The following is a 54,761-nucleotide window of genomic DNA, read 5'->3' on the forward strand; positions in this document are numbered from 1 at the left end:
CGGCTCGGTGGTGGTAACCGGCGGAACCGTCGTGGTGGTGGTCGGGGGAACCGTCGTGGTGGGCGGTTCGGTGGTGGTGGTCGGCGGGACCGTGGTCGTGGTGGTCGGCGGCTCGGTGGTGGTAACCGGCGGAACCGTCGTGGTGGTGGTCGGGGGAACCGTCGTGGTGGGCGGTTCGGTGGTGGTGGTCGGCGGGACCGTGGTGGTGGTCGTCGGCGGCACGGTGGTCGTCGTGGTCGGCGGCACGGTGGTGGGGCTGCTGACGTTCACGACCAGTGTCTTGGTCGAACCGCCCTGTTTGAGGCTGATGGTGTGCTTGCCCGGGGTGGTCGGGGTCCAGTCGGTGCTGGAGTGATACGCCGGCCACGGCACCTTGGAGGGCGGATTCGTGATCGGGTTGCCGTTGTCTTCCCAGTAGCAGAGCAGGCCGAACTCCCAGCCGCTCAGATTGGCGGAGAGGGTGTAGGTCTGGCCGACGGTCCAGTTCGAGCCCGAGATGGTGATCGAGTCGACGGTCGCGTGGGCTTCGGGGGCCTCGTGCGTGACCAGGACCGAGACGGCGCCGGTCGCGATGGCCAGAGCGGCCAGTCCGGCGCCGATGTGACGGCCGCCCAAGGGGATTGTGCTCACTATGCGTACTCCTGTGCTGCGACCCCCGAGGTAGGTAGGGGTCGAGGCACAGTAAGCGAGCAGCTATGTGAAATGCGGTGTTTTCAGAAAGTTACTGGCAAGTATTCCGCTACTTCTTCGCGGCGCGTGCCTTCTTCGGCGGGTTCGCGCTGGTCACCGGCTTGGCCGCAGCGGCCGCCGCCTTCTCCTCCGCGATGGCCGTCGCCGGGTGCACCGCGACGATGCCCAGGCCCTGCCGCCGACGGCAGTGCGCGGCCAGCTCGTCGTACGCGGGCTTGCCGATCAACTCGATCAGCTCCGGCGCGTAAGCCTCCCATACCGGCCGGGTGCCGACGTGCGCATCCGGGGAACCGGTGCAGTACCAGTTCAGGTCCAGGCCGCCCGGACCCCAGCCGCGCCGGTCGTACTCGCCGATCGCGGTGCGCAGGATCTCCACGCCGTCGGGCCGCTCCACCCACTCCTGGGTCCGGCGGATCGGCAGCTGCCAGCACACTTCCGGCTTCACGGTGAGCGGTTCCAGGCCCTTGCGCAGCGCCATGGTGTGCAGCGCGCAGCCGATGCCCTCACTGAAACCGGGCCGATTGAGGAAGATGCACGCGCCGTCGACACGCCGGGTGCGGAGCGCGGGTTCGTCGTCGAGGTCGTCCGCTTCGAGGTACAGCTTCTTGCGGACCCGGCCCTGGTCGTCGGTCGCCTCGCCCATGAGCTGCCAATCCTCGGGTGTGAGCATTTTCACAGCCTTGTGCAGCTTCTTGCCGTCCTCCTCGTCGGAGAGGAACGCGCCGTGCGAGCAGCAGCCGTCGTTCTCGCGGCCGTCGATGATGCCCTGACATGCCGGTGTGCCGAAAACGCAGGTCCAGCGCGAGAGCAGCCAGGTCAGATCCGCCGCGATCAAATGCTCGTCATTTGCTGGATCGACGAATTCGATCCACTCGCGCGGGAAGTCGAGTTCTACTTCGGGCGTCGGGTCGATCTTCGCCGCTGGTCGCAGCCCGGTCGGTCCGCTCGCCGATGCCCCTGTCGTCACAATGCGGAACGCTAACAGCTCAGTCGCCTGGCCAGAAGTCCTGACGCACCCAGTACCGTGTTCATGTGCGGCTCGGTGTACTCGATGTGGGAAGCAATACCGTCCACCTGCTCGTGGTGGACGCGCATCGTGGTGGACACCCGATGCCGATGAGTTCGACGAAGTCGGCCCTGCGACTGTCGGAGAGCATGGACGACCAGGGGCGGATCACCCCCGCGGGGGCCGCCAAGCTGACCGCCACCGTAACCGAATTCGCAAGTATCGCAAAGACTTCCGGCTGTGTGGAGCTGATGGCCTTCGCCACCTCCGCGGTCCGCGAGGCCACCAACTCCGATGAGGTGCTGGCCCGGGTCCGCGCCGAGACCGGCGTCAATCTGCAGGTGCTCTCCGGTGTCGATGAGGCTCGACACACCTTCCTCGCGGTGCGCCGCTGGTACGGCTGGAGCCCCGGGCGGATCCTCAACCTGGATATCGGCGGCGGCTCGCTCGAGATGAGCAACGGCGCGGACGAGGACCCGGACATGGCCCTGTCGCTGCAACTGGGCGCGGGTCGCCTCACCCGGGACTGGCTGCGCCACGACCCACCCGGCAAGCGCCGGGTCGCGGTACTGCGGGACTGGCTCGACGCCGAGCTGGTGCTGCCCAGCAAGCAACTGCTCGAGGTGGGCCGCCCGGATCTGGCGGTCGGCACCTCCAAGACCTTCCGCTCGCTGGCCCGGTTGACCGGCGCGGCCCCCTCTGTTGCGGGACCGCGAGTGCGGCGTACCCTGACCAGTTCGGGCCTGCGGCAGCTGATTGCGTTCATATCGAGAATGACAGCCGCCGACCGGGCAGAATTGGAAGGCGTAAGTTCTGATCGGTCACAACAACTCGTGGCCGGTGCGCTGGTCGCGGAGGCGAGTATGCGGGCACTGTCCCTGGACACGCTCGACATCTGTCCCTGGGCGCTGCGAGAGGGATTGATCTTGCGCAAATTGGATACCGACCTTGATAGCGAACCGATAGCCGGCGGCCCCGACAGCGGCCTGACGGGCCCGATCGAAACGGTGTCTCGATGACCGAGGATTCAAGTCAGCTGTCTGTCGCCGAGCTACTGGCGCGAAACGGGCAGCAAAGCGGCGGCTCGGCGAACGGTGGGGGTCGCAGACGCCGAAGCGGTCGGGGTATTTCCGTCGCCGAACTGACCGGTGACATTCCGATCGTGCCCGGATCCTCCTCCCACGCCGCGCCGGACGAGGAAGCCGCCGCCGAGCCCGAGCCCGCCGCCACGGAATCGGACTATTCCAACTATTCGAACTTCTCGAATTACTCTGATTCCTCGAACTATTCGGATTACTCCGACTTCTCCACTCCCGCGGCCCCGCCCCAACCGGACTATTCGTCCTATTCGGTCGCAGAGTCCGAACCCGCCTATTCGCCGCTCTCCGGGCCCATCTCGTATTACGACCCGCTGGCCCCCGCCCCGCAGCCGCCGTCCCTACCCGAGCCGTCCGGCCAGAGCTGGTCCGCCGGTCTGGACTGGCCCCCCACGGAGACCCCGGCCCCGGCCCCCGTCGAGCCCCGCTCCGGCGGTCGCCGCCGCAAGCCCGATCCGCTGGACTCCGACTTCGCGCTCGACGGCCTGGGCGGCGAACCGCCCGCCGCGCCCGCACCGCCCGCACCCCGCGAGGGCGGTCGCCGCCGCCGCTACGACCCCGAGGACGACACCACCGACGAGGTGCGTCCCTTCCGCGGCGACAACGGCTCCCGGATCGACAGCGGTGTCATGGGCGACAACGCCGCGACCCGCGACGCCGCCTCGGACGCCATGCGCGACATCGCCGCCCGCGCCGAGCGCGACTCGCGCACCCAGTTCAACCCCGCGGTGGCCCGCCCACCCTTCGAGGACCACACCCAGTTCGACCAGGCCGCCCCCGCGTGGTCGCCGACGCCGGAGCCCGAGCCGCTGCCGCGCGCTCCGCACCAGGACCGCCCCGCCTTCGAACCGCCGCAGGCCGCCGCCCCGCCGATGTCGCGCTCGGCCCGCAGGCACGCCGAGGCCCAGTCGCAGCGGCAGCAGACCCCCGAACCGCAGCCCGCCCCGCCGTTCGGGGACCGTCGCGGCGGTGTCGATCACGGAGCGGCCACCGGGCTGCCGGAGTGGTCGGCGCGAAGACGGCCGGGACCCGACGCCGAGCCGGACCGTGGCGACCAGGCGGCGGTGCCGACGGCCGCGTGGTCCTCGCTCGCCGACGACGATCAGCAGCTGCTGTCGGGCCAGTCGGTCGCCGGGGATCTGCTGCGCGACGCTCAGCAGCGCGAGGACGAGCGCGCCGAGCGGAATGCGCGGAACGCGGGCAAACGCCGCGGCTTCGGTTCCCGGGGCCGCGGGGCGGTCGCGCCGGAGCCCGAACCCGACGACCACCTCACCGACTTCTACGAGCCGCTCGACGAGGACGATTACGACGACTACGACGACGAGCCCGCGTCGTCGATGGGCGCGCGGTTCTCCGCGCTCACCCAGAAGGCGGGCGCCTTCACCCGCAAGGCCGGTCGCGGCGGGGCCGCCGGCCCCGCGCGGTCGCGGGCCGCGGGCGCGCGGTCGGCGGGCCGGTCCGACGAGGACGAGCACCGCCGGCAGTGGCTGGTGATCGCGGGTCAGAGCGTGGGCGCCGCGGTCGCGGGCATGTTGCTGTTCAAGGGCTTCGAACGCATGTGGGAAGTGCTGCCGTGGGTCGCCCTGGCCCTGGCCATGGTCGTGATCCTCGGCCTGGTCGCGTTGGTGCGCGTGCTGCGCCGCACCGATGACATTTTCAGCACTGTGATTGCCGTCGTCGTAGGCGTCTTCGTGACGCTCGGACCGCTAGCCTTTCTACTCAGTACGAACTGAGCAGGGAGCGGCAGTGGGGAATATCGTGCAAGCGCAGGGGGCGAGCACCGAGAGCCGGGCGGGGCGCGGGGAAGTCCGGGTCGGGCTGTCGACGGCGTCGGTGTATCCGGAGAACACCGAGGCGGCGTTCCGGTACGCGGCCGAACTCGGTTACGACGGGGTCGAACTCATGGTCTGGGCGGAACCGGCCAGCCAGTCCATTTCCACCGTGCAGCATTTCGCGCACAAATACGACGTGCCGGTGCTGGCCGTGCACGCCCCGTGTCTGCTGATCTCGCAACGGGTCTGGGGGTCGGACCCGATCGCGAAACTGACCCGCAGCGTGCACACCGCCGAGGCGCTGGGAGCGGCCACCGTGGTGGTGCACCCGCCCTTCCGCTGGCAGCGCCGCTACGCCGAGGGCTTCGCGAAACAGGTTGCGGAACTGGAGAATTCGTCGCCGGTGGCGGTCGCGGTGGAGAACATGTTCCCGATGCGCGCCGACACCCTGCTGCGCGGCAGTTCGATCGACCGGCTGCGCCGCCGTGGCGGGCCCGGGCCGTCGATCACCACGTTCAGCCCCTCCTACGACCCGACCGAGACCGGCTACCGTCACTACACCCTGGACACCTCGCACACCGCGACCGCGGGCGTGGATCCGCTGGCGCTGGCGCAGCGCATGGGCTCGGGCCTGACCCATCTGCATCTCGCCGACGGCCGCGGCGCCGCCACCGACGAGCATCTGATCCCGGGGGAGGGCACCCAGCCGGTGGCCGAGCTCTGTGACATGTTGACGCGCAACGGTTTCGATGGTCAGGCGGTCATCGAGGTGAACACCCAGATGGCTCGCACCACGATGGATCGCGCGGGCATGCTGGATCGGGCGCTGTCCTTCGCGCGCGAGCATCTGAACGGATTCTCGCCCGCCCCGACGCCGGAGCCGACGGCCGCGCATCGCGGCTGAATCGTCATTCGGCGCGGTTGCCGGGGTGATTCATCCCACGACCCGTCCGGAATTTTCACCGGGTCCATTTACGCTGTACAAAACCCAGTGGAAGGACAGCGGATGACAACGGAGCTGACCGTCGACCCGGCGTCGACGAGCGAATTGGCCGACGCGCCGTTCAGTCGCGTCTGCACGCTGACCGAGCTCGACGCGACCACTCCCGACACCGGCCGCTACGCGGGATCCATCGAGTCCACCTGGACCATCGGCGACAAACTGCACGGCGGCACCATGGTCGCGGGCAGCGCCGCCGCGGCCACCGAATGGCTGCGCCGCACGGCCCCCGAACAGGCCGCCATGTTCCCCATCTCGGCCAGCACCGACTTCCTCGGCGCGCCCGTCCCCGGCGCGGTCGAGTACGAGGTCCGGACCCGCAAGCTGGGCCGCCAGATCGCCCTCGTCGACGCGAGCCTGATCCAGGACGGTCGCACCCTGGTGCACACCGCCCTCACGTTCAGCCACCTTGACGACGGGGATCCGCAGTACGCCGCCGACCACGTCGGCGACATGCCCGCGGAACCGCCCGCCGACGCGCTCGTCTACGACGACCGCAACCCCATGGGCAAGATCGTGCACGTGGCCCGCGGCTCCTCGGTCGCCCTCGATCCGACCTGGGCCCGCTTCCTCGCGGGCGAGAAGTCCGAACCCCGCCTGCGCCTGTGGATCCGCCCCTTCGCGGGCGACGAGCAGGATCCGGACGTGTCCGCCTTCTTCGCCCTCATGTCCGCCGACATGAGTCCGCCGGTCCCGATGAACCTCGGCCACTTCGGCTGGGCCCCCACGGTCCAGCTCACCACCTACCTGCGCCGCCGCCCGGCCCCGGGCTGGCTGCGTGTCATCGCGCACTCCCGCGAGGTCGGCAACCGCATGTTCGACGAGGACCAACTCGTCATCGACTCCACGGGCGCGATCGTGGCCCAGAGCCGCCAGCTGGCGTTGATTCCCCAAGCGCGCTGACGCCAACGGCTCTCAGCCCCGCGCTGAAGGCTCGGGGAGGCGGGATAGCCTTGAAGGCTATGACGAGGATTGCGGTAATCGGTGGGGGTCGGATCGGGGAGGCGCTGATCGCGGGCCTGCTCGAGTCCGGGCGGGCGAACAAGGATCTGGTGGTGGTCGAGCCGGTGCGGGCGCGCGCCGAGGCGCTGGCGGACCGGTTCGGGATCCGTGCCACCGACGACATCGCCGATGCCGGCAAGACGGCCGATCTCATCGTGATCGCGGTGAAGCCCAACGATGTGGACGCGGTCCTGACCGAGCTGGGCAAGGCCGAGCTCGGCGCGGCGGACCACGATCAGGTGCTGGTGTCGCTGGCGGCCGGGGTGACGACCGCGCGCATGGAATCCAAGCTGCCCGCCGGCTTCCCGGTCGTGCGGGTCATGTCGAACACCCCGATGCTGGTCGGCCAGGGCATGAGCGCCATCGCCCCCGGCCGCTACGCCCGCAAGGAACAGCTGGGCCTGGTCACCGAGATGCTGGAGTCGGTCGGCAAGGCGGTGACCGTCTCCGAGGCGCAGATGGACGCCGTCACCGCGGTGTCCGGTTCGGGTCCGGCGTACTTCTTCCTGATCGTCGAGGCGATGATCGACGGCGCGGTGGGCCTGGGCCTGACCCGCGACGTGGCCACCCAGTTGGTCACGCAGACGATGCTCGGTTCGGCCGCGCTGCTGGAGGAGTCGGGTCAGTCTGCCGTGGAATTGCGCGCGGCCGTCACCTCGCCCGCGGGGACCACCGCGGCGGGCTTGCGGGAGTTGGAGCGGGGTGCGGTGCGATCGGCATTCCACGATGCGTTGCACGCCGCAAAACGCCGTTCCGCCGAACTCGGTGCGATCGCGGACTAACGTTGAGAGTGGGTGAGTGTGCTCCCCACTTTCCAATACTGCTCGGTTGCTAGTTTGCTGCCGTAGGCCGACTCGCCACAGCAAAGGCTGATTTCTCACACCCGTCGCAGCAATCCCACTGGTCCCGCTAAGCTTCAAGGAGCACGTGCGTGTCTGTTCCGCCGGTGGGGAAGCCGGCGGCGCGGACGTGCCGGAGGTCAGTGGCGCAATGATGTCTGGAAACAGCCAAGCGAGGTCCGGAAACAGCCCAATCACCGCGGGATCCGTCATCGGAGGGGGAACGCAGTTCCTCACCGTTGCCGAGGTCGCGAATCTGATGCGGGTTTCCAAAATGACGGTGTACCGGTTGGTGCATTCGGGAGAGCTGCCCGCGGTGCGGGTGGGGCGTTCCTTCCGGGTGCACGCCAAGGCCGTGCACGACTATCTGGAGACGTCCTACTTCGACGCGGGGTAGTACGGCCCGATAACCGATCGGCCCCACCCGTTTCGTTCGCCCGAGAGTGGCCCGGTAGCATGAACCGGCATCCTGTACGTGCCGGTGGTGCCGCCGGGTCCATCTCGGCCCGTATCGGGTAGGGACTGTGCAGGGTCAGACAGTGTGCACCCCGCGGAAGCGGGGATGACCCGAGAGAACGCGAGGAACAACCCTATGGGTTCTGTGATCAAGAAGCGCCGCAAGCGCATGTCGAAGAAGAAGCACCGCAAGCTGCTTCGCCGCACGCGCGTGCAGCGCAGAAAACTCGGCAAGTAAGCCGCTGCGTCGTAGCTGGAAGCCCGTCACCGTCGGTGGCGGGCTTTCGTTCGTCACGGGTGATCGAACTCATCGTTAGATCCTGGTTAATACCCTTCGAATGCCCCCTACTCGCCGGTTACCCTGGGAGCGGGAAAAACGCCCGATGACAATTCAACGCATGGGGGCCAGGTGGGATCCGGAGTGGCAGGGACTCGGGACGGGCAACCGCCCAAGGTGGTGATGGTGACCGGTGCGAGCCGGTTCTTCGGCGGCAATGTGGTGGCCCGGTTGGCGGCCGACCCGGCCGTCGAACGCATCATCGCCGTGGACGCCAAACAGCCCAGCCGTGAACTGCTGCGCCGTATGGGCCGCGCCGAATTCGTGCGCGCCGATATTCGTAATCCATTGATCCGCAAGGTTATCGACGGCAATCAGGTCGATACGGTGGTGCATCCCGCCGCGCTGTCGCGCCCGCCCTCGGGTGGCGGACGGGCCGCCATGAAGGACATGAACGTCCTGGGCGCCATGCAGCTGTTCGCGGTGTGCCGCAAGGCGTCCAGCGTGCGGCGGGTGGTGGTGCGTTCCTCCTCCGCAGTCTACGGGTGCAGCGCCAAGGACCCGGTGAAGTTCACCGAGGAGATGAGCGCCCGCACACCACCGCGCGGCTGGTTCGCGCGGGACATGATCGAGGTGGAGGGTTTCGTGCGCGGGCTGGCCCGGCGCCGGCCCGACATCTCGGCGGCCATCCTGCGGTTCCCGCCGATCGTGGGCCCGCAGCTGGCCAAGCGGGGCGTGCAGTACTTCCGCTCGCCGATCACGCCGACCATCCTGGGCCGAGATCCGCGCATGCAGCTGCTGCACGAGGAGGACGCCATCGCCGCCCTGGTGCACGGGGCCATGACGGCCCCCGGCGGCACCTACAATGTGGCTGGGGACGGCGCGATGGCGCTGTCGCAGGCGATCCGGCGGGCCGGTCGGGTCGAACTGCCTGTCCCGTACTCGGTGTTCCGCAGCGTCGGGCGCACCGTGATGGGCCCGGTGATGCGGGAGTTCACCGCCGAGCAGATCGACTATTTCCATTTCGGTTGTGGCCTCGACACCACCCGGATGCGGACCGAACTCGGCTTCGGTCCACGCTGGACCACGGTGCAGGCCTTCGACGACTTCATAGGGGGCGCAGCGTTGCGGCCCGTGATCGATCCCGCGTGGATCGACGCCGCAGAAAACAAGCTTCTCGGCCTGCTCGGGGCCGGGACGGGAGCACACCAATGAGTGATGTAGCGAAGGTGATTCGACTTCACGACGTGGATTTCGAGGCGCGGCACAATCGCCCGTCGCGGGTGTGGCCGGCGGGGGAACCGGCGCTCACCCCGGTGACCTCGCTGACCGATCGGCTGGCTGAAGTCGAAGCGCGTCAGCCCAAGTCGCTGGGGGAGATGATCCGGGGAACCGTGGCCGACGGGGTCCGCTACACGGCCGACTTCGCCCGCCGCCGCCTCACCGGCGACTACCAGGTCGACGAGTACGGCCTGGACGAGCACCTGCTGGAATCGGTGATCCTGCCGATGCTGCGGCCGCTGTCCGACCTGTGGTTCCGGGTCGAGGTGTCGGGTATCGAGAACATTCCCGAGGTGGGCGGCGCGCTGATCGTGGCCAACCACGCGGGCACGGTGCCGCTGGACGGGCTGATGCTGCAGCTGGCCGTGCACGACCGGCATCCCAAGCAGCGCGCGCTGCGCCTGCTGGCCGCCGACCTGATCTTCGAGACGCCGCTGCTGGGCGGGCTGGCCCGCAAGGCCGGGCACACCCTGGCCTGCCCCGCGGACGCCGAAAGGCTTTTGCGCGCGGGCGAAGTCGCGGGTGTTTTCCCCGAGGGCTACAAGGGCATCGGCAAGCCGTATTCGGACCGGTACAAGTTGCAGCGTTTCGGCCGTGGCGGTTTCGTGTCGGCGGCAGTGCGCACCGGGGTGCCGATCATTCCGTGCTCGATCGTGGGTTCGGAGGAGATCTATCCGAAGCTGGCCGATATCAAGCCTCTGGCGCGGCTGCTCGGTATTCCGTATTTCCCTGTGACGCCGCTGTTTCCGCATCTGGGTCCGCTCGGCGCGATTCCGTTCCCGTCGAAGTGGTACATCCAATTCGGCGAGCCGATTTCCACCGCCGGATACGAGCCCGCCGACGCCGATGATCCGATGACGATGTTCGAAATCACCGATCAGGTCCGCGAAACCATTCAGGGCTCGCTGTACAAGAATCTGATCAAGCGCCGGAATCCGTTCACCGGCTAGATAATTGGTACGGACCAGCGACCGGCCCGCCCCGAATGGGAGCGGGCCGGTCGCTTTTCGTGCTAGCTGGCCTTGGCTTCGCGTTTCCGGGACAGTACGGCCGCGGCCGCGCCGCCCGCCGCGCCGAGCGCGAGGGCCGTGGGCACACCGACCTTCGCGGCTTTGCGCCCGGTGCGGAAGTCGCGCACTTCCCAGCCGCGATTCTTGGCGACCTCGCGCAGATCCGCGTCCGGGTTGATGGCCACCGCGGTGCCGACCAGCGAGAGCATCGGCACATCGTTGTGGCTGTCGGAGTACGCCGTGCAGCGCTTCAGGTTCAGGCCCTCACGAATGGCGAGGGTGCGCACCGCGTGCGCCTTGCCGAGCCCGTGCAGGATGTCGCCGACCAGGCGGCCGGTGAAGACGCCGTCCTCGCTCTCGGCGACCGTGCCCAGCGCCCCGGTCAGGCCGAGCCGCTTGGCGATCACCTGCGCGAGTTCCACCGGCGTGGCGGTGACCAGCCAGACCTGCTGGCCCGCGTCCAGGTGCATCTGGGCCAGCGCCCGGGTGCCGGGCCAGATCTTGTCGGCGATGATCTCGTCGTAGATCTCCTCGCCGAGCGCGGCGAGTTCGGCGGTCGGGCGGCCGGCGATGAAGGACAGCGCCTTCTCCTTGCCGGACGCCATGTCCGAGTGACTCTCCTTGCCGGTGACCCGGAACTTGACCTGCTTCCAGGCCATGTCGACCAGGTCGGAGGTCTTGAAGTACTTGCGCGAGGCCAGCCCGCGCGCGAAGTGCACGATCGACGCGCCCTGCACCATGGTGTTGTCGACGTCGAAGAAGGCCGCGGCGGTGAGGTCGCGGGCGATCGTGGGCGTCGGCGTGTCGCCGAGGTCGCGCAGCGCCAGCTCGGCGTCGTGGAGGGCGATCGCGGCGTCGGCGCTGGCCTCACCGGCCAGGTTGGCGCGGACCTCTTCCTCGGTGGGACCGAAGGGGCTGCGGGTGATGCGGGTGAACTGATCCTGCAGGTCAGCCAGTCCCTGACCCCAGCGCGCCGGGAATTCACCGAATCGTCCCGCGATGAAGCCCGTTCCCTGCTCTTTCGAACGTTCCGGCACCAGTACCTCCGCCTGTTAGCGCGAACAACTCAACAGTAACGCCCGGGAGTGGCCGCAACGTAGACGGTGAACGACATATCGGGAAGTTGTTAGATGGTGGCCATGAGCGATTCGCCACATGCTGTGACGCTGTTGACCCGGGACGGTTGCGGGCTGTGCCACACCGCACTCGAACAATTGCGCCCGATCTGCGCCGAGTTCGGCGTCGAGGTGACCACGGTCGACGTGGACGTGGCCGCCGCCACCGATCCGGGCCTGCGCGCCGAATACGGGGACCGGCTGCCGGTGGTGCTGCTGGACGGCCGGGAGCACAGCTATTTCGACGTGGACGAGCCGCGGCTGCGCGCCGACCTCGCGAAATAACGGACCTACCTCGCGAAACCTGGCGTGAGAGGGGATTTTCCGGGCTTTCTGCCCGGGTCCCCCTCCCTCCGTGCCCTCCGGTGTGTTGCGTAGCGGGTTCGCGCTGATGAGGGTTGAATGAACCCGGGGCCGGAGCCCGCCGCAAAGTGACTGAATTCACCGACTTTGTGCAGGGCTTCACAAGCGGTTACGGTGGTGGCACGCGACCCGCCTTCTCGGGCAGCGGAAGCGACCCCCTGAACCTGACTCGACCTCGCCTGTAAGGACCGCGACGGTCTCCCGGCGTCGGGTCGACAAAAGAACCCGGACACTCACCCCCGGCCGGACGAGGAGCGCAAGCGACGTGACAGAGCAGCAAGAGACGCCGCCGACTGGCGTCTCCAAGGCTCTGCAGAAGGACATCCCGCAGGCCACGGTGGCCCGGCTGGCCACTTATCTCCGGGTGCTCGCCGTACTCGCCGACGACGCTGTAGCCATCGTATCGAGTGAGGAACTGGCTGTCGCGGCGGGTGTCGGTTCGGCCAAGTTGCGCAAGGATCTCTCCTTCCTCGGACCCAACGGCGTGCGCGGTGTCGGCTACGACGTGATCAAGCTGCGCGACCGCATCGAGGATGTGCTCGGTCTGTCCGAGGGACACCGGGTGGTGCTGGTCGGAGCCGGTCACCTGGGCCGCGCGCTGGTCGGCTACGGCGGTTTCCGCCGCCGCGGTTTCGCCATGGTCGGGCTGTTCGACAACGATCCCGAGGTCATCGGGACCACCGTCGGCGGACTCGTCGTCCGCGACGTGGCCGAGCTGACCGACGCCGTGGCCACGCTGGAACCCACCATCGCCGTGCTCACCGTGCCCGACGCCGCCGCGCAGGGCGTGTGCGATCTGCTGGTCGAGGCCGGTCTGCAGTGCGTGCTGAGCTTCTCGGCCCTGGCTCTCGAGGCCCCGGCCACCGTCGAGGTGCGACGGGTGGATCTCGCGGTGGAGATGCAGCTGTTGTCGTTCGAGCGGGCCCGCAACGCGGAATCGGCCGCCGAGGACGCGATGAGCGCGGCCGCGGCCGTGGTCGGCTCCGCCGACGCGAACGTGGTGTCCACCCCGATCCGCCGGGTGACGACGATCCAGACCGCGGACACAACCAGCAAGGGAGCGGTGGTCCAGCCATGAGCGTGCTTCTCGTCGGCATCTCGCATCGCAGCGCACCGGTGGCGGTGCTGGAGAAGATCGCCATCACCGAGACCGACCGGCCCAAGCTGACCGACAAGATGCTGTCCTCCACGCACGTGTCCGAGGCGATGATCGTCTCCACCTGCAACCGCATCGAGGTCTACGCGGTTGTCGACGCCTTCCACCCCGCGCTCGGCGAGATCGGCGAACTGCTCACCAAGCATTCCGGGCTGCCGCTGCCCGAACTCACCAAGCACGCCTACGTGCGCTACGCGGAGGCCGCGGCCGAGCACCTGTTCGCGGTGTCCTCGGGCCTGGATTCCATGGTGGTCGGCGAGCAGCAGATCCTCAGCCAGATCCGGGCCGCCTACGCCGCGGCCGACGCCCAGCAGGCCGCCGGGCGCACCCTGCACGAGCTGGCCCAGCACGCGCTGCGGGTCGGCAAGCGGGTGCACTCCGAGACCGGGATCGACCGCGCGGGCGCGTCGGTGGTGTCGGTGGCGCTGGATCGCGCGGCCGCCGTGCAGGGCCCGCTGGCCGGGCGCACCGCGCTGGTGCTGGGCGCCGGCGCGATGGGCGGGCTCGCGGTGGCGCAACTGGCGCGCGGCGGGGCCGCGAAGGTCATCGTGGTGAACCGGACCCTGGAGAAGGCACAGCGGCTGGCCAACACGGCCACCACCATGCACGGCGTCGAGGCCGAGGCCATCGAGATGGACCGGCTGGCCGAGGCCATGGCCGCCGCCGACGTGGTGATCACCTGTACCGGCGCGGTGGGCACCGTGGTCACCCTCGCGGATGTGCACCGGGCGCTGTCGGCCAAGCCGGGCGCCGAGGAACTGGTCATCTGCGACCTGGGCCTGCCCCGGGACGTGGACCACGCGGTCGCCGGGCTGCCCGGGGTCACCGTCATCGACATCGAGACGCTGCAGCGCGACCCGTCGGCCGGCGCGGCCGCCGACGACACCGCCGCCGCGCGCACCATCGTCGCCGACGAACTCTCCAAATACCTTGCCGGACAGCGCATGGCCGAGGTCACCCCGACCGTGGCCGCGCTGCGCCAGATGGCCGCCGACGTGGTCGAGGCCGAGCTACTGCGTCTGGACTCCCGACTACCGGGACTCGAATCCACCGAACGCGACGAGGTCGCCCGTACCGTGCGACGGGTGGTCGACAAACTGCTGCACGCGCCGACGGTGCGGGTCAAGCAGCTGGCCTCCACACCCGGCGGGGACAGCTACGCCGAGGCGTTGCGCGAGCTGTTCGAACTCAAACCCGGTGCGGCGCAAGCGGTTGCCGCGCCGATGGAGATCTCCGCCCTGCAGGGCGAACTGGCCGATGATTTCACCGCCGCCCACCCGGGGGACGAACAGGGGCACACCGCATGACCGGAGCAATGGTGCACGAGAACGACATAACCGCTCGCGGAACGGTCGACGCCCCGTGGCGCATCGGCACCCGCGGCAGTCTGCTGGCCCTCACCCAGGCCGGGCACGTGCGTGACGCCCTGATCGCCAACGGCCAGCAGGCCGAGCTGGTGATCGTGAAGACCGCCGGCGACCAGAACGCCACCGATCCCGTGCAGAAGATCGGCGTGGGCGTGTTCACCGCCGCGCTGCGCGAGGAATTGGCCGCGGGCACGGTCGATATCGCCGTCCACTCGTACAAGGATCTGCCGACCGCGCAGGATCCGCGCTTCGACATCGCCGCCATCCCGCCCCGGCAGGATCCGCGCGACGCGCTGGTGGCGCGCGACGGCCTGGTGCTGGGCGAGCTGCCCGCGGGCGCCAAGGTCGGCACCTCCGCGCCGCGGCGCGCCGCGCAGCTGAAGGCGCTGGGCCTGGGCATCGAGATCGTGCCGCTGCGCGGCAATCTCGACACCCGGATCGGCAAGGTCTCCTCCGGTGAACTGGATGCCGTGGTGGTGGCGCGGGCCGGGCTGGCCCGCATCGACCGCCTGGACGTCGTCACCGAATCGCTCGAACCGGTGCAGATGCTGCCCGCCCCGTCGCAGGGTGCGCTGGCCGTCGAATGCCGCACCGAGGACACCGAACTCGTGACCATCCTGTCCGCCCTCGACGATCCCGGCACCCGTGCCGCGATCACCGCGGAACGGGCGTTGCTGGCCGACTTGGAGGCCGGTTGTACCGCGCCGATCGGTGCGCTGGCGGAGGTCGTCGAATCGCTCGACGACGACGGCCGGGTGGTGGAGGAGTTGTCGCTGCGCGCCTGCGCGGCGGCGATCGACGGCTCGGATGTGATCCGGGCTTCAGTGGTCGGACCGGTCGCGGATGCCGCGGACCTGGGGCGGGCACTGGCGCGCGAGCTCTTGGAGCTGGGGGCGCGCGAACTGCTCAGCGTCACAGAGGAATCCGCTGAGCTCACCGACGACAGCAATCCCAGCCCAATGGAGAACAGCCGATGAGCCGAGTGACGAAGAAGAATCCCGGTCGGATCCTTTTCGTGGGGTCAGGGCCCGGTGACCCGGCGCTGTTGACCGTGCGGGCCCGCGAGGTGCTCGGCCGGGCGACGCTGGCCTTCACCGATCCCGACGTCGACAAGGGCGTGCTCGCCCTGATCGGCATCGCGGTCGAGGAGAGCGCCGACGGGACCCGCCCGGTGGACGTGCGCCCCGCCCTGGGCGACGCCGCCGAAGTGGCCAAGACCCTGATCGCGGAGGCCCGTGGCGGCTCCGACGTGGTGCGCCTGGTCTCCGGCGACCCGATGACCACCGACTCGGTCATCCAGGAGATCAACGCCGTCACCCGCTCGCATCTGAGCTTCGAGGTGCTGCCGGGCCTCTCGGCCGGCACCACCGTGCCCGCCTACGCGGGTATCGAACTCGGCTCCAGCCACACCGTGGTGGATGTCCGCGGCGAGGTGGACTGGGCGGCCGTCGCGGCCGCGCCCGGCCCGCTGGTGCTGCACGCCACCTCCGGCCACCTGGCCGAGACCGCCTCGGCGCTGGTGGAGCACGGCCTGGCGCCGCAGACCCCCGTGGCGGTGACGGTACGCGGCACCACCCGCCAGCAGCGCACCATCGACGCCACCCTGGCGACCCTGAACAACGCCGCCTCCGAACTGGTCGGCCCGCTGGTGGTCACGGTCGGCAAGGAAGTGGACAAGCGCGCCAAGACCTCCTGGTGGGAGTCCCGCGCTCTGTACGGCTGGACCGTGCTGGTGCCGCGCACCAAGGAGCAGGCCGGCGAGATGAGCGAGAAGCTCGTCAACCACGGCGCCATCCCCATGGAGGTCCCGACCATCGCGGTCGAGCCGCCGCGCAGCCCCGCCCAGATGGAGCGCGCGGTCAAGGGCCTGGTCGACGGCCGCTACCAGTGGGTCGTCTTCACCTCCACCAACGCGGTGCGCGCGGTGTGGGAGAAGTTCGGCGAATTCGGTCTGGACGCCCGCGCGTTCAGCGGCGTGAAGATCGCCTGCGTCGGCGAGGCCACCGCGGAGAAGGTGCGCTCCTTCGGCATCAACCCCGAGCTGGTGCCGTCCGGTGAGCAGTCCTCCGAGGGCCTGCTGGCAGACTTCCCGCCCTACGACGACGTTTTCGACCCGGTCAACCGGGTGCTGCTGCCGCGCGCGGACATCGCCACCGAGACCCTCGCCGAGGGCCTGCGCGACCGCGGCTGGGAGATCGACGACGTCACCGCCTACCGCACCGTGCGCGCGTCCCCGCCGCCCGCGGAGACCCGCGAGATGATCAAGACCGGCGGTTTCGACGCCGTGCTGTTCACCTCGTCCTCCACGGTCCGCAACCTGGTCGGCATCGCCGGCAAGCCGCACGCCCGCACCATCGTGGCCTGCATCGGACCCAAGACCGCCGAGACGGCCATCGAGTTCGGTCTGCGCGTGGACGTGCAGCCCGAGGTGGCCCAGGTCGGCCCGCTCGTCGAGGCGCTCGCCGAGCACGCCGCCCACCTGCGCGCCGAGGGCCTGCTGCCCCCGCCGCGCAAGAAGAGCCGCCGCAGCCGCTAGCTTCGGCACGAAATACGGCCACCCCGGCCCCGCGTCACGATGACGCGGGGCCGGTGTCGTTCTCACGCCCGGCACGGTCGGGACCTGTGACGGCGCGGAGTGGTTCGGCTCGGCCCGGAGACCGATTCCGGCGCGGCGCGGCGATTGCGTGTCATCGATCGGCCCGGTTGCGGACAACGGGTCCGGACCGCGGCAGGACCTCCGGCCAGGGCGAGCATGTCGGCCTCGCCGATTCGCTGGGTGGATGCCCAAGGAAATGTCGTCGTTTCATCCGGAAGCGAAATGCATACGCTGCATTCGGTATTCGATCTTCGAGAGGTGAACATTCATGAAGCGTGTTGCAGTCGGCCTGATCGCGATGTGTGGACTCGCGCTGGGCGCGGGCCTGTCCCCGGCGGCGGCTCTCGCCGAGGCCCCGAGCGCGGCGGCGGCGCCGGTCGCCGATGCGCCGGGGGTCAGCTCGTCCGGCATCCCCGCCGTGACCGTCCTGCAGACTCTGTTGAAGTGCCTGACCAGCGGTTCGAGCAATCCCGGCACGCCGGGATCGACCCAGACCGGCTGCCTGAACTCCTAGCGGCCGCACGTGCGTAGGAGGCGCGCCGACGTCCGGTCGTGGGGACGTCGGCGCGCCTCCGTCGCGTTCAGCGGAGCCGCGCGGCGGTCAGCGCTGGGCCGCCATCAGGCGGCGGACCATGCGGCAGGTCGCGTCCGAGGGCTGGTGCACGCCGATGACTTCGGCTGTCTCCCTGATCTTTTCGTTGGTGGCCTGGTCGGGCCCGAAGGACCCGGAATCCAGGAGCGCGATGGCCAGCCGCATGGCCTTCAATCGCCGGTTGTGTGAGACGTACCACGTGCGCGGCCGCCCCGCCGGCAGCGGCTGCTTGGCCAGCGGCCGCCACGCGTGATCGATGACCTCCCCCTTCTTCGGAACCCCGGCGTCCCGGTTCACCTTGCCGGACATGCTGGTAACGGCTGCGAGCACGGCCAATCCTCCCGTCGCGATCCGGGATCGCGCCTTCGAACGCGGCGCGATCCCTTCGAACACATCTTCGATTCTACTCGGACCCACCGACAAAAGTGGCTGCTCACAACGACTTTGGAAGTCGGCCGGGCCCGGCGTCGGAGGCGCGCGCACCCCGGTCACGAGCCGGGCATATCATGCGAGCATGACCGGAATGGACCGCCCTCGGCGGTTGCGCCGCACTCCCGCGATGCGTCGGCTCGTCGCCGAGACCAGCCTGGAGCCGCGGCACCTGATTCTGCCCATGTTCGTCGCCGACGGTATCGGCGAACCGCGTGAGATCTCCTCCATGCCAGGCGTTTTCCAGCATTCGATGGACTCGCTGCGCAAGGCGGCCGCCGAAGCCGTGGCCGCGGGCGTGGGCGGCCTCATGCTCTTCGGCGTGCCGAAGCCCGAGGACAAGGACGCCCAGGGGAGCGGTGCCAGCGACCCGGACGGGATCCTGAACCGCGGCCTGTCCGCGCTGGTGTCGGAGGTCGGAGACTCGACGGTCGTCATGGCCGACACCTGCCTCGACGAATTCACCGACCACGGCCACTGCGGCGTGCTCGACGAGCGCGGCGCGGTCGACAACGACGCCACCCTCACCCGCTACGTCGAGATGGCGCTGGCGCAGGCCGCGACCGGCGCCGACCTGCTCGGCACCAGCGGCATGATGGACGGCCAGGTGGCCGCGATCCGCGCGGGGCTGGACGCCGCCGGGTACACCGACACCGGCATCCTCGCCTACGCGGCCAAGTACGCCTCCGCGTTCTACGGCCCGTTCCGGGAGGCCGTCGGCTCCTCGCTGCAGGGTGATCGGCGCACCTACCAGCAGGATCCGGCCAACCGCCGGGAGGCGATCCGCGAGCTGGAACTGGATCTGCTCGAGGGCGCGGACATCGTCATGGTGAAGCCCGCCATGTCGTATCTGGACATCCTGCGCGAGGTCTCGGACCGGTCCACGGTGCCGGTGGCGGCCTATCAGATCTCCGGCGAGTACGCGATGATCACCGCGGCCGCCGAGCGCGGCTGGATCGACCGCAAGGGCGCGATCCTGGAATCGCTGCTCGGGATCCGGCGGGCGGGCGCGGACATGGTGCTCACCTACTGGGCCACCGAGGCCGCGCACTGGCTGGCCTGAACCGGAACGAGTAGCTCTGATCGTGAATCCCATGGTCCCGCCGAACAATCCGGCGCGTCCGGCGCCCGAGGACGTCGGCACCGCCTGTCAGCTCTGGTACGCCGCGCTCGGGGTCGGGCTGGTGCAGTTGATCGCCTCGCTGATCGCGCAGTTCGGGCAGCGGAACGAATTGGCGCAGCAGATGTTCGACCAGGTGAAGGAGCAGCAACCGGCGGTCACCCTGGCGCAGGTGGAGGTCTGGGCCGCCGTCGTGTTCGTGCTGGTCGCGGTGTTCTGGCTGGTGCTGTCCGGAGCCGGGGTGGCGGTGGTGTGGCAGCTGGGGCGCGGAAAGAACTGGGCCCGAGCGGTTCTCACCGGTTTCGGCATCTTCCTGGTGCTCGGCGCGGCGGGCACGCTGTTCGGCGTCGGCGTCAAGGAGAGCGGCGTGGCCGCGCTGGTCGCCGGCGGCGCGGGCATCGTTCAGGCGGTGCTCGCGGGCGGGGCCGTATTCCTCTGCTACCGAAGCGAATCCGAGGCCTACTTCCGGCCCGGACCGCGCTAGGTTACCGCCGAGTTTGTTACGGGGATGACAACGCGTTATGGTGAGGGCTGTCACAACCATTTCGGGAACCGGAAGTCGGCCGTCGCGCGTTGATTCATGCGCCTCGAGCCCCCCGGGAAGGCGGAGCAACGATGCGAGTGGTGATCCAGCAGCCGCACAGCCTGCGGCGCGATATCGCGGTGCTGAGCCTGTTGTTCCTCTTCGGCCTGCTGACCCTCGCCGTACTCCTGATTCCGGGCCTGGCCCACTGATTCGTTCCGCGATCTTTACGCTCGACCTATGAGTGAGGCCATCAACGCCCCCGGGGCCGTGCTGTTCTCCGAACCCGGCGCGCGCTGGCGGACCATCGCCTACGGACCCGCGCTGTGCGCGATCATCCTGGTCATCGAGCTGTTCCGCGGCGGCGACATCCACTGGTTCGGGCTCGTCTTCTGCGGCGTGCTGCTGGCCGGGTTCGTCTGGTTGCAGGTGATCGCGGGCAAGCGGCACATCAGTGTCGAGCTGACCCCGGAGCAGCTGCGCGAGGGCACCGAGGTGGTGCCGTTGCGCGACATCGCCGAGGTGCTGCCCGAAGACGACGAGGAGTCCTGGGATTATGAGGACTGGCAGTCCGCGCGGGCGCTGGGCGAGCTGACCGGAGTACCGCGGCGGCGCAAGGGAATCGGCCTGAAGCTGACCGACGGTCGCCTGGTGCAGGCGTGGGCGCGTGACCATGTCACGCTGCGCGCGGCGCTGACCGAGGCCCTGGGCCACCCGCGCGGGACCGACGACGAGCCTCGGGAGGCGCTGTGATGCGATGGCTGACGATAGCGGCCGAGATCGTGCTGGTTCCGGTGCTGGCCGTCGCGGCGGTGTGGTGCTGGCGGCATGGGGTGCAGACCACGGTGTTCAAGGCGCAGGGTGAGGCGCCGTCGTTCGGTGCGACCCGCTATGTCGGGCCGTGGCTGGCGGGGTCCGCGGCGCTGGTGATCATGGCCGGGCTGTCGCTGATCGACGGGGCCACGCGGGTGGTTCGGCTCACCCGCTGACGTTTGTCCGATTCGACGGTCCGCGCTCGGCGAGCCTGGTCCGACACACCGTATTGACGGGTGCGAAGTCGGGGTTCAGCCTTGGTCGCCCTCGGACCCGCGCGGAGAATCATCCGCATGAAGCGCACAGAACTCGTGAAACGCATCGCCCCCGCGGTGCTGGCCGCGGGGCTCGTCGGCGCTGTGGTCGCGGCTCCGGTCGCCGCGGCCCCGGTCGATACCGTCCCGGATTACCGGTCACCGATGGTGGCGATGTCCTGGCAAGACCTACTACCGCCCCCGCTGAACTGCCTGCTGTCCACCGGATGGGCGGCGTTCTGCCTGGGGATTCCGCTCCCGTAGCGGGGGGTGCGGCGGCGCGACCGCAGACCGCGCCGCCGTCTCCGCATCAGTTCCAGCTCTGGTAAACATCCAGCACGCGACCGCCCTTGGTGCCGGGCAGGTTCAGGAACAGGGTCACCGTGCCGTCCGGATGATCGGCGGCCTCCATCATCACCTGGCGCAGGGAGGCGTGCACGCCGCCCTTGTCGTCCTTGTAGATGGTGGTGTCGGGCTCCAGGCCCGCGCCCATCCGGCTCATTGGCACGAACAGGCTGACCACCGCGGGTAAGGGCCCATCGGCAATGGCGGCCGTCTCCTGATGTGACAGCGCCACCCCCACCCGCCCCTGGTCGATCTGCACCAGCGGCACCCCTGCCTGCGCCACCCCGGGCGCGGCGGCCAGCCCGGCCGCCACCGCGATGATTCCTACCCCGAACCGAACGACCCGCATACGTCCCGCCCTCTCTCCGAAGCCGTTTCCTATGTCGAGACCTTACGCATCGGCTATCTAGTAGCGAATTACGTTGTCCGAATCTCATTTCGGCGTGTTGCTCGGATCCGCGTCATCGAGGACCCGCTCGCCGGCTCCCGTGATCTCAGCCGTCGGCCTTCGGGATGCGCGCTTCGATCCGGGGTGTGAAGATGACAGGTTGGCTGTGGGAAGGGCCACTCGACTACACCCTGTCGTCGACGGGGGCGAGGGCGGCTGAGAGACTGGGTGCCGTGAGTTCTTCTCCGCGTGTGAGCCAGGCGTCGGTCCCGGTTTCAGCCCACCTTTTCGAACGCGCCGCGGCGGTCATTCCCGGCGGCGTGAATTCGCCGGTGCGGGCGTTCAATTCCGTGGGCGGCACGCCGCGGTTCATCGCCTCCGCGCGCGGGTGCACGCTGACCGACGCCGACGGCAACGACTACGTGGACCTGGTGTGCTCGTGGGGCCCGATGATCCTCGGGCACGCGCACCCGGCCGTCGTCGAGGCCGTGCAGCGGGCCGCCACCGGCGGTCTGTCCTTCGGCGCGCCGACCGAGGCCGAAATCGAACTCGCCGAGGCCATCGCGGCCCGGGTCGCTCCGGTCGACCGGGTGCGCCTGGTGAACTCCGGTACCGAGGCCACCATGAGCGCGGTCCGGCTGGCCCGGGGCTTCACCGGCCGCACCAAGATCGTGAAGTTCAGCGGCTGCTACCACGGGCACGTGGACGCGCTGCTGGCCGACGCCGGCTCCGGCGTCGCCACCCTGGGCCTGCCCACCTCGCCCGGCGTCACCGGCGCCCAGGCCGCCGACACCCTGGTGCTGCCCTACAACGACCTCGAGGCCGTGGCCGCCGCCTTCGCCGCCCACCCGGGCGAGATCGCGTGTGTCATCACCGAGGCCGCCGCGGGCAATATGGGCGCGGTCGCGCCGGTCCCCGGTTTCAACGAGGGCCTGCGCCGGCTGACCACCGAACACGGCGCGCTGCTGATCATGGACGAGGTCATGACCGGTTTCCGGGTCAGCCACTCCGGCTGGTTCGGCATCGACGGCGTGGCCGGCGACCTGTACACCTTCGGCAAGGTGATGAGCGGCGGCCTGCCCGCCGCCGCGTTCGGCGGGCGCGCCGACATCATGAATCACCTGGCCCCGCTGGGCCCCGTCTACCAGGCGGGCACCCTGTCTGGGAACCCGGTCGCGGTGGCCGCGGGCCTGGCCACGCTGCGCGCCGCCGACGAGTCGGTGTACGCCACCCTGAACAAGAACTCCGAGCGCCTGGGCGGGCTGCTCACCGAGGCGCTGACCGCCGAAGGCGTCGCGCACCGGGTGCAATTCGCGGGCAATATGGTGAGCGTGTTCTTCGCCGAGAACCCGGTCACCGACTACGCCGCCGCCAAGGCCGCCGAGACCTGGCGTTTCCCAGCCTTCTTCCACGCGCTGCTGGATGCCGGTGTGTACGCGCCCCCGAGCGCCTTCGAAGCCTGGTTCGTCTCGGCCGCTCTCGACGAGGACGCGTTCGACCGCATCGCCGCCGCCCTCCCCGCCGCCGCGCGCGCCGCGGCGGCCGCCACTCCCGAAGGATCCGCCGCGTGAGCTCCGTCCACCCCGACTCGGGCGTACCCGCCCCCGCCCAGCACGAGGCTCCTCTCTCCGCCGAAGAGGCCACCCGCCTCCTGGATTCCATCCGCCAAGCCGAGGACGAACTCGCCGAGACCGGTGAGAACATCGCTGTCGCCCCGGCGGGCGACGTGACCGTCGCCCCGGTGACCGAGGCCGAACCCGAGCCCGCCGCAACGGAATCCGACGATTCCGTCGTGGTCGACGACCCCGAGCCGGTCTTCGAGGCCGCCGTCGCCGCGGCCGAGCGATTCGCCGCCGCCCCCACCCGGACCGAGGAGACCGCCGAGCCGGTGGACTCCGCACCCGCCGAGGCCGTCGAGCCCGCGATCGCCGAGGCCGCGGAGCCCGCCCCCGCCCAGGCCGTGGAATCCGTCCCCGCCGAGGCCGTGGAATCCGCCCCCGCCGCGTTCTCGTCCGAGATCGTTGTCGAGGTCGATCCCCAGACCGACGAGTCCGTCGTCTCGGAAGCCGACGTCGCGGTCGCCGACACTGAGGCTCCGGCCCCGGTCACCGGCCCCAGCGGCTTGATCCTCCCCGGTGACGTGGCCGACGACGTCGAGACGATCGTCCACGTCATGCGCCACGGCGAGGTCCACAATCCGAACGGTGTCCTCTACGGCCGCCTGTCCGGTTTCCAGCTGTCGGTGACCGGCCGCGCGCAGGCCCAGGCCGTGGCGCGTTCGCTGTCCGATCACGACATCGCGCTGGTGGTGGCCTCGCCGCTGCAGCGCGCGCAGGAGACCGCGGATCCGATCGCCCAGGGCCACGGCCTGATCATCCGCACCGACGACAATCTGATCGAGGCGGGCAACACCTTCGAGGGCCTGCGGGTCTCGGCGAGCGACGGTGCGCTGCGCAAGCCCCGCCACTGGTGGAAGTTGCGCGACCCGTTCACCCCGTCCTGGGGGGAGCCGTATCTGCAGATCGCGCACCGCATGCTGGCCGCGGTGAACAAGGCGCGGGTGGAGGCCGCCGGTCGCGAGGCCGTGCTGGTGTCGCATCAGCTGCCGGTGTGGACGCTGCGCCGTTTCCTGCAGGGTCAGCGCCTCTGGCACGACCCGCGGAACCGGCAGTGCTCGCTGGCGTCGCTGACTTCCCTGGTCTACCAGGGCGATACGTTGATCGACATCGTCTACTCGGAGCCCGCCGGCGCCTCCGATCCCACGGTGACCGGGGCATGAGCGGGTCAGGCCCGGAGGCGTCGCTCCGCCTCTCCGCGCTTGCTCGCGTGACCACGCAGGGCCCCCGCTCATACCTGGAGGGCGCAGCATGAGCCGCGCCATCGCGTCCCGGCCCGCGTTCGTCCGTCACCCGCTGCGGCGGGTGGCGGGCCTGCTGGCGGGGCTGACCGTGGTGGCCCTGCTCGCCGGGTGCACGACGGCGGGCAAGGACGCGGTGGCCCAGGGCGGCACCTTCGATTTCGTCTCGCCGGGCGGCAAGACCGAGATCTTCTACGATCCGCCGTCCGCGCGCGGCACCATCGGCAAGCTGTCCGGCCCGGATCTGATGCACGACGGCAAGACCACGTCGGTGGACGATTTCCCCGGCAAGGTCGTGGTGCTCAACATCTGGGGCCAGTGGTGTGGCCCGTGCCGCGCGGAAGTCGGTGCGCTGGAACAGGTTTACGAGGCGACGAAGGACAATGGCGTCGCTTTCCTGGGCATCAACGTGCGCGACAACCAGAAGGACAAGGCCCAGGATTTCGTGACCGACAACAAGGTCGGTTACCCCTCCGTCTACGACCCGGCCATGCGCAGCCTGCTCGCGCTCGGCGGCAAGTTCCCGACCAGCGTCATCCCCACCACCATCGTGCTGGACAAGCAGCATCGGGTGGCGGCGGTGTTCCTGCGCAGCCTGCTGGCCGAGGACCTGCGGCCGGTGGTGGATCGACTGGCGGCCGAGCAGTGAATCACGTGACCTATCTGGCGAGCGTGGGGGATTCGTTCCAGCAGACCGCTGCCTCCGGACCGCTGCTGCTCGCGCTGGGCGCGTGCCTGCTGGCGGGCCTGGTGTCGTTCGCCTCGCCGTGCGTGGTGCCCTTGGTGCCCGGCTACCTGTCGTATCTGGCGGGCGTGGTCGGCGCGGAGGCCCCGCCGGTGACGGTGGAGTCGGCGCGGAGCGCGAAGACCGCGGTGGCGGGCCGCAATTCGGCGCGCCTGCGGGTGGCGGGCGCGGCGGCGCTGTTCGTGGCGGGCTTCACCGTCGTGTTCGTGCTGGCCGCCACCACCGTGTTCGGCACCATGCAGGCGCTGACTCTCAATCGTGAACTGCTGCAACGGGTCGGCGGCGTGGTGACCATCGTGATGGGTCTGGCCTTCATCGGCCTGATCCCGATGCTGCAGCGCGACACCCGTATGGAGCCGCGCCGTTTCACCGGCATCGTCGGGGCCCCGCTGCTGGGCGCGGTGTTCGCGCTCGGCTGGACCCCGTGCCTGGGCCCGACGCTGTCGGGTGTGATGGCGGTGTCGGCGGGCACCGAGGGCACCACCGCGGTGCGCGGCGTGGCGCTGATCGTGGCGTACTGCCTCGGCCTGGGGCTGCCGTTCATCATCCTGGCCTTCGGTTCGGCGACCGCGCTGCGGGCCGTCGGCTGGCTGCGCCGTAATTCCCGCACCATCCAGGTGACCGGCGGGCTGCTCTTGGTGGCCGTCGGCATCGCCCTGGTGACCGGATCGTGGGACGTGTTCGTCTCCTGGGTCCGCGATGCCTTCGTCTCGAATGTGACCCTGCCGATCTGACATGACTGCCACCATCGAAACCCCCAGCGCCCGTGCCCGTCCGCCGCGTCAGTCGCCGCCGCGCCGCATCCTCGGCCTGGTCCGCAACACCTGGCGCGGCCTGACCAGCATGCGCACCGCGCTCATGCTGCTGTTCCTGCTGGCCTTGGCCGCCATTCCGGGCGCGCTGCTGCCGCAGCGCAGTCTCAACGCGGGCAAGGTCGACGACTACATCCGCAATCGCGCGACCCTGGGTCCGTGGATGGACCGGTTGCAGCTGTTCGACGTGTTCTCCAGCTTCTGGTTCACGGCCGTCTACGTGCTGCTGTTCGTCTCGCTGGTGGGCTGCATCCTGCCGCGCTGCGTGGACCACTACCGGGCCTTGCGCGCGCCGCTGACCAAGGCTCCGCGCAACCTGTCCCGTCTGCCGCACCACTGGTCCGGCACCGACGCGGAGACCCCGGAGCAGGTGCTGGATCGGGCCCGCGGCCAGATGCGCGGCTGGCGCACGGTGGTGCAGCCGGGCGATCGGGACGGGGAGCTGACCCTGTCCGCGGAGAAGGGCTACACCCGCGAACTCGGCAACCTGGTCTTCCACCTCGCGCTGGTGGGCCTGCTGGCGGCGATCGCGATCGGCAAGCTGTTCGGCTACGAGGGCAATGTCGTGGTGCTCGCCAATGACGGCCCCGGCTTCTGCACCACCTCGCCCGCGGTGTTCGACTCGTTCCGCGCGGGCAATGTCAACGACGGCACCGGGCTGACCCCGATGTGCGTGCGGGTCAAGGACTTCAAGGCCGACTACCTGAAGAACGGTCAGGCGGCGATGTTCACCTCGAACATCCAGTACCAGACCGGCGCCGACCTGGCCTCCGGACGGTGGAACGACACCACCATCCAGGTGAACCATCCGCTGCGCGTCGCGGGGGACCGGGTGTATCTGCAGGGCCACGGTTTCGCGCCCAAGTTCACGGTGACCTTCCCGAACGGGCAGACCCGCACCGAGGCCATCCAGTGGAAGCCGGACGACGCCACCACCTTCCTGTCCTCGGGCGTGCTGCGCATCGATCCGCCGGGCGGCATGTATCCGAGCGAGGAGGAGCGCCGCAAGCATCAGGTGGCGATCCAGGGCCTGTTCGCGCCGACCGCGCTCATGCACGGTCAGCTGCTCACCTCCCGGTATCCGGCGATGAGCGATCCCGCGGTGGCCATCGACATCTACAAGGGCGACACCGGTCTGGACACCGGCCGCGCGCAGTCGCTGTTCGCGCTGGATCCGGAGATGATCAAGCAGGGCCGCCTGGTGAAGGAACAGCGGGTGAACCTGAAGCCGGGGGAGACCTCGACCCTGTCCGACGGCACCAAGGTGACCTTCGATGGCGCGGAAGAGTTCGTGAACCTGCAGGTCTCGCACGATCCGGCGCAGCAGTGGGTGCTGGTGTCGGCGTTGACCATGATGGCGGGCCTGTTGGTGTCGCTGCTGGTGAAGCGCCGTCGCATCTGGTTGCGGGTGTACCCCGGCGAGGCGTCCGACGGTGTACGACGTACCGTAGTAGAAATGGGTGGTTTGGCCCGCACCGACCAGGCCGGCTGGGGCGGCGAGTTCGACCGCCTGCGTGAGCGGCTGCTGACGGGAGAGAAGTAATGCCGATCGACGAGAATCTCGCCTCTTACAGCGATCTCGGATTCAAATCGGCCATCGTGATCTACGCGCTGGTCTGGATCATGCTGGTCTGGCAGTTCGCCCTCACCCGCACGGTGCCGACCACCACCCGCGAATTGGTCACCGCCGGTGGCGGTTCCGACCCGGTCGCCGAGCCGCCTGCGCCGAACGTGCCCGGCAAGGTGGAGTCACGCGGCCCCGGTCGCCCGTTCTCCGAGCGTCTCGGCAATATGGGCTTCGCGGTCCTGTTCGTCGGCTTCGGGGTGCACGTGGCCTCGATCGTCTTGCGCGGCTTCGCGACCCACCGTTTCCCGCTGGGCAATATGTTCGAGTTCATCTCGATGGCCTGTGCCGCCGCTGTCCTGCTCGGCCTGGTCCTGCTGAACGACCAGCGCTACCGCGGCATGTGGTCCTTCCTGCTGACCCCGGTGCTGATCCTGCTGTTCCTGGCGGGCACCAAGCTGCACGTGGACGCGGCTCCCGTCGTCCCCGCCCTGAAGTCCTACTGGCTCCCGATCCACGTCACCGTGATCTCGATCGGTTCGGGCGTCTTCCTGGTCTCGGGTATCGCGAGCCTGCTGTTCCTGTTCCGCATCTGGCAGCCCGCGGGCGCGGAGGCCGACAACATCTGGGGCCAGCTGGCCCGCCGCCTCCCCGACGCCCAGCTGCTGGACCGTCTGGCCTACCGCACCACCATCATCGGCTTCCCCATCTTCGGCGCGGGCGTCATCCTGGGCGCGATCTGGGCCGAGGCCGCCTGGGGCCGCTTCTGGGGCTGGGACCCGAAGGAGACCTGCTCCTTCATCGCCTGGGTTCTCTACGCCGCTTACCTGCACGCCCGCGCCACCTCCGGCTGGCGTGACACCAAGGCCGCCTGGATCAACATCGCCGGTTTCGTCGCGATGCTCTTCAACCTCTTCATCATCAATATCGTGGTCAGCGGCCTGCACTCGTATGCCGGACTGAACTGATCCCGCTGTTCTCGAAGGCCCCGGCGCATCTGTGCCGGGGCCTTCTTCGTGCTGGCACTACCCCTGAGTGCTGTTGCGCTGTACGGTATTAAGCGACAGTGATTAGAACACGTTCTAGTTTTAGTGAAGGGGTGCTCGAGATGGCAGTGACGCCGGAGGGCCGGGTTCGCAAGGTGCGCGAGATCGATGTGGGCGAGGCGCCGACGCGGTACGCGCGGGGATGGCACTGCCTCGGACTGGCCGGCGCGTTCCGCGACGGTAAGCCGCACCAGGTTTCGGCCTTCGGGACCAAGCTGGTGATCTTCGCCGACAGCAAGAACGAACTGCACGTGCTCGACTCGTACTGCCGTCACCTCGGCGGCGATCTGAGCATGGGTGAGGTCAAGGGCGACTCCATCGCGTGCCCGTTCCACGACTGGCGCTGGGGCGGCAACGGCAAGTGCACCGGCATCCCGTATGCCCGCCGGGTGCCGCCGCTGGCCCGTACACGCTCGTGGATCACCTTGGAGCGCAACGGACAACTGTTCGTGTGGCACGACCACGAGGGCAACCCGCCCACCGACGAGGTGACGATCCCCTACATCGAGGGTCCGTTCACCGACGCCGAGGGCAATGGCCTGGAGACGATCGGGGACGGCTGGACCGACTGGACCTGGGAGTCCATGATCATCGAGGGCTCCAACTGCCGCGAGATCATCGACAACGTGGTCGACATGGCCCACTTCTTCTACATCCACTACGCGTACCCGACGTACTTCAAGAACGTCTTCGAGGGCCACATCGCGACCCAGTACCTGGACTCCACGGCCCGCCCGGACAAGGGCATGGCCACCCAGTACGGCGGCGACTCCACCCTGAAGTCGGTGGCCTCGTACTTCGGCCCGTCGTACATGGTCAATCCGCTGATCAACAACTACAGCGGCTTCGAGCTCGAGACCGTGCTGATCAACTGCCACTACCCGATCTCGCAGGACGCGTTCGTGCTGCAGTACGGCATGTCGGTGCGCAAGCCGCAGGGTGTCGACGACGCCCAGGCGGACAAGATCGCCAAGAAGATGACCAAGGGCATCGGCGACGGCTTCCTGCAGGACGTCGAGATCTGGAAGCACAAGTCCAAGATCGAGAACCCGCTGCTGACCGAGGAGGACGGCCCGGTCTACCAACTGCGCCGCTGGTACGACCAGTTCTACGTGGACGTCGCCGACATCGACCCGAAGTCGGTGCAGCGCTTCGAGTTCGAGGTCGACACCACCAAGGCGAACGAGGCCTGGGAGGCCGAGGTCGCCGAGAACCTGCGCCGCAAGGCGGAGGAGGACGCCCTCAGCCACTGAGAGTTTGCTCAGCCGTGCTCGTACTCGCCTAGTTCGACGTCGGTCATACGCACCTGACCCCGAGTCAGCGGCTCGTAGTCCGCGCCCGATTCCTCACGGATCAGGTGCATGTCCGATAGTTGCCCGTGTCGCTCGGCCCGCCGTGCGGCGGCTCGTTCGTCCCCGGCTTTGCGCCGGGCGTCCTGCGACAGGTTCTGTTCACGCTCCATCAGGCACCTCCGGATGGGCCCAGCTGTGGAACCGGACTGCCCCAGTATGCGCGCGTCGGGCGCGGACCAGGCCCGGAAAAACGACGATCCCCCGTGGGCTGCGCCGAAGCGGTTCCACGGGGGACGGTCACATATATCGCTATGGCTACTTCATTGGCGGAACTTCGGTGAATCAGGTGGATTCGCCATCGCGATGCTCCCGGGAGAGTTTGGCGAGGAAATCCGGATCGTCTTCGGGACCGATAACGCGATTGCGCCGAGCGGGTGCTGGGCCGGTGCCGGCCGATCGCTGGGGTCCGAAGGCCTTCCAGCACAGCATCGCGACGGTCACTACCGCGATGAGTGCCAACAGGTACGCCACGTCGCTCACCTCCTGACTTCGAGGGTAATCCGAGCGCGTACCCGCGGCACGTGAAGCGGACGGTAATCCGTGAATATCGGTGCTACAGGCGGGCCTCGGTGGTGAGGGACCGCAGGAGTTGCAAAACTTCCGACTCGCGGAACCGGCGGTGACCGCCCGGAGTCCGCAGGGAGCCGAGCCGACCCGCGTGAGCCCACCGGGTCACGGTCTTCGGATCGACATGGAACATGGCAGCGACTTGGCCTGGGGTGAGCAGGGTGTCCTGACCGGTGACGGAACCCAATGCGCGGCTCGCCGCGGTGAACGCAGTCATTCGCAAACCTTTCCGTTTCGACAGATCCCTCATCAGTAGCGACATCGTTGCACTGCACCCCCTGGGTGTTCGAACGGTCTCGCTTTGGTAAAGAGGAAGTAATAGACAAAACGGATATCCGTTATGTGTTTACGGTCACTTTTGGCCGTGCCGTAGCGAACGGCCAGCGACATACAGACCGGTTGGCCTGTCTGACCTGGGCGGACGAGGGTCGCGGCCGTTTCCCGATCCGCCGTCCCCTAGTCTGGACCCCGTGAGTGAAGCAACCCGACCCGACGGTGCGGGCCGTAGCCTGGCGCGCAATCTGGCCCTCTACACGGTGGCCCGGCTCGGGCTGGTCGCCGTCATCACCGCGATCATCGTGGGCGTCGCCGCCGCGGTGAAGGTGTCCATTCCCCTCATCGTCGCCCTGTTGTTCGCGCTGCTCATCGCCATGCCGCTGTCGCTGGTGCTGTTCAAGAAGCTGCGGACCCAGGTGAACCGGGACATCGCCGCCGTGGACGCCAAGCGCCGCGCGGACCGCGACCAGCTGCGCTCGAGGCTGCAGGGCAAGGGCGAGCAGTGAAACGCTGCGATCGCAGCGCACCCCGGGCCTGGGTGGACAATGCCGTCCGGCTCATCGACGCGGACTCCCAGCGCAGCGCGGACACGCATTTGCTGCGCTACCCGCTGCCCCCGGAGTGGGGCGTTCAGCTGTACCTGAAGGACGAATCCACCCATCCGACGGGCAGTCTCAAGCACCGGCTGGCGAGATCGCTGTTCCTCTACGCCATTTGCAACGGCTGGGTCGCCGAGGGCACCACGGTGGTGGAGGCTTCGTCAGGATCGACCGCGATCAGCGAGGCCTATTTCGCCAAGATGCTGGGCCTGGACTTCGTGGCCGTGGTCCCGGCGAAGACGTCTCCGGAGAAGCTGGCCCTCATCGAGGCCCAGGGCGGGCGCTGTCACCTGGTGGAACGCGCCCCCGACATCTATGCCGAGGCAGCGCGATTGGCGGCCGAGACCGGCGGCCACTACATGGACCAGTTCACCAATGCCGAGCGCGCCACCGACTGGCGCGGCAACAACAACATCGCGGAGTCCATCTTCCAGCAGATGACCCTGGAGACCCATCCCGTGCCGGCCTGGGTGGTGGTGGGCGCGGGGACCGGCGGTACCGGCGCGACCATCGGCCGCTACCTGCGCTACAAGCGGCACGAGACCCGGCTGGCCGTGGTGGATCCGGAGAACTCGGCGTTCTACGGCGGTTACGAGCTCGATGACCTGGATTACCAGACCGGTATGCCGTCCCGGATTGAGGGCATCGGCCGGCCGCGGGTGGAACCGTCGTTCATTCCGACCGTGGTGGACTGCATGATCGAGGTGCCCGATGCGGCCTCGGTGGCGACCACGCGGCACGCGAGCACGGTGCTGGGCCGGCGCGTGGGCGGCTCCACGGGCACCAATCTGTGGGGGGCCTTTGCCCTGATTGCCGAGATGATCGCCGCGAACCGTACCGGCAGCGTGGTGACGCTGCTCTGTGACGGCGGAGACCGTTATGCCGGAACCTATTTCAATGACGAATGGGTTGCCGACCAGGGGCTGAGCTTGGCCGAGCCGACCGCGGTGCTGACCGAATTCATCGCCACCGGTACTTGGTCGGGCTAGTTTTCGCACGGCACGACGGGTCGGCCGATATCGGTTGGTCACCCATCGGAGAGTTTGCTATCGAGTTGCTGCAATGGGGTTGTGGGCATCGGATCCTTACCTGGCGCAACGTTTTTCGCGCGTCTCGACGGGGTAACGCCACCCTCGGAGGTGTTAATACCCCTTGACGTTTCGGGGCGCTGACGCATCACCGGACGGGTCACCGCGGTGGGTCGATCGACCACCGTTCCCATCACCAGAAGCCACGAATGCAACGTGGATTGGGTGCGCCACATATTGATCCGCATCTCGGTAATCGCCAGTGTGCGCGGATCCCGCACCAACTTGGTGAGATCCCCGCGCTCGACCGCGACCGTGTCGGAATGCCACAGCAGCGCGAAGTCCGGATCGGCCAGGCAGCGGTCGAGGATCTGGGCGCCGCGCTCCTCCTCGCAGGTGCGGGCCAGCTGCATGCGGAAGCGGCTGACCGCCATGCGAACCTCGTTGTCCCAGTTCACCATGACGGTCCGGGAGATCGGATTGAAGATCAGCCATTCCAGGTAGTTGGATCCGGCCACCAGTTCCGGGAAGAACTCCTGGTGCGCGGCGTTGACGGCGAGGACGTCCCACAGTCCGCTGACGTACGCGCCGATGCCGGGGTTGAGCAGGTCCAGGTAGTCCAGGTCGGCCGGGGTCGGCAGGTCGGGTTCGATGCGCGGCAGCGGTCCCTCGGCGAGCACGAGCGCGTACTCGAAGTCGACCGGCGTCAGTTTGAGCGCGGTCGCCAGGGATTCGATGACCCGTCGCGAGGGATTGGCGCCGCCTTCGATCTTGGTCAGGTAGGGCACCGAGAGGTTGGCCAGCCAGGCCAGTTGGGGACGCGTGAGATTCGCGGTGGTGCGGCGCTGGCGAATGTACTCGCCGAACGTAGGTACTCCATCCATTTACTTAGGCAGACCTTACTTGTATGGCCGTCAGTTACACGCGCGGTTGCCGACGGATACCCGTGCGGTTCCCGCTCGACGAGGGTTCGGGCAGTCCGTTCTGCTCCAATAGTTTGAAACAACAACAAATGGGGAGTCGAGTTGGGGCAGCAACCGCGGTCGGCCGGAGATGTGAATGTCACAGTCGGGCCATGGGTGATCTCATCGGCGCGCGGCAGCGCCATCACCACGCAGCGCAGCACGAAGATCAACGCCTGGGAGCCGTCCGCGTTCGGTCTCTACAAGGACCGTGACGGCGATCTGTGGGAGAAGGTGCCCGGCGGCTGGCGGCTGCGGCTGCAGAACGGCATCCCGGCCGACCCTGACGAGCTGTGGGACTGGACCGACGGCTGCGTGCGCGACTACGCCCCGTTCGTCCCCTTCTGCTGACGGCGAAAACCCCTTCCTGATGTCAATTTTCGTTGACGCGCCGTGAGTGTCAACGTAAATTGACAATCATGAGTGAAGCAACGACTCTGGCGGCCGCCGCCGGCAGCCCCGACCCCCAGGTCGGGCTCCGCGCGGTGCTCGCACTGCGCCGGTTGCTCGAGCGACTCGAGGCCATCCAGGTCACCAATGCCCGCAGGCAGGGCTGGTCCTGGCAGGCCATCGCCGACGCGCTCGAGGTCAGCCGGCAGGCGGTCCACCAGAAGTACAACCGGAAGGGCGGTATCCGCTGATGTTCGAACGATTCGCCAAACCCGCCCGCACCGCGGTCGTCCTGGCCCAGGAGGAAGCGCGCGATCTGTGCTCCTCGACCATCGAGGTCGAGCACATGCTGCTCGGGCTGCTGGTCTGCCCGGACGGCGGCCTGCGGGAAATCCTCGCGGCGCACGGCCTCACCGCCGACGACGTGCGAGAGGCGCTGGCCCGCAAGCGGACCGGGGAACCGCTCGGCGCCGAGGACGCGGAGGCCCTGCGCTCCATCGGCATCGATCTCGACGCCGTCCGGGAGAGCCTAGAGGCGACCTTCGGCGAGAACGCCCTCGACGAGGCGGCCGTTCCCCCCGAGGGTTCGCGCTGGCGCAAGTACTGGGGGGCGGAAGGCGGCCCGCGCGGCCACATTCCCTTCACCTCGGATTCGAAGAAGATCGTCGAGCTGTCGCTGCGGGAGGCGTTGGCCCGCAAGGCCGACCGCATCGAGGCCGGGCACATGGTGCTGGCCGTGCTGCGCGCGCCCAACCCGGTCACCCGCCGCCTGCTCGGCGACGACGACGCGGTCCGCACCCTGCGCGACGCGGTGACCGGGTACCTGGATCGCGCGGCCTGACCGGTGCCACCGTCCGGCCGGTGCGCGATATCCGGCCGCCGCGCCGATCTCGCCCTACGATCGGGGCATGACGCTACTGATACGTCTGCTGATCAACGGGGTGGCCATCTGGCTGGCCGCCGCCTGGGTGACCGGCATCAAGATCGAGACCCCAGAGCAAACCACCCAGAGCAAGATCCTGGTGGTCGCAGCCATAACCGTGGTGTTCGCAATTGTGAACACTCTTGTGAAACCAATCGTGAAGGTGCTCTCGTTCCCCTTCATCGTGGTTTCGCTGGGTCTGTTCCTGCTGGTGATCAACGCGCTCATGCTGTGGCTGACCGCGAAGATCACCGAGACCACGGAGTACGGCCTGCGTGTGGAGGGGTTCTGGGCCGCTGTGCTCGGCGGGCTCATCATCTCGCTGGTGAACTGGGTGCTCGGCATCCTGGTGCCCGACGAGGACTGAGCCCGACTGGTCGTCCGCGCGGGTCAGCCGATGGCCAGCGCGGCGGCCACCACGATCGACCAGATCAGCATCGCCTGACCGGTTCCGGCGAGGGCGGGAATCAGACCCGGCCCGTTCGCGCCGGACCGGACCGGCTCATTGGCCTTCACCGCCGCCGGCAGCGCGACCAGCGCGGCCAGCGTCCAGGGACTTCTCCAGGCCAGCAGGGCCAGTGCCAGGAACGGGACCAGGATCAGCACCTGGTGCAGGGTGCGGGTGCGGGCGTCGCCCAGCCGCACGGCCAAGGTGAGCTTGCCCGACTCGGTGTCGGTGGGGATGTCGCGCAGATTATTGGTGACCAGCACCGCGCTGGAGAAGGCGCCGACCGACACCGCGCACACCAGCCCCGCCCAGTCGACCCGCCCGGCCTGCACGAACTCGGTGCCCAGCACCGCCACCAGGCCGAAGAACACGAACACGGCGATCTCACCGAAGCCGCTGTACCCGTACGGGTTCCGGCCGCCGGTGTAGAACCAGGCTCCGGCCAGGCAGGCCGCGCCGACCAGGATCAGCCACCAGGCGGTGGTGAACACCAGCACCAGCCCGATGATCGCGCCGATCGTGAGGCAGGCGATGGCGGCATTGCGCACCGCGGCCGGACTCGCGAGCTTGGAGCCGACCAGCCGCAGCGGGCCGACCCGCTCGTCGTCGGTGCCGCGAATGCCGTCGGAGTAGTCGTTGGCGTAGTTGACGCCGATGATGAGCGCCACCGAGAGCAGCAGGCACAGCACCGCTTTCCACCACACGAACCCGCCGACCGAGGCCGCGGCGCCGGTGCCCGCCAGCACCGGGGCGATGGCGTTCGGAAGGGTGCGCGGCCGCGCGCCCTCGATCCACTGTGCTGCTGTAGCCATGCACCGCAGCCTAATGCGAGGGGCGCGGGCCGTGCCCGTCCAGTTCGACGGCGGTGTGGCTCAGGCCTCGGCGACGGCCTTGAGCTGGGCCAGGCCCTTCTCGAAGTCCTTGCCCACCAGGCGATCCATCGGCATCAATTTGCCGACGAGGGCCATCAGGCCGTTCTGCTCGCCGCGCATGCGCCAGGTCACGGCGGTGGTGTCACCCTGCGGGCGGAATTCGAAGGTGACCTGGTTGGTGGCCTTGAACGGCTTCTCGAAGTGCAGTCTGATGCCGATGGCGTCCGCGGTGGCGGAGGTGATCTCCATATCGCCGCGCCCGGCCTTGCGGTTGCCGTTCCAGAAGTAGCGGGCCCCGATACCGCGGTCGGCCCCGCTGTAGGTGCGTTCCATGGCGGGGTCGGCGTCCTCCCACGGCGACCACTTGCGCCACTGGTGGAAGTCGTCGACGAGCGCCTGAACCTGCGCGGGATCGGCCTTGATGACCGTTTCCCGCTGTATGTCGAATTCGGCCATGTCCAGAGCCTAGGTGCTGCCGCCCGCCGACGGCCGACCCTCGGCAAAACCGGTGGCCGCGAGTCCGGTCGCTCGGGTAAGCCGGTACCCGCGCTCGCGGCCCGGCGCGTCCGGCGGCAGCGGGATCGCTCACCTACGATTGGTTGGGAATGAATTCGGAAAAAGGCAGTTCGAGCGGCGCGGGCAGCGCGCGGGTGGCGGATGTGGGCGACTCGATCCTGGTGGCACTGCTGGGTGAGATCGCCCTGCGCCGCGACGGCGCGCTCGCCGCTGTACCCGGAGCCCGGGCCCGGCTGCTGGTGGCGGCCCTGGCCGTGCACCCCGGCCGCAGCCGCAGCGCGCAGGCCCTGATCGACGAGGTGTGGGGCGAGGATCCGCCGCGCGCGCCGATGAACGCCCTGCACACCCAGGTCTCGCGGCTGCGTTCGGCGCTGCCCGACGGTGTGCTCGAGATCGGCCCGGCCGGATACCGGCTCATGCTGACCGCCGACCAGGTCGACCTGAGTCTGGCGCGGTCCCTCGAAAGGCAAGCCCGCCAAGCCCATACTGCCGGTGACCACGCCGCCTGCCTGGAACTGCTGGCCGCCGCCCGCGCCCTGTGGCGCGGCGAACCCGGCGCGGACCTGCCGCCCGGACCGGTCGCCGAGGACCTGGCCGCTCAGGCCGCGACCCGCCGCCGCGCCCTGGACACCCTGGAACTGACCGCCCGCGAGGCCATCGGCGATCTGCCCGCCGCCATCGAACTGGCCCAGCACGCCGTGGCCGCCGACCCGTTCGACGAGCCCGCGCACGCCACCCTCATGCGCCTGCTGGCCACCGCGGGCCGCGTCAACGAGGCCCTCGACGTCTTCGCCACCCTGCGCACCCGCCTGGTCGACCAGCTCGGCGCGGACCCGGGCCCCGCGCTGGTGGCGCTGAACACCGCCATCCTGCGCGGCGAACCACTCCCCGGCGCGCCCGCCGTGCCGAGGAGCTCGGCTCCGGGCCACGGCGGGCCGGACACGAGAATCATTGCGGTCCCCAGCTATTCGGGCGATGACGGCGGTCCGTCGGTCCAGGGCCATGTCGCGGGAGCGGGGTATCCGCCCGGGCGGAGTCATGCCGAGGGGCGCAAGGCAGCGGGTCACGGGCCCGGCTCGATGAGCGGGGCGCCCGAACCCGCGGACCACGACCGCCTCGGTCGCCGGCACGGCAACGGCTCCGGGGTGATCGCGGTTCGCGCGCAGGAGGATTCGGGCTCGGCCCTGGCCGACACACCGGTGACCGCCGGACAGGTACGTTCTCTCCGCCGAGTGCTGGGCGCACAGCACGCCGCGGGCGCGCGGGAACCGGTGGGGGAGACCGCCATCGGCCTGCGGGTCGCGCCGAATCCCTTGCTGGGCCGCGAATCCGATCTGGAGCGGCTCGAGCAGTTGGTCCGGACCTCCCGGGTGACCACGGTGCTCGGCCCGGGCGGCACCGGCAAGACCCGCGTCGCCAATGAGCTGGGCGCGCGCCTGTCCCACGACACCGCGGTGGCGCTGGTGGAGTTGGCCTCGCTGCGCGCCGATGCGGCGGGCGCGGCCGACACGCGAGCCGAGATCGAGGTCGCCATCGCGGCCACCCTCGGCGTCGCCGACTGGGAAACGAACATGCTGATCCAGCAGCGCCGCCGTGATATCGGCCAGCGGCTGCGGGACGCGCTGGCGGTGCGGCCGACCCTGCTCATCCTCGACAACTGCGAGCACCTGATCGAGCCGGTGGCCGAACTGGTGGCCGACCTCGTCGGCGCCAGCGAGCAGCTGACCGTGCTCACCACCAGCCGCGCGCCGCTGGAGATCACGGCCGAGGCCGTCTACCCGTTGCCGCCGTTGACAATCGACTCCGCCGGCTCGCCCGCCACCGAACTGTTCGAGGCCCGCGCCCGCTCGGTGCGGCCGTCGGTGCGGTTGGACCCGGAGGTGGTGGCCCGACTGTGCCGCACCCTGGACGGTCTGCCGCTCGCCATCGAATTGGCGGCGGCGCGGGTGCGCACCATGAGCGTGGAGGAGATCGACTCCCGCCTCGATCACCGATTCACCCTGCTGCGCAGCGGTGATCGCAGTTCGCCGCAGCGGCACCGCACCCTGTACGCGGTGATCGAGTGGAGCTGGAACCTGCTCGACGAGCCGCAGCGCATCGCCCTGCGCCGGCTGTGCCGATTTCCTGCGGGGTTCACCCTCGCCGCGGCCGAGACAGTGCTGTCCGGACCCGAGATCGGCGATGTCCCCACGGCGGTCGACGGTCTGGTGAGCCAGTCCCTGCTGACGGTGCTCGAGGACGAACAGGGCGGCACCCGCTACCGGATGCTGGAAACGGTCCGGGAATTCGGCGACGAGCAGCTCGCCCTCACCGGTGAGGCCGGTCCGCTGATGGACCGGATGTCGGAGTGGGCCAGGGCTTTCGCGGTGGAGACGGTGGCCGGTTATCAATCGCCCGAACAGATCTCCACCGTGCTGACCCTGTCCGATGAACAGGACAACCTGGTCGCGGTGCTGCGGCACGCCGTCGAGCGCCGGGACGCGGCCGTGGTGCACACGGTGTTCCCGGTGCTGGCGGGATTGTGGGTGCTGCGCGGCGCGCACATGGAGTTGATCAGCTGGTCGCGGCGGATCATGACGGTGCCGGCCCGCGTCCGCCCACCGGTCGCCGCGGAGACCGATCTGCAGGTGCTGGGCAATCTGATGCTGGGCCTGCACATGCTGTTCGGCAATCCCGAGCTGCGCGAGGTGGCGACGGTTCGCGGTTGGATCCGCCGCACCCTGAGCTCCGGCGCTCCGATGAGCCCGGTGTTCCGTTTTCTCGGCGAACTGGTGACGCGGTCGTACACCACCATGCAGCTGGCCAGGCGGCTGGCGTACGGCACCCGGTCGAGCGATCAGCAGATCCAGGTCACGGCATTGTTGTTGCGCGCCAACCTGTGTGAGAACAGCGGCATCGTGTACGGCTCGATCCGCGACGCCGAGACCGCCATGCGCATCAATGCCGATCGTGACATCTGGAACTCGGCGATGACCTCCCAGCACCTGGGCAGCTTGCACGGCCAGTCGGGCCGGTACCCGGCGGCGGTCGGCTACTACCGCCGGACCGTCGAGCTCATGGAGGAATTCCGGGCCTGGGACGAGAGCGTCGAGATGCGCAGCTATCTGGCCGTGGCGCTGGCGGGTTCGGGCGAACCGGCGGCGGCGCGGCGGGCATTGGAGCCGGTGCTGGGCTCCTACGGCGGCATTCCCGCGGTCGATGCGCCCGTGACCCAGCCGAATCACCGGCTGGCCGTGGTGGCGGCCGCGCTCGCGGAAATCGAACTCGTCGAAGGCGACACCGACACCGGGTTACGCCGGTTCCGGCAGGTGCTGCCCTTGCTGGACTGGCCGGAGAGTGTCACCGTGCCCGGCCCCGGCGACATGATCCTGGCCTCGGTGACCATCGACGCGCATGTCCTGCACGGCCGCGCGGACCTGGTCCGCCGGATGGCCGCCGAGTTGGCCGACATCGCGGTCCGCAAGCTGGGCCAGTACTGGGACCTGCCGCAGCTGGGTTCGGTGGCGTGCGCGGTCGGCAGTTGCCTGCTGGCCACCGGTTCGGAGGTCGATCGCGGTCTGGAGCTGCTGGCGTTGTCGCAGCGGGTCTTCGGTCGCCAGGACTATCCATCCATGCGCTGGACCCGGCATCTCGACCTGCACCGCTCGACACAGGGCGACGAGCGGCTGGACGCCGCGCTGCACTCGGTCGCGGGGCTGGGCCGCCGCAAGGCCGCCGAGCGCATCATCGAGCTCCTGGGCGAGCTCGACGGCGTGCTCTGATCCCGGACACGCGAGAAACGCCCGCCCACCGGATTCCGGTGGGCGGGCGCATCTTTCGAGCGGGTCAGGCGCGGCGCATGTAGGCCCGCACCGCGAGCGGCGCGAAGACCAGGATGACCACGACCGAGCCGATCAGCGACCAGGCCAGGTTCGAGCTGTAGACGTTGCCGTTCATCAGCTCGCGGGCGGACTCGACCATGTAGTAGACCGGGTTGGCCTTGTTGATGCCCTGCAGCCAGCCGGGCATGGTGGACACCTGGGCGAAGGCGCCGGACATGAAGGTCAGCGGGAACATGATCATCATGGACATGCCCTGGACCGCCGGGGCGCTCTTGCCGGTGATGCCGATCAGCGCCCAGATCCAGCTGATCGCGAAGGAGCAGAACACCACGACCAGTCCGGCGACCACGACACCGGCCACGCCGCCGGCGGGACGGTAGCCGAGGATCAGGCCCATGCCGATGGTCAGCGTGGTGGCCAGCCCGTATCGGACCATATCGGCGATGAGCGCGCCGGCCAGCGCCGAGATACGGGCGATGGGCAGGGATTTGAAGCGGTCGAACACGCCCTTGTCCATGTCCTCGCGCAGCTGGGTGCCGGTGACGACCGAGGTCAGCACCACGGTCTGGACCAAGATGCCGGGGATCAGGATGGGCAGGTAGTCGTGCACGTTGCCGCCGATGGCGCCGCCGAAGATGTAGGCGAACAGGGCGGTGAACAGGATCGGCTGCACGGTGACGTCGAACAGCTGCTCGGGATTGTGCTTGATCTTGACGATCCCGCGGTAGGCCATGGTGAGCGAGTTCGCCACGGTCTGCTGGAACGGGATGTGGTTGGAGACTTCGGGGATGGGGGCGGCGGTGGCCGCGTGCCGCCCGGTGGGGGCGGTGAGAGTCGTGGTCATGCCGCGCTCCGTTCGGTGTCGTTGTCGGTCTCGTCCTCGGCGCCGTGTCCGGTGAGGGCGAAGAAGACCTCGTCCAGGCTGGGCTTGGCGACATTGATCTCGTCGATGCGGATGTCGTTATCGCGCAACCGGATCAGGACGTCGGTGGTGATGGAGGGGTCGGGCAGGGGCGCGGTGACGCGGCCCGCCTCGGGGGTGATGGTGGCCTCGACGGCGCGGCCCGCGGCGCGGGACAGGTACTCGCCCACCAGGATCCGGGCCTCGTCGATGCGGTCGCGGTCGGCGAGGGTGAGTTGCAGGGTGGACAGGCCGACCGAGGACTTGAGCTGGTCGGAGGTGCCGTCGGCGATGACCTTGCCGCGGTCGATGACCGCGATCCGGTCGGCGAGCTGATCGGCCTCGTCCAGGTACTGCGTGGTGAGCAGCACCGTGGAACCGTCGCGCACCAGCCGCCGGATGGTGTCCCACATCTGGGCGCGGGTGCGCGGGTCCAGGCCGGTGGTCGGTTCGTCGAGGAACAGCAGCGGCGGCCGGGCGATCAGGCTGGCGGCCAGGTCGAGGCGGCGCCGCATGCCGCCGGAGAAGTTCTCCAGCGCCTTGTCGGAGGCCTCGGTCAGGCCGAATTCCTCGAGCAGTTCGGCGGACTTGCGTCGCGACTCGGCCCGGGACAGGCCGAGCAGTCGCGAGAAGATCACCAGATTCTCGGTGGCCGTGAGCTTTTCGTCGACGGACGCGTACTGGCCGGTCACGCCGATCAGGGAGCGGACCGCGGTCGGTTCGGCCACCACGTCGCGGCCGAAGATGCGGGCGCTGCCGCCGTCCGGGCGGAGCAGGGTGGCGAGCATACGGATGGTCGTGGTCTTGCCGGCCCCGTTCGGGCCCAGCACGCCGTAGACAGCCCCCCGCGGCACCGCGAGACTGACGCCGTCGACGGCCCGCTGCTCCCCGAAGACCTTGACCAGGCCGTCCGCCTCGATGGCGAGCGTCTCAGCAGGTGTGTAAGAAGTCATGGCTACACCTTGCGGACCGCGCCTTGCACCCCGCTTGCACGGCGATTGCACGCGCACGCAAGGGCGTCGCGAGCCGGCGCAAGGGCCGCTTGCACGGGGTTCCAGGGATGCCCTGAGCAGCGAAAAGGCCCGTCCATCGGCGGATGGGCGGGCCCGGATCGATCGAGTGTCAGTTGGGTGAGGCGGCCAGCAGGAGCCGGCGGAGGGCGGCGCGGTCGGGCTTGCCGGGCCCGCGCAGCGGCAGTTCGTCGAGCACCGCCAGCTCGCGCGGGGCGGCGATGGCGTCGAGTTCGGCGACCACGTGGTCGCGCAGTTCGTCGAGGGTGGGGGCGCTGGCCCCGGGGGCCGGGACGATGGCGGTGGCCACCCGCTGGCCGAGCCGGTCGTCGGGCAGGCCGAGGACCACGCATTCGGAGACCGCGGGGTGGGTGATCAGCACGGCCTCGACGACCTGCGGGATGACCAGCAGCCCGCCGGTCATGATGGCCTCGTCGAGGCGGCCGGTGATGGTGAGCACACCGTCCTCGACGAATCCCGCGTCCTCGGTGCGGAACCAGCCGGGTTCGGCGAAGGCGGGATGGTCGGGGATATTGCGGTAGCCCCTGGCGATCATGTCGCCGCCGAGCAGCACCCGCCCGTCCTCGATGCGTACCTCGGTGCCCGTCAGCGGTACTCCCTCGTACACGCACCCGCCGCAGGTCTCGCTCATGCCGTAGGTGCGGAAGACGGTGATGCCCGCGGCGCGGGCGCGGTCCAGCACGGGTTTCGGGGTGGCGGCCCCGCCGACCAGCACGCCGTCGAGTCCGGCCAGGGCGGCGGTGGCGGCGGGCTCGTCGAGGGCCTTGATCAGCTGGGTCGGGACCAGGGAGGTGTAGCGGCGTGGGCCGCGCATGCCGGCGATCGCGCCGACCAGGGCCTCGGGCAGGAAGCCGCCGGAGACGTCGAGCACGGCCGGTTCGGTCCCGGCCAGAATGCTGCGCAGCAGCACCTGGATGCCCGCGATGTGATGGGTGGGCAGCGCCAGCAGCCACTGTCCGGGACCGCCCAGGCGCTCGTGGGTGGCGTCGCCGCTGGCCCGCAGATTGGCGGCGGTGAGCATGGCGCCCTTGGGGTTTCCGGTGGTGCCGGAGGTGGTGACCACCAGGGCCACTTCCTCGTCGATGGCCTCGCCGGGCCGCAGGCTGGAACTCAGGCGCTGGGTCTCGCGGCGGTCGGCGGTGGGGACGGGCAGCCAGGCCGGGCCGTTGCCCTCCAAGGCTTCTCGCAGATGCGGCAATACTTCGCCCACCGCTGCGCCGGTGGGCATGGGAAGGGTTCGGAGGGTATTGCTCACGTTCGCGATCGTGTCATTCCGTCTAGTGCGGTCAGTCGGACGTCGGTGTCGCCAGCGGCCAACCGCCGGCTGCGAGCCTGGAGGCCACCCGAGCGATATCGTCCTCGCCGGGCTGCTCCTTGGCAACTCGGGCGATGGCCGCCTCGATGTCGGCGCGCTCGATGTCCTCGCGATCCATATCCGGGGTCGCGACCCGGTCCCGGACCAGCCGCTCCACCACCAGGTGCACTTCGTAGTCGGTGAGCCGCCGGTGCAGGACGGCCAGCAACGCCACGTAATCGGACTGCGGGATGCCCTGCGGATATCCGGCTTTGAGCCAGTCCAGCACCTTCTGCAGCACGTTCTGGCGCGGCGGCGCGGCGGGGGCCGGGTCGGCGACGGGCGGGGTCGGCTGTTCGGGGGTACTCACGAGCGTGCCTTTCGATGAGGCGGCGTCACGCGCCGAGCAGGTGAATTCCGAGTCGGGTGGCGAGGAAGCCGCGTGCGATGAAGAGCACACCGACCACCACCGCGATCATGACCACCGCGAAGCAGACGGTGGAGGCGACCAGCGCGGCGGTGCGGGTGGCCCCGGTCGCGCCGTCGTCCACGTGGGCGCGGCAGCGGATGCCGACGGCGAAGACGGTGGGCAGCCCGGCCCCGAAGAGCATGGCGGCGAGCACGACTCGCCACAGGTCGGAGAGGTTGGAGAGCAGGGTGTGCATCGCGGTCTCCTAGCCGATTCCGACGGTGTCGTCATTGCGGTGGGGCTGCGCCGGCGCCGCGGGGGCGGCCGGAGCGGGCGCGCCCTCCCAGTCGGCGGTGACGTTGTGCGAGTTCACCTCGGCGCGCTTGGAGCGGTACCAGATCAGCGCGGCCATGGCGATCAGCAGCCCGAACACCACCAGCACGCCGACCGTGCCGCCGATGCCGTGCAGGATGGCCCAGCAGATCGCGCCGACCACACCGGCCAGCGGCAGTGTCAGCACCCAGGCGACCACCATGCGGCCGAGCACGTTCCAGCGCACCTCCGCGCCGGGCCGTCCGATGCCGGAGCCGAGGATGGATCCGGTCACCACCTGCGTGGTGGACAGCGGCAGGCCGAAGTGGGCCGAGGTGAGAATGATCGCCGCACTGGTGGATTCGGCGGCGAAGCCCTGCGGCGGCGCGATGTCGACCAGGCCCTTGCCCAGGGTGCGGATGATGCGCCAGCCGCCCAGGCAGGTGCCCGCGGCCATGGCGACGGCACACGACACGATGACCCACAGCGGCAGCGGATCGGTGGCTTTGGCCGAACCGTGCGCGATCAGCGCCAAGAAGATGATGCCCATGGTCTTCTGCGCGTCATTGGTGCCGTGCGCGAGCGAGACCAGCGACGAGGTGCCGATCTGTCCCCAGCGGAAACCGCGGGACACGGTCTTCTCGTTGCTGCCGCTGGTGATCCGGTACACCAGCCAGGAGGCGGCCGAGGCGACCAGCGCGGCCACGACGGGGGAGAGCACCGCCGGGATGATGATCTTGGCGATGACGCCTTTGCTGCCCGCGGTCCAGATCACGCCGTGCAGGCCCAGGGCGGCCAGTGTCGAGCCGATGATGCCGCCGAACAGGGCGTGCGAGGAACTGGACGGCAAACCCAACAGCCAGGTGAACAGATTCCACAGAATGCCGCCGACCAGACCCGCGAAGACGATGTCGAGCAGGGCCCGTCCGCTCACCTCCGACAGGTCGACGATGCCCGAGGCCACCGTCGCCGCGACGGCCACACTGAGGAAAGCCCCGATGAGATTCAGCGCCCCGGACAGGAGTACGGCGGTACGCGGCCGCAACGCCCCGGTGGCGATGGAGGTAGCCATCGCGTTCGCGGTGTCATGGAATCCGTTGGTGAAGTCGAACGCCAAGGCTGTGCAAACAACGATCAGCAGAACGAGCAGTTCGGCAGACACACCGATCAGTTTGCGTCATGGTCTTTACGGTCTGTTAACCGGTGCCCCGGACGTGTTTCACAGTTACCTTCGTGCTAAGGCCCGCGGGCCTCAGTCGTCGCCCCGGATGTCTCGCCGGATCGGATGATTCGCCGGGATCTCCACGAGCACCAGCGGCACGCCGTCGGGGTCGCGGAGCCACATCTCGATCAGTCCCCAGGGTTCGCGCACGGGCGCGCGGTCGATGGCGATCCCGCGCAGCGCGAGTTCCGCGGCGGCGTCCTCGCAGTCACGCACCTGCAACCAGATCGCCCCCGCGAACCCGCTCGGCGCGTCGCCCGCGCGCCCGTGCCCGGCCACCTCGAGCAGTCCCTGCCCGGCGAAGAAGACCGTCCCGCCCGGATACTCGCGAGCGATGGCCAGCCCCAGCGCGTCCCGATAGAAGGCCAGGGTCCGCTCGTAATCGCTCGGCCGGAGAATGACCCGACTGCTCAGTATCTCCATGAGTGCAGCATGACAGCTCGTCGTTTGCCGCACCCGAAGGTTCGGGGGCGAAGGCCCCGCGAGTTCCGGAGCGTCAGAAGTAGTAGGGGTACGGCGTCCAGTCCGGGTCGCGCTTCTCCAGGAACGCGTCACGGCCCTCCACCGCCTCGTCGGTCATGTAGGCCAGTCGCGTCGCCTCTCCGGCGAACAGCTGCTGACCGACCAGTCCGTCGTCCTGAAGGTTGAACGCGTACTTCAGCATCCGGATGGCCTGGGGCGACTTGCCCAGGATGTCGGCCGTCCACTCCAGCGCGACGTCTTCGAGCTGCTCGTGATCCACGACCGCGTTGACCGCTCCCATGGCGTGCATCTCCTCGGCGGTGTACGGCCGCCCCAGGAAGAAGATCTCGCGAGCGAACTTCTGTCCCACCATCTTCGCCAGGTAGGCGCTGCCGTATCCGCCGTCGAAGCTGCCGACATCGGCGTCGGTCTGCTTGAACCGGGCGTGCTCGCGGGAGGCGAGGGTGAGGTCGCAGACCACGTGCAGGCTGTGCCCGCCGCCCGCGGCCCAGCCGTTGACCAGGGCGATGACCACCTTGGGCATGAAGCGGATGAGCCGCTGCACCTCGAGGATGTGCAGGCGTCCGGCGCGGGCGGCGTCCACGGTGTCGGCGGTCTCGCCGGAGGCGTACTGGTAGCCGCTGCGGCCGCGGATGCGCTGGTCGCCGCCGGAGCAGAAGGCCCAGCCGCCGTCCTTGGGGCTGGGGCCGTTCCCGGTGAGCAGGACCGCGCCGACGTCGGAGGTCATCCGGGCGTGGTCGAGGGCGCGGTAGAGCTCGTCGACGGTGTGCGGCCGGAAAGCGTTGCGGACTTCGGGGCGATCGAAGGCGATCCGGACCGTGCCCTGCTCGACGTGCCGGTGGTACGTGATGTCGGTGAGGTTCTCGAATCCCGGAACGGGCCGCCACAGCGTCGCATTGAAGGTCACGGGAGTGAACATACTGTTCCGGTTCTCGCCGTGGTGAAGACCCACCGCAGTTCGGCGCGGTGTTTCGCAGGTCACCCGGAATTGCGGCGGCGGAATTCGGCCATCCGGCAAGGGCGCTGATCGTTAGCCGATGGACCGTCCGAAGGCCAAAGCGGTCACTTGTTACCCGTGGGGAAATGAACGACCGGGGAACAGTCGCCGAAAGTGAAACGCTGCCAATCGATTGCGGGTGCTTTACAGTGCTGTTGCTGCTGTGGCAGTAGCGGCGCATTGGCATCGTGTGCGTGGGGACACCGGTGCGTATAGTTGCGTGCGCTCGTTCATCGAAAAACTATCCGGAGGAACCTGAAAGTGGTTGCAGCACTGTCTGAATCCCTGCTCGATGACGCCAAGCGTCCCGCCTTCATCGCGGATGCGGAGAAGGTTTTGGACGGGGAGGTGTCGGACAAGGGCGGCGCGTCGGGCCTCGTCGTCAAGGGCGGCTACGCCGCGATCAAGAAGGTCAGCCCCTCGATCGTGGGTGACGCGCTGGAGTCCTTCGTGCCCAAGTTCGTCGAGCAGCTGGAGCCGTACTGGGCCGAGTACCAGAACGGCGGCTCGGGTTCGTTCGCCGATCTGCTGGTGTCCAAGCAGGACGAGGTCGCCGACGCACTGCTCGCCGTCACCGACGCGCGGGCCGAGGCCTCGTCGCGTCCGGCGCTGACCAAGGTCTACAACTCCATGCGCTCGTCGGCGAAGAAGCATGTCGCCGAGGCTCTTCCGCGCCTGGGTGACCTGGTTCAGCGTCACGCTGGTTAATCAACCGACCGGTTCGCGGCCCGGCGAGGGGCCGCGAACGGGGTCCGTTTGAGGTCATTGCGAATGCCCGCGAGGTGGTTCGGGGGCACTCGCGACCGATTCATCCCTGGGACTTGCCGACCCGCCAGTAGCCGGTGAAGGTGATGTCCGCCTTCGGGATCGCGCGCTCCTGCGCGAGATGCCGCCGCACGCCGGCTGCCAACTTCTGCTCGCCCGCCACGAAGGCGTAGACGCCGGTGCCGGGAATCTCGGCCTGCCGCACGGCCTCCGCGGCCAGCACCCCGACCTCGCCGTGCGCGTCGGTGCGGACCAGCCAGTTCACCGTGACGCCCGCGGGCTCGCCCAGTTCCTGCTTGTCCTCGGCGGACGGGATCTCGATGTAGGCCGCGCCCTTCGCCTCACGCGGCAGCGAGCGCAGCACGCCCGCGATGCCGGGCAGCGCGCTCTCGTCGCCCACCAGCAGCGTCCACTCGCAGTGGTCGGGGGCCTGGTAGGTGATGCCCTCGTCCAGCAGTCCGGCCTTGCAGCCGGGGGTGACGGTGTTCGCCCACGCGGAGGCGGGGGTGTCGTCGCCGTGGATGGCGAAGTCGATGTCGATCTCGGCGGTGCTGCCGTATTCGCCGAATCCGGCGGCCCGGTAGTCGCGGACGGTGTAGTTGCGGGCCAGCGGCCGGTGTTCCTTGCCCATCATCAGGTACTGCGCGTACCAGCCGAGGTTGGTGGCCGAGGTGGGCAGGCGGAGGTCGCCGTCGCGGCCCGGCATGAACAGCCGGAACCACTGGTCGAAGCCCATGGCGGTGAAGCCCGTCAGGCCCGGTCCGCCCAGGGTGACCCGCACGAAGTGCGGGCTGATCCGTTTGCTGGCCAGTACTTCGGCGGTGAGGATTTCCCGGTGTTCGGGCTTGACATGCTTGCTGCGCTTCGCCATTCGATTAGGTTAGCAAACCCTAACTTTTCAGTATAGGTGTGATCGGGCCGACGCAGCGCCCGGCCGGGCTGTCTGAGAGGCTGGAGGCGTGAATCCATCGACAGCACAGGCGCACGTCGTCGTCGACGAGCTCGCGCGCGGCGGAGTGCGAGACGTGGTCCTGTGCCCGGGATCGCGAAACGCGCCGCTGGCCTTCGCCTTACAGGCCGCTGACCAGGCCGGGAAGATCCGGCTGCACATGCGCATCGACGAGCGCAGCGCCGGATTCCTCGCCGTCGGCCTGGCCGTGGCGAGCGGCCGCCCGGTGCCCGTCGTGATGACCTCCGGCACCGCCGTCGCCAATCTCGGGCCCGCCGTGCTCGAGGCCAACTACGCCCGCGTTCCGCTGATCGTGCTCAGCGCCAACCGGCCCTACGAGATGCTCGGCACCGGCGCGAACCAGACGGTCGAGCAGTTCGGTCTGTTCGGTAGCCAGGTGCGCGCCGCCATCAGCCTCGGACTGGCCGAGGACGAGCCCGGCGCCGAGCTCTACCCGAAGCAGAACAGCGTGTGGCGCTCGGCGGTGTGCCGGGTGCTGGCCGCCGCCCGCGGCACCCGCTCCGGCAATGCCGGACCCGTGCACTTCGACATCCCGCTGCGCGAACCGCTGGTCCCGGACCTGGCGCCCGGCGACGCTCTGCCCGCCGGCCGGGTTGGCGAACAGCCCTGGACCGCAACCCAATACGCGACCCTGGACGTCCCGCTCGACATCGACCTGACCCCGGACACCGTGGTCATCTCCGGTCACGGCGCGGGCCATCGCCCCGAACTCGCGGCGCTGCCGACCGTGGCCGAGCCGACCGCCCCCATGCACGGCCCGGCGCTGCATCCGCTGGCCCTGCCGCTGCTGAAGCCGAAGCAGGCCATCATCACCGGCCGGCCGACCCTGCACCGGCAGGTGTCCAAGGTCCTCGCCGACCCGGAGGTCACCGTCTTCGCGCTGACCACGGGCCCGCGCTGGCCCGATGTGTCCGGCAACGTGGTGGGCACCGGCACCCGCGCGGTGACGCACGGCGCGCCCCGGCCGGAATGGCTGGAGCTGTGCCGGGATCTGAACGAGAAAGCCGTGTCGGTGGTGCGGGCCGAGCTGGCCGGACACCCGAAGCCGACCGGTCTGCACGTCGCGGCGGTGGTGCTCGGCGCCCTGCAGGACGGCGACCAGCTGCTGCTCGGCGCGTCCAATCCGGTCCGCGACGCGGCCCTGGTCGCGCACCCGCGCCCCGGCATCCGGGTGCTGTCCAATCGCGGCGTGGCCGGCATCGACGGCACCGTCTCGGCGGCGGTCGGCGCGGCGCTCACCCATCCCGGCCGCACCATCGCGCTGATGGGCGACCTGACCTTCCTGCACGACGCGTCCGGCCTGCTCATCGGCCCCGGCGAGCCACGGCCGGAGGATCTCACCATCGTGGTCGCCAATGACGACGGCGGCGGCATCTTCGAACTGCTCGAACAGGGCGACCCGCAGTACGCGGGCGTGTTCGAGCGGGTCTTCGGCACCCCGCACGGCATGGATCTGGCGGCATTGTGCGCCGCCTACCGGATTCCGCACCGCCAGGTCGACCCGTCCCAGCTGGCCGACGAGCTGACCGGCCGCGCGCACGGCATCCGCGTGCTCGAGGTCGCGACCGAGCGGTCCAGCCTGCGGGAACTGCACGCCACCGTGCGCGCGGGAGTGTCGAGCTAGCCGGGCAGGTCCCAGTCGTCGCCCATCGGGACGGGGATCGCCTGCTCGACGAGGTCGCCCTCGGACGCGGTCCAGCCGTTGTCGTCGGCGGGCAGCGGGGTGATCTCGGTATCGGATTCGAGGACCCGGTCGGCGAGTACGTCGCGGTCCGGGTAGGCATCGGTATCGGGGTAGGGCTCGTCCGCCGGGAAGGCGGGGATGTGCTGTTCGACGTAGTCGGCCTCGGGCACCGCGTCGATTCGATCGATCATCGCTGGCTCCTCTCTGCCGGTGGGGTCGTGCAGGCGGCCACCTTCGAGAATGCCCCTGCTCACGGCGATCGGCAACCGCCGCCGGGCGTCACTCGCCGGGTTGGGGGCCGTCGTCGGCGGGATGCTCGACCAGGGCGAGTACCCGCCCGGCCATGAAGCGGGCAGTACGTACTGGACCCCCGGTTCTGGTCACCTCACTGACTTCGATAATCCCGCGCGCGATGCGGGTTTCGATGCGGCGGCCCGCTCTGGTGGCCACGATTTCGTAGTTCCGAGACCCGTCGCCGGTGTCGACGACGATCTCCACACGATCACCCTTCATCTATCAATTCTCCTCCCCACCAGGGCTTTTCGCCGCTGATCGCACCTAACGAACCGGTTGCGACGCGGCGGTGCAAGCGCATTCGCGCGCCCGGCGATGAATTCCGCGGCCCCGCCCCGTCCTTATGACCGACCGGGCCGCACCGGCGGTTCGGCATGCCTCCGGGAGGAACCATGACCACTCCGGAATTCGATCTGGAAGCCGCCGCGGGTGGGCTGGAGGCGGTGGTCGCCGCCGTCTCCGCCGCCGACCTCGAGCGCCGCACGCCGTCCGGGATCAGCGTTGGCGACATGCTGGTCCACGTGCTCGGCTTCACCGAGGGCTTCCGGCAGGGCGCCACCAAGGAGATGATCGGCCGCTCGCAGCCGCCCGAGCCCGGTGCCGGGACCCTGCCCGAGGACTGGCGGGACCGCATTCCGGCGCAGTTGAAGGCACTGGTGGCGGCCTGGCGCGAACCGGCCGCGTGGTCGGGGCAGACCGAGGTCGGCGGCGTCCTCGCCCCCGCTCGGACGATGGCCGAGTTCGCGCTGGACGAGCTGATCGTGCACGGCTGGGACCTGGCCCGCGCGACGGCGCGACCCTACGATCCGGCCGACGCGGATCTCGAGGTGCTGCTGGGCATGCTGCGTGACACCCCGAGGGAGGGCGTCCCGGGACTCTTCGGGCCCGTGGTCGACATTCCGGCCGAGGCGCCGCTGCTGGACCGCGTCCTGGGATTGACCGGCCGCGATCCGGCCTGGACCCGGGACTGATCGGGGCTCGGAGCCGGGCCGTGGGCGCGGCGAGGGGTCGCGCCCACGCCCCTGGACAGAAGACTCAGGGCGCGGATCGCCCGGCGCCGGAGACGAATACGCCCCGTTCGGCGGCGAGGGCGGCGGCCGTCGCCGCGGCGGTGATCGTGGCGTCGTCGACCGGGTCGCCGCTGGCCAGCAGGCGGTAGTAGAGCGGGGCGGAGACGGCGGAAAGCACTGCGCGCGGGTCGGTTCCGGCCGGAACCTCGCCGCGCGCGGCGGCGGCTTCGACGCATGGCGACCATTCGGTGAGCCGGGTGTCGTAGAAGGCGCGCAGCGCCGCGGCCGCGGTGTCGTCGCTGGTGGCGGCGGCGATGACGGCCCGGAACAGGCGGCCCTGCCGGGGGTCGGTGAGGGTCTTCCCGACCAGCCGCGCATTGGCGAGCAGGTCGCCGCGCAGGGTGCCGGTATCGCTGTGGGGGAGTGAGGTTTCGGCCATGTCGGCGAGCAGGTCCGAGACCAGTCCGGCGGGGCTGCGCCAGCGGCGGTAGACGGTGGTCTTGCCGACCTCGGCACGGGCCGCGACCTCGGCCAGATCGAGGGTGGCGTAGCCGCGTTCGGCCAGCAGGTCGCCCGCGGCGCGCAGCACGGATTCGCGGACGCGCGCGGTGCGTCCACCGGGGCGAACCGAGCCGGGGCTCGCTGTGTCCTGATTCATAACGGTTCTCCAGTTCCGTTTGCGGCGAGACGAGTGTAGCGTCCCTGGTGTTAATGAAACTTTTGTTCCGTTAGGAGTGGTGATCATGGAGTACCGCCGGCTCGGCGCATCCGGTCTGCTGGTTCCGGCCCTGAGTTTCGGCGCGGGCACCTTCGGCGGCCGCGGCGAACTCTTCTCGGCCTGGGGCGACACCGACGCGGCTCAGGCCCGCCGCCTGGTGGACATCAGCCTGGACGCGGGCGTCACCCTGTTCGACACCGCCGACGTCTATTCGGACGGCGCCTCGGAAGAGGTACTGGGCGAGGCGATCCGGGGCCGCCGCGACCAATTGCTGATCTCGACCAAGGCCACCCTGCCCACCGGGCCAGGCCCGGCCGACGCGGGATCCGGTCGCGCCCGGCTGATCTCGGCGGTCGAGGGCTCGCTGCGCCGGCTCGGCGTCGAGCACATCGACCTGTTCCAGCTGCACGCCTTCGACGCGGGCACGCCCGTCGAGGAAGTGCTCTCGGCCCTCGACTCGCTGGTGCGCTCCGGCAAGATCCGCTACGTCGGCGCCTCCAACTTCGCGGGCTGGCAGCTGATGAAATCCCTGGCCGCCGCGGACCGGCACGGTTTCCCGCGCTATGTCGCGCACCAGGTCTACTACTCGCTCGCCGGGCGCGACTACGAATGGGAGCTCATGCCGCTGGGCTTGGACCAGGGCGTCGGCGCGGTGGTCTGGAGCCCGCTCGGCTGGGGGCGGCTCACCGGGAAGATCCGTCGCGGCCAACCGCTTCCGCCCGGCAGCCGCCTGCACAAGACCGCCGAGGCCGGCCCGCCCGTCGACGACGAGCTGCTCTACGACGTGGTCGACGTGCTCGACGAGATCGCCGCCGAAACCGGCCGCACCGTCTCGCAGATCGCCCTGAACTGGCTGTTGCGCCGCCCGACCGTGGCCACCGTCATCGTCGGCGCGCGCGACGAGGAGCAGTTGCGCCAGAATCTGGGCGCGGTGGGCTGGAGCCTCGACGCCGAGCAGATGGCCCGCCTGGACAAGGTGAGCGCGGTGACGCCGCCCTACCCCTACTACCCGTACTACCGGCTGGGGGACTTCGCGCGCGTCAATCCGCCTGTCGTGTAGGCGGTTACGCGGGCGGGAACAGACCCTGCGCGAGCACCGGCCACGACGCCTTCAGGTCGTCCTGCCAGTAGCCCCAGATGTGGGTGCCGCTGCTGCGGAATTCGAAGGTCGCCGGAATGCGCATGGATTCCAGGCGCTTCTGCAGGATCACTGTGGACAGTTCGCAATTGGCCTCGATGAGCGAGCCCAGCGCGACGGTCTTGGCGGTGTCCTCGGGCTTCTCCATGCGGCCGCGCGCCCCGGGCATGTCGAACGTGCCCGGGATGCCGTTGCCGGTGGAGATGAAAAGGTTGGTGCCGCGCAGTTTCTCGGCGTTCAGGGTGGGGTCGTTGGCCGCCCACATCGGGCCGCCCTCGGGGCCCCACATGTTCTCGACCTTGCCGCCGCCGTAGAGCTCGGTGACCATCTTGATGGCCTCGCGGGCCAGCGGCGTGGTGGTCTGGAAGAAGCCGCTGTAGACGGCGGCGCTCTTGAACAGGCCGGGGTTGAAGATCACCGAATTCAGCACGGGCAGACCGGCCATGGAGATCCCGGCGATGGCGTTGTTGCCGGTGCTGCCCAGCGCCGCGTCCATCAGCGGCGGCAGCTCCTTGCCGAGGTAGGTGGACCACTTGTTCACGCCGAGCGACTTGTCGGCCTGCATCCAGTCGGTGTACCAGCTGAACGCGCCGCCGATGATCTGCACGACATTGGCGTTCTTGTCGGACAGGAAATCCAGTGCGTCGGTGCGCAATTGCCAGGTCGCCGCGTCCACGCCGCCGCCCGCGCCATTGAGCAGATACAGAGTGGGCGCGGGTTCGGAGGTGTCGGCCGGGCGCTGGACATCGACCGGGAAGGTCTGGTTCATGGCCGCGGAGTAGACGGTGAAGACGACGTGGCGGCTGTCGGTGGCCGCGACGCTCTTGATGTAGGAGCCGTCCTCGGTCTTGAAGTCGGGGACGCTGACGCCGGGGGCGACGGGGGCGGCGGTGGGGTCCGCGCCGGCGGGCACGCAGCCCAGGCTCAGGGTCGCGGCGGCCGCGAGGGCCGCTACCGCGATTCGTCCGGTGATTCGACTGATCCGACCGTTCACGCTCCCGGCCCTTCGTGCTGCTGGCAGCCGTCGCAGGGACGGCTCGCCCGCCTGTGAGACTGGACGGGCGAGTTACAAATACCACAGTTTCACATTTGGGGTGCCGGAATCGAACCAGTCAGTACACGTCGCGCACGTACCGCTTCTCCGCCACCAGCTGCTTCTTGAACGCCAGCGCGCCGTCCTCACCCAGCTTGCCGTGAATGCGCGCGATCTTCAGCAGGGTGTCGTCCACATCCTTCGCCATCCGCGCCGCGTCACCGCACACGTA

The 54,761-nt window shown here is 69.3% G+C and carries 62 protein-coding genes and 1 pseudogene (1 of these 63 cut by a window edge); 38 read left to right on the forward strand and 25 right to left on the reverse strand.

The window, feature by feature from the left end:
- Together ACFYTS_RS08000 and ACFYTS_RS08005 are read right to left on the reverse strand one after the other, a co-directional pair.
- A pseudogene (locus ACFYTS_RS08000) lies at positions 1–630 on the reverse strand (hypothetical protein); the annotation flags it as partial.
- A gap of 109 nt (positions 631–739) precedes the next feature.
- Positions 740–1,657: a hypothetical protein gene (locus ACFYTS_RS08005; RefSeq protein WP_387302223.1), complete on the reverse strand. Its 918-nt coding sequence runs from the start codon at positions 1,655–1,657 to the stop codon at positions 740–742.
- 65 nt (positions 1,658–1,722) lie between these two features.
- On the opposite strand from ACFYTS_RS08005, the gene ACFYTS_RS08010 reads away from it, so the two are divergent.
- The 9 genes from ACFYTS_RS08010 (at position 1,723) to ACFYTS_RS08050 (ending at position 10,370) form a co-directional block, all read left to right on the forward strand.
- On the forward strand, positions 1,723–2,715 hold the full coding sequence (locus ACFYTS_RS08010) for a Ppx/GppA phosphatase family protein (protein ID WP_357281876.1): 993 nt from the start codon (positions 1,723–1,725) through the stop codon (positions 2,713–2,715).
- A gap of 143 nt (positions 2,716–2,858) precedes the next feature.
- Positions 2,859–4,526: a hypothetical protein gene (locus tag ACFYTS_RS08015; RefSeq protein ID WP_387302225.1), complete on the forward strand. Its 1,668-nt coding sequence runs from the start codon at positions 2,859–2,861 to the stop codon at positions 4,524–4,526.
- Between the two features lie 22 nt (positions 4,527–4,548).
- Positions 4,549–5,469, forward strand: a complete 921-nt coding sequence (locus ACFYTS_RS08020; RefSeq protein ID WP_387302848.1) for a sugar phosphate isomerase/epimerase family protein — start codon at positions 4,549–4,551, stop codon at positions 5,467–5,469.
- Positions 5,470–5,571: 102 nt separating this feature from the next.
- Entirely contained in the window at positions 5,572–6,468 is an 897-nt protein-coding gene (locus ACFYTS_RS08025) for a thioesterase family protein (RefSeq protein ID WP_387302226.1), read from the forward strand.
- 59 nt (positions 6,469–6,527) lie between these two features.
- On the forward strand, positions 6,528–7,349 hold the full coding sequence (gene proC / locus ACFYTS_RS08030) for a pyrroline-5-carboxylate reductase (RefSeq protein ID WP_387302228.1): 822 nt from the start codon (positions 6,528–6,530) through the stop codon (positions 7,347–7,349).
- A 208-nt stretch (positions 7,350–7,557) separates the two neighbouring features.
- Positions 7,558–7,803 carry a helix-turn-helix domain-containing protein gene (locus ACFYTS_RS08035; protein ID WP_154790969.1) on the forward strand — a complete coding sequence of 82 codons (246 nt, stop codon included), beginning with the start codon at positions 7,558–7,560 and terminating at the stop codon, positions 7,801–7,803.
- 195 nt (positions 7,804–7,998) lie between these two features.
- Positions 7,999–8,100: a 30S ribosomal protein bS22 gene (locus ACFYTS_RS08040; RefSeq protein WP_003402602.1), complete on the forward strand. Its 102-nt coding sequence runs from the start codon at positions 7,999–8,001 to the stop codon at positions 8,098–8,100.
- A gap of 222 nt (positions 8,101–8,322) precedes the next feature.
- Complete coding sequence (locus ACFYTS_RS08045) at positions 8,323–9,354, forward strand: NAD-dependent epimerase/dehydratase family protein (RefSeq protein ID WP_357282042.1); 1,032 nt, start codon at positions 8,323–8,325, stop codon at positions 9,352–9,354.
- Positions 9,351–10,370: a lysophospholipid acyltransferase family protein gene (locus ACFYTS_RS08050; RefSeq protein ID WP_357281869.1), complete on the forward strand. Its 1,020-nt coding sequence runs from the start codon at positions 9,351–9,353 to the stop codon at positions 10,368–10,370. Before ACFYTS_RS08045 ends, ACFYTS_RS08050 begins: the two co-directional genes overlap by 4 nt.
- Before the next feature lie 62 nt (positions 10,371–10,432).
- On the opposite strand, the gene ACFYTS_RS08055 is transcribed toward ACFYTS_RS08050, so the two are convergent.
- Positions 10,433–11,467, reverse strand: a complete 1,035-nt coding sequence (locus tag ACFYTS_RS08055; RefSeq protein WP_379092174.1) for an HAD family hydrolase — start codon at positions 11,465–11,467, stop codon at positions 10,433–10,435.
- 102 nt (positions 11,468–11,569) lie between these two features.
- On the opposite strand from ACFYTS_RS08055, the gene ACFYTS_RS08060 reads away from it, so the two are divergent.
- From ACFYTS_RS08060 to ACFYTS_RS08085, 6 genes are all read left to right on the forward strand, one after another.
- On the forward strand, positions 11,570–11,830 hold the full coding sequence (locus ACFYTS_RS08060) for a glutaredoxin family protein (RefSeq protein WP_357090964.1): 261 nt from the start codon (positions 11,570–11,572) through the stop codon (positions 11,828–11,830).
- A gap of 343 nt (positions 11,831–12,173) precedes the next feature.
- Positions 12,174–12,986, forward strand: coding sequence for a redox-sensing transcriptional repressor Rex (locus tag ACFYTS_RS08065; protein ID WP_357281868.1), 813 nt, complete (start codon positions 12,174–12,176; stop codon positions 12,984–12,986).
- Positions 12,983–14,371 (forward strand): glutamyl-tRNA reductase, encoded by a 1,389-nt coding sequence (locus ACFYTS_RS08070; protein WP_357281866.1) that lies wholly within the window; start codon positions 12,983–12,985, stop codon positions 14,369–14,371. The genes ACFYTS_RS08065 and ACFYTS_RS08070 overlap by 4 nt, the downstream gene beginning before the upstream one ends.
- Before the next feature lie 8 nt (positions 14,372–14,379).
- Complete coding sequence (gene hemC / locus ACFYTS_RS08075; protein WP_357282041.1) at positions 14,380–15,408, forward strand: hydroxymethylbilane synthase; 1,029 nt, start codon at positions 14,380–14,382, stop codon at positions 15,406–15,408.
- On the forward strand, positions 15,405–16,967 hold the full coding sequence (locus ACFYTS_RS08080) for a bifunctional uroporphyrinogen-III C-methyltransferase/uroporphyrinogen-III synthase (protein WP_357090970.1): 1,563 nt from the start codon (positions 15,405–15,407) through the stop codon (positions 16,965–16,967). Before hemC ends, ACFYTS_RS08080 begins: the two co-directional genes overlap by 4 nt.
- 328 nt (positions 16,968–17,295) lie before the next feature.
- Positions 17,296–17,541, forward strand: coding sequence for a hypothetical protein (locus ACFYTS_RS08085; protein ID WP_387302232.1), 246 nt, complete (start codon positions 17,296–17,298; stop codon positions 17,539–17,541).
- A gap of 87 nt (positions 17,542–17,628) precedes the next feature.
- On the opposite strand, the gene ACFYTS_RS08090 is transcribed toward ACFYTS_RS08085, so the two are convergent.
- Complete coding sequence (locus ACFYTS_RS08090; protein ID WP_357281863.1) at positions 17,629–17,949, reverse strand: hypothetical protein; 321 nt, start codon at positions 17,947–17,949, stop codon at positions 17,629–17,631.
- 184 nt (positions 17,950–18,133) lie between these two features.
- On the opposite strand from ACFYTS_RS08090, the gene hemB reads away from it, so the two are divergent.
- From hemB to ACFYTS_RS08115, 5 genes are all read left to right on the forward strand, one after another.
- Entirely contained in the window at positions 18,134–19,111 is a 978-nt protein-coding gene (gene hemB / locus ACFYTS_RS08095) for a porphobilinogen synthase (RefSeq protein ID WP_357281862.1), read from the forward strand.
- Positions 19,112–19,142: 31 nt separating this feature from the next.
- Positions 19,143–19,652 (forward strand): hypothetical protein, encoded by a 510-nt coding sequence (locus tag ACFYTS_RS08100; protein WP_357282039.1) that lies wholly within the window; start codon positions 19,143–19,145, stop codon positions 19,650–19,652.
- 279 nt (positions 19,653–19,931) lie between these two features.
- Positions 19,932–20,444, forward strand: a complete 513-nt coding sequence (locus ACFYTS_RS08105; RefSeq protein WP_357281860.1) for a hypothetical protein — start codon at positions 19,932–19,934, stop codon at positions 20,442–20,444.
- Complete coding sequence (locus ACFYTS_RS08110; RefSeq protein ID WP_357281859.1) at positions 20,444–20,680, forward strand: hypothetical protein; 237 nt, start codon at positions 20,444–20,446, stop codon at positions 20,678–20,680. Before ACFYTS_RS08105 ends, ACFYTS_RS08110 begins: the two co-directional genes overlap by 1 nt.
- A gap of 117 nt (positions 20,681–20,797) precedes the next feature.
- Positions 20,798–21,022: a hypothetical protein gene (locus ACFYTS_RS08115; RefSeq protein WP_387302235.1), complete on the forward strand. Its 225-nt coding sequence runs from the start codon at positions 20,798–20,800 to the stop codon at positions 21,020–21,022.
- 46 nt (positions 21,023–21,068) lie between these two features.
- On the opposite strand, the gene ACFYTS_RS08120 is transcribed toward ACFYTS_RS08115, so the two are convergent.
- On the reverse strand, positions 21,069–21,452 hold the full coding sequence (locus ACFYTS_RS08120) for a hypothetical protein (RefSeq protein ID WP_357281855.1): 384 nt from the start codon (positions 21,450–21,452) through the stop codon (positions 21,069–21,071).
- A 272-nt stretch (positions 21,453–21,724) separates the two neighbouring features.
- On the opposite strand from ACFYTS_RS08120, the gene hemL reads away from it, so the two are divergent.
- The 7 genes from hemL (at position 21,725) to ACFYTS_RS08155 (ending at position 29,768) form a co-directional block, all read left to right on the forward strand.
- Positions 21,725–23,062, forward strand: a complete 1,338-nt coding sequence (gene hemL, locus ACFYTS_RS08125; RefSeq protein WP_387302237.1) for a glutamate-1-semialdehyde 2,1-aminomutase — start codon at positions 21,725–21,727, stop codon at positions 23,060–23,062.
- Positions 23,063–23,664: 602 nt separating this feature from the next.
- A complete protein-coding gene (locus ACFYTS_RS08130; RefSeq protein WP_357282038.1) occupies positions 23,665–24,270 on the forward strand; it encodes a histidine phosphatase family protein in 606 nt (201 codons plus the stop codon).
- An 88-nt stretch (positions 24,271–24,358) separates the two neighbouring features.
- Complete coding sequence (locus ACFYTS_RS08135; protein WP_379092209.1) at positions 24,359–24,997, forward strand: TlpA family protein disulfide reductase; 639 nt, start codon at positions 24,359–24,361, stop codon at positions 24,995–24,997.
- A 5-nt stretch (positions 24,998–25,002) separates the two neighbouring features.
- Positions 25,003–25,827, forward strand: coding sequence for a cytochrome c biogenesis CcdA family protein (locus tag ACFYTS_RS08140; protein ID WP_357281851.1), 825 nt, complete (start codon positions 25,003–25,005; stop codon positions 25,825–25,827).
- A gap of 1 nt (position 25,828) precedes the next feature.
- A complete protein-coding gene (locus tag ACFYTS_RS08145) occupies positions 25,829–27,448 on the forward strand; it encodes a cytochrome c biogenesis protein ResB (protein WP_387302239.1) in 1,620 nt (539 codons plus the stop codon).
- A complete protein-coding gene (gene ccsB / locus ACFYTS_RS08150; protein ID WP_387302241.1) occupies positions 27,448–28,437 on the forward strand; it encodes a c-type cytochrome biogenesis protein CcsB in 990 nt (329 codons plus the stop codon). Before ACFYTS_RS08145 ends, ccsB begins: the two co-directional genes overlap by 1 nt.
- A gap of 140 nt (positions 28,438–28,577) precedes the next feature.
- Entirely contained in the window at positions 28,578–29,768 is a 1,191-nt protein-coding gene (locus ACFYTS_RS08155; RefSeq protein WP_357281845.1) for a Rieske 2Fe-2S domain-containing protein, read from the forward strand.
- An 8-nt stretch (positions 29,769–29,776) separates the two neighbouring features.
- Here the strand turns inward: ACFYTS_RS08155 and ACFYTS_RS08160 are convergent, their stop codons facing one another.
- The 3 genes from ACFYTS_RS08160 to ACFYTS_RS08170 all read right to left on the reverse strand — a co-directional run bounded on the left by ACFYTS_RS08160 (position 29,777) and on the right by ACFYTS_RS08170 (position 30,651).
- Positions 29,777–29,977, reverse strand: coding sequence for a hypothetical protein (locus tag ACFYTS_RS08160; protein ID WP_357281844.1), 201 nt, complete (start codon positions 29,975–29,977; stop codon positions 29,777–29,779).
- Between the two features lie 172 nt (positions 29,978–30,149).
- Positions 30,150–30,347, reverse strand: a complete 198-nt coding sequence (locus tag ACFYTS_RS08165) for a hypothetical protein (protein WP_387302244.1) — start codon at positions 30,345–30,347, stop codon at positions 30,150–30,152.
- Between the two features lie 73 nt (positions 30,348–30,420).
- Positions 30,421–30,651, reverse strand: coding sequence for a BldC family transcriptional regulator (locus tag ACFYTS_RS08170; protein ID WP_357281841.1), 231 nt, complete (start codon positions 30,649–30,651; stop codon positions 30,421–30,423).
- A gap of 253 nt (positions 30,652–30,904) precedes the next feature.
- Here ACFYTS_RS08170 and ACFYTS_RS08175 point away from each other — a divergent pair, with 253 nt between their 5' ends.
- Positions 30,905–31,216: a DUF4229 domain-containing protein gene (locus ACFYTS_RS08175; RefSeq protein ID WP_357091000.1), complete on the forward strand. Its 312-nt coding sequence runs from the start codon at positions 30,905–30,907 to the stop codon at positions 31,214–31,216.
- Positions 31,213–32,298, forward strand: a complete 1,086-nt coding sequence (locus ACFYTS_RS08180; protein ID WP_357281839.1) for a PLP-dependent cysteine synthase family protein — start codon at positions 31,213–31,215, stop codon at positions 32,296–32,298. Before ACFYTS_RS08175 ends, ACFYTS_RS08180 begins: the two co-directional genes overlap by 4 nt.
- Before the next feature lie 38 nt (positions 32,299–32,336).
- On the opposite strand, the gene ACFYTS_RS08185 is transcribed toward ACFYTS_RS08180, so the two are convergent.
- Positions 32,337–33,221 carry a helix-turn-helix domain-containing protein gene (locus tag ACFYTS_RS08185; protein ID WP_357281838.1) on the reverse strand — a complete coding sequence of 295 codons (885 nt, stop codon included), beginning with the start codon at positions 33,219–33,221 and terminating at the stop codon, positions 32,337–32,339.
- Positions 33,222–33,416: 195 nt separating this feature from the next.
- Between ACFYTS_RS08185 and ACFYTS_RS08190 the strand changes: the two genes are divergently transcribed.
- The 4 genes from ACFYTS_RS08190 (at position 33,417) to ACFYTS_RS08205 (ending at position 34,978) form a co-directional block, all read left to right on the forward strand.
- Entirely contained in the window at positions 33,417–33,650 is a 234-nt protein-coding gene (locus tag ACFYTS_RS08190; protein ID WP_357281836.1) for a hypothetical protein, read from the forward strand.
- A gap of 68 nt (positions 33,651–33,718) precedes the next feature.
- Entirely contained in the window at positions 33,719–33,940 is a 222-nt protein-coding gene (locus ACFYTS_RS08195) for a helix-turn-helix domain-containing protein (RefSeq protein WP_067817856.1), read from the forward strand.
- A complete protein-coding gene (locus tag ACFYTS_RS08200; protein WP_387302247.1) occupies positions 33,940–34,530 on the forward strand; it encodes a Clp protease N-terminal domain-containing protein in 591 nt (196 codons plus the stop codon). The genes ACFYTS_RS08195 and ACFYTS_RS08200 overlap by 1 nt, the downstream gene beginning before the upstream one ends.
- Positions 34,531–34,597: 67 nt before the next feature.
- Positions 34,598–34,978: a phage holin family protein gene (locus ACFYTS_RS08205; protein ID WP_387302249.1), complete on the forward strand. Its 381-nt coding sequence runs from the start codon at positions 34,598–34,600 to the stop codon at positions 34,976–34,978.
- Between the two features lie 23 nt (positions 34,979–35,001).
- Here ACFYTS_RS08205 and ACFYTS_RS08210 read toward each other — a convergent pair whose 3' ends face one another.
- The gene (locus ACFYTS_RS08210; protein ID WP_357281831.1) at positions 35,002–35,871 is read right to left on the reverse strand and encodes a 1,4-dihydroxy-2-naphthoate polyprenyltransferase; all 870 of its coding nucleotides are present in this window, start codon (positions 35,869–35,871) and stop codon (positions 35,002–35,004) included.
- 60 nt (positions 35,872–35,931) lie between these two features.
- Positions 35,932–36,387, reverse strand: coding sequence for an SRPBCC family protein (locus tag ACFYTS_RS08215; RefSeq protein ID WP_387302252.1), 456 nt, complete (start codon positions 36,385–36,387; stop codon positions 35,932–35,934).
- A gap of 149 nt (positions 36,388–36,536) precedes the next feature.
- Here ACFYTS_RS08215 and ACFYTS_RS08220 point away from each other — a divergent pair, with 149 nt between their 5' ends.
- Entirely contained in the window at positions 36,537–40,208 is a 3,672-nt protein-coding gene (locus tag ACFYTS_RS08220; protein ID WP_387302254.1) for a BTAD domain-containing putative transcriptional regulator, read from the forward strand.
- Between the two features lie 64 nt (positions 40,209–40,272).
- On the opposite strand, the gene ACFYTS_RS08225 is transcribed toward ACFYTS_RS08220, so the two are convergent.
- From ACFYTS_RS08225 to ACFYTS_RS08260, 8 genes are all read right to left on the reverse strand, one after another.
- Entirely contained in the window at positions 40,273–41,112 is an 840-nt protein-coding gene (locus ACFYTS_RS08225) for an ABC transporter permease (RefSeq protein WP_357281826.1), read from the reverse strand.
- Positions 41,109–42,122 carry an ATP-binding cassette domain-containing protein gene (locus ACFYTS_RS08230; protein WP_357281824.1) on the reverse strand — a complete coding sequence of 338 codons (1,014 nt, stop codon included), beginning with the start codon at positions 42,120–42,122 and terminating at the stop codon, positions 41,109–41,111. The genes ACFYTS_RS08225 and ACFYTS_RS08230 overlap by 4 nt, the downstream gene beginning before the upstream one ends.
- A gap of 169 nt (positions 42,123–42,291) precedes the next feature.
- The gene (gene menE / locus ACFYTS_RS08235; RefSeq protein ID WP_357282036.1) at positions 42,292–43,428 is read right to left on the reverse strand and encodes an o-succinylbenzoate--CoA ligase; all 1,137 of its coding nucleotides are present in this window, start codon (positions 43,426–43,428) and stop codon (positions 42,292–42,294) included.
- Positions 43,429–43,486: 58 nt separating this feature from the next.
- Positions 43,487–43,864, reverse strand: a complete 378-nt coding sequence (locus tag ACFYTS_RS08240; protein WP_387302257.1) for a DUF3349 domain-containing protein — start codon at positions 43,862–43,864, stop codon at positions 43,487–43,489.
- Positions 43,865–43,889: 25 nt separating this feature from the next.
- Positions 43,890–44,159 carry a hypothetical protein gene (locus ACFYTS_RS08245; protein WP_357281821.1) on the reverse strand — a complete coding sequence of 90 codons (270 nt, stop codon included), beginning with the start codon at positions 44,157–44,159 and terminating at the stop codon, positions 43,890–43,892.
- 9 nt (positions 44,160–44,168) lie between these two features.
- Positions 44,169–45,377, reverse strand: coding sequence for an inorganic phosphate transporter (locus tag ACFYTS_RS08250; protein WP_357281819.1), 1,209 nt, complete (start codon positions 45,375–45,377; stop codon positions 44,169–44,171).
- 90 nt (positions 45,378–45,467) lie between these two features.
- Entirely contained in the window at positions 45,468–45,860 is a 393-nt protein-coding gene (locus ACFYTS_RS08255) for a VOC family protein (protein ID WP_387302260.1), read from the reverse strand.
- Between the two features lie 73 nt (positions 45,861–45,933).
- Positions 45,934–46,827 (reverse strand): 1,4-dihydroxy-2-naphthoyl-CoA synthase, encoded by an 894-nt coding sequence (locus ACFYTS_RS08260; RefSeq protein ID WP_357281816.1) that lies wholly within the window; start codon positions 46,825–46,827, stop codon positions 45,934–45,936.
- Positions 46,828–47,178: 351 nt separating this feature from the next.
- Between ACFYTS_RS08260 and ACFYTS_RS08265 the strand changes: the two genes are divergently transcribed.
- On the forward strand, positions 47,179–47,625 hold the full coding sequence (locus ACFYTS_RS08265; RefSeq protein WP_357281814.1) for a DUF6918 family protein: 447 nt from the start codon (positions 47,179–47,181) through the stop codon (positions 47,623–47,625).
- Positions 47,626–47,725: 100 nt separating this feature from the next.
- On the opposite strand, the gene ACFYTS_RS08270 is transcribed toward ACFYTS_RS08265, so the two are convergent.
- Positions 47,726–48,553, reverse strand: coding sequence for a siderophore-interacting protein (locus tag ACFYTS_RS08270; protein WP_357281813.1), 828 nt, complete (start codon positions 48,551–48,553; stop codon positions 47,726–47,728).
- Positions 48,554–48,641: 88 nt separating this feature from the next.
- Between ACFYTS_RS08270 and menD the strand changes: the two genes are divergently transcribed.
- Positions 48,642–50,276 (forward strand): 2-succinyl-5-enolpyruvyl-6-hydroxy-3-cyclohexene-1-carboxylic-acid synthase, encoded by a 1,635-nt coding sequence (gene menD / locus ACFYTS_RS08275; RefSeq protein WP_387302263.1) that lies wholly within the window; start codon positions 48,642–48,644, stop codon positions 50,274–50,276.
- Here the strand turns inward: menD and ACFYTS_RS08280 are convergent.
- Entirely contained in the window at positions 50,273–50,527 is a 255-nt protein-coding gene (locus ACFYTS_RS08280) for a hypothetical protein (protein WP_357281809.1), read from the reverse strand. The two genes, menD and ACFYTS_RS08280, sit on opposite strands and share 4 nt — an antisense overlap.
- An 88-nt stretch (positions 50,528–50,615) precedes the next feature.
- Positions 50,616–50,849, reverse strand: coding sequence for a hypothetical protein (locus ACFYTS_RS08285; protein WP_357281808.1), 234 nt, complete (start codon positions 50,847–50,849; stop codon positions 50,616–50,618).
- A 173-nt stretch (positions 50,850–51,022) separates the two neighbouring features.
- On the opposite strand from ACFYTS_RS08285, the gene ACFYTS_RS08290 reads away from it, so the two are divergent.
- On the forward strand, positions 51,023–51,601 hold the full coding sequence (locus tag ACFYTS_RS08290; RefSeq protein WP_387302265.1) for a TIGR03086 family metal-binding protein: 579 nt from the start codon (positions 51,023–51,025) through the stop codon (positions 51,599–51,601).
- Between the two features lie 64 nt (positions 51,602–51,665).
- Here the strand turns inward: ACFYTS_RS08290 and ACFYTS_RS08295 are convergent, their stop codons facing one another.
- Positions 51,666–52,298, reverse strand: coding sequence for a TetR/AcrR family transcriptional regulator (locus ACFYTS_RS08295; protein WP_357281805.1), 633 nt, complete (start codon positions 52,296–52,298; stop codon positions 51,666–51,668).
- A gap of 85 nt (positions 52,299–52,383) precedes the next feature.
- Here ACFYTS_RS08295 and ACFYTS_RS08300 point away from each other — a divergent pair, with 85 nt between their 5' ends.
- Complete coding sequence (locus tag ACFYTS_RS08300; RefSeq protein ID WP_387302267.1) at positions 52,384–53,418, forward strand: aldo/keto reductase; 1,035 nt, start codon at positions 52,384–52,386, stop codon at positions 53,416–53,418.
- Between the two features lie 4 nt (positions 53,419–53,422).
- Here ACFYTS_RS08300 and ACFYTS_RS08305 read toward each other — a convergent pair whose 3' ends face one another.
- Positions 53,423–54,490, reverse strand: a complete 1,068-nt coding sequence (locus ACFYTS_RS08305; protein WP_357281801.1) for an alpha/beta hydrolase family protein — start codon at positions 54,488–54,490, stop codon at positions 53,423–53,425.
- Between the two features lie 118 nt (positions 54,491–54,608).
- Positions 54,609–54,761 carry the end of a molybdopterin-dependent oxidoreductase gene (locus ACFYTS_RS08310; protein ID WP_387302269.1) on the reverse strand. 4,278 nt of this gene lie beyond the right edge of the window, so the window shows 153 of its 4,431 coding nt (coding positions 4,279–4,431); the start codon falls outside the window, past its right edge; the stop codon is at positions 54,609–54,611.

The organism is Nocardia sp. NPDC004151 (genome assembly GCF_042874235.1).
In the GTDB taxonomy this organism is placed as follows: domain Bacteria; phylum Actinomycetota; class Actinomycetes; order Mycobacteriales; family Mycobacteriaceae; genus Nocardia.

Excerpts from the sequence above, each read along its gene's own strand:
- ACFYTS_RS08290 (WP_387302265.1), top strand. The coding sequence starts at position 51,023 with ATGACCACTCCGGAATTCGATCTGGAAGCCGCCGCGGGTGGGCTGGAG.
- ACFYTS_RS08230 (WP_357281824.1), bottom strand. The coding sequence starts at position 42,122 with ATGACTTCTTACACACCTGCTGAGACGCTCGCCATCGAGGCGGACGGC.
- ACFYTS_RS08225 (WP_357281826.1), bottom strand. The coding sequence starts at position 41,112 with ATGACCACGACTCTCACCGCCCCCACCGGGCGGCACGCGGCCACCGCC.
- ACFYTS_RS08295 (WP_357281805.1), bottom strand. The coding sequence starts at position 52,298 with ATGAATCAGGACACAGCGAGCCCCGGCTCGGTTCGCCCCGGTGGACGC.
- ACFYTS_RS08210 (WP_357281831.1), bottom strand. The coding sequence starts at position 35,871 with ATGGCTACAGCAGCACAGTGGATCGAGGGCGCGCGGCCGCGCACCCTT.
- ACFYTS_RS08135 (WP_379092209.1), top strand. The coding sequence starts at position 24,359 with ATGAGCCGCGCCATCGCGTCCCGGCCCGCGTTCGTCCGTCACCCGCTG.
- ACFYTS_RS08185 (WP_357281838.1), bottom strand. The coding sequence starts at position 33,221 with ATGGATGGAGTACCTACGTTCGGCGAGTACATTCGCCAGCGCCGCACC.
- ACFYTS_RS08050 (WP_357281869.1), top strand. The coding sequence starts at position 9,351 with ATGAGTGATGTAGCGAAGGTGATTCGACTTCACGACGTGGATTTCGAG.
- ACFYTS_RS08285 (WP_357281808.1), bottom strand. The coding sequence starts at position 50,849 with ATGAAGGGTGATCGTGTGGAGATCGTCGTCGACACCGGCGACGGGTCT.
- ACFYTS_RS08105 (WP_357281860.1), top strand. The coding sequence starts at position 19,932 with ATGAGTGAGGCCATCAACGCCCCCGGGGCCGTGCTGTTCTCCGAACCC.
- hemC (WP_357282041.1), top strand. The coding sequence starts at position 14,380 with ATGGTGCACGAGAACGACATAACCGCTCGCGGAACGGTCGACGCCCCG.
- ACFYTS_RS08170 (WP_357281841.1), bottom strand. The coding sequence starts at position 30,651 with ATGACTGCGTTCACCGCGGCGAGCCGCGCATTGGGTTCCGTCACCGGT.
- ACFYTS_RS08245 (WP_357281821.1), bottom strand. The coding sequence starts at position 44,159 with ATGCACACCCTGCTCTCCAACCTCTCCGACCTGTGGCGAGTCGTGCTC.
- menE (WP_357282036.1), bottom strand. The coding sequence starts at position 43,428 with ATGCCCACCGGCGCAGCGGTGGGCGAAGTATTGCCGCATCTGCGAGAA.
- ACFYTS_RS08100 (WP_357282039.1), top strand. The coding sequence starts at position 19,143 with ATGGTCCCGCCGAACAATCCGGCGCGTCCGGCGCCCGAGGACGTCGGC.
- ACFYTS_RS08195 (WP_067817856.1), top strand. The coding sequence starts at position 33,719 with ATGAGTGAAGCAACGACTCTGGCGGCCGCCGCCGGCAGCCCCGACCCC.
- ACFYTS_RS08145 (WP_387302239.1), top strand. The coding sequence starts at position 25,829 with ATGACTGCCACCATCGAAACCCCCAGCGCCCGTGCCCGTCCGCCGCGT.
- ACFYTS_RS08060 (WP_357090964.1), top strand. The coding sequence starts at position 11,570 with ATGAGCGATTCGCCACATGCTGTGACGCTGTTGACCCGGGACGGTTGC.
- ACFYTS_RS08255 (WP_387302260.1), bottom strand. The coding sequence starts at position 45,860 with ATGGAGATACTGAGCAGTCGGGTCATTCTCCGGCCGAGCGATTACGAG.
- ACFYTS_RS08110 (WP_357281859.1), top strand. The coding sequence starts at position 20,444 with ATGCGATGGCTGACGATAGCGGCCGAGATCGTGCTGGTTCCGGTGCTG.
- ACFYTS_RS08160 (WP_357281844.1), bottom strand. The coding sequence starts at position 29,977 with ATGGAGCGTGAACAGAACCTGTCGCAGGACGCCCGGCGCAAAGCCGGG.
- ACFYTS_RS08045 (WP_357282042.1), top strand. The coding sequence starts at position 8,323 with ATGGTGACCGGTGCGAGCCGGTTCTTCGGCGGCAATGTGGTGGCCCGG.
- ACFYTS_RS08035 (WP_154790969.1), top strand. The coding sequence starts at position 7,558 with ATGATGTCTGGAAACAGCCAAGCGAGGTCCGGAAACAGCCCAATCACC.
- ACFYTS_RS08040 (WP_003402602.1), top strand. The coding sequence starts at position 7,999 with ATGGGTTCTGTGATCAAGAAGCGCCGCAAGCGCATGTCGAAGAAGAAG.
- ACFYTS_RS08085 (WP_387302232.1), top strand. The coding sequence starts at position 17,296 with ATGAAGCGTGTTGCAGTCGGCCTGATCGCGATGTGTGGACTCGCGCTG.
- ACFYTS_RS08215 (WP_387302252.1), bottom strand. The coding sequence starts at position 36,387 with ATGGCCGAATTCGACATACAGCGGGAAACGGTCATCAAGGCCGATCCC.
- ACFYTS_RS08270 (WP_357281813.1), bottom strand. The coding sequence starts at position 48,553 with ATGGCGAAGCGCAGCAAGCATGTCAAGCCCGAACACCGGGAAATCCTC.
- ACFYTS_RS08200 (WP_387302247.1), top strand. The coding sequence starts at position 33,940 with ATGTTCGAACGATTCGCCAAACCCGCCCGCACCGCGGTCGTCCTGGCC.
- ACFYTS_RS08205 (WP_387302249.1), top strand. The coding sequence starts at position 34,598 with ATGACGCTACTGATACGTCTGCTGATCAACGGGGTGGCCATCTGGCTG.
- proC (WP_387302228.1), top strand. The coding sequence starts at position 6,528 with ATGACGAGGATTGCGGTAATCGGTGGGGGTCGGATCGGGGAGGCGCTG.
- ACFYTS_RS08080 (WP_357090970.1), top strand. The coding sequence starts at position 15,405 with ATGAGCCGAGTGACGAAGAAGAATCCCGGTCGGATCCTTTTCGTGGGG.
- ccsB (WP_387302241.1), top strand. The coding sequence starts at position 27,448 with ATGCCGATCGACGAGAATCTCGCCTCTTACAGCGATCTCGGATTCAAA.
- ACFYTS_RS08155 (WP_357281845.1), top strand. The coding sequence starts at position 28,578 with ATGGCAGTGACGCCGGAGGGCCGGGTTCGCAAGGTGCGCGAGATCGAT.
- ACFYTS_RS08130 (WP_357282038.1), top strand. The coding sequence starts at position 23,665 with ATGCGCCACGGCGAGGTCCACAATCCGAACGGTGTCCTCTACGGCCGC.
- ACFYTS_RS08070 (WP_357281866.1), top strand. The coding sequence starts at position 12,983 with ATGAGCGTGCTTCTCGTCGGCATCTCGCATCGCAGCGCACCGGTGGCG.
- ACFYTS_RS08025 (WP_387302226.1), top strand. The coding sequence starts at position 5,572 with ATGACAACGGAGCTGACCGTCGACCCGGCGTCGACGAGCGAATTGGCC.
- ACFYTS_RS08220 (WP_387302254.1), top strand. The coding sequence starts at position 36,537 with ATGAATTCGGAAAAAGGCAGTTCGAGCGGCGCGGGCAGCGCGCGGGTG.
- ACFYTS_RS08300 (WP_387302267.1), top strand. The coding sequence starts at position 52,384 with ATGGAGTACCGCCGGCTCGGCGCATCCGGTCTGCTGGTTCCGGCCCTG.
- ACFYTS_RS08120 (WP_357281855.1), bottom strand. The coding sequence starts at position 21,452 with ATGCGGGTCGTTCGGTTCGGGGTAGGAATCATCGCGGTGGCGGCCGGG.
- hemB (WP_357281862.1), top strand. The coding sequence starts at position 18,134 with ATGACCGGAATGGACCGCCCTCGGCGGTTGCGCCGCACTCCCGCGATG.
- ACFYTS_RS08115 (WP_387302235.1), top strand. The coding sequence starts at position 20,798 with ATGAAGCGCACAGAACTCGTGAAACGCATCGCCCCCGCGGTGCTGGCC.
- ACFYTS_RS08280 (WP_357281809.1), bottom strand. The coding sequence starts at position 50,527 with ATGATCGATCGAATCGACGCGGTGCCCGAGGCCGACTACGTCGAACAG.